General features: G+C 53.6%; 45 protein-coding genes. 19 read left to right on the forward strand and 26 right to left on the reverse strand.

The features are described from left to right. Window positions 1-628 precede the first annotated feature (628 nt). From ACR0DL_RS11070 to ACR0DL_RS11080, 3 genes are all read right to left on the reverse strand, one after another. A complete protein-coding gene (locus ACR0DL_RS11070; protein WP_480689136.1) occupies window positions 629-1,681 on the reverse strand; it encodes an acyltransferase family protein in 1,053 nt (350 codons plus the stop codon). Between the two features lie 143 nt (window positions 1,682-1,824). Beyond that, the gene (locus ACR0DL_RS11075) at window positions 1,825-3,081 is read right to left on the reverse strand and encodes a glycosyltransferase family 4 protein (protein WP_480689138.1); all 1,257 of its coding nucleotides are present in this window, start codon (window positions 3,079-3,081) and stop codon (window positions 1,825-1,827) included. Further along, complete coding sequence (locus ACR0DL_RS11080) at window positions 3,068-4,330, reverse strand: nucleotide sugar dehydrogenase (protein ID WP_480689140.1); 1,263 nt, start codon at window positions 4,328-4,330, stop codon at window positions 3,068-3,070. The genes ACR0DL_RS11075 and ACR0DL_RS11080 overlap by 14 nt, the downstream gene beginning before the upstream one ends. A 356-nt stretch (window positions 4,331-4,686) precedes the next feature. On the opposite strand from ACR0DL_RS11080, the gene ACR0DL_RS11085 reads away from it, so the two are divergent. Beyond that, window positions 4,687-6,231 carry an oligosaccharide flippase family protein gene (locus tag ACR0DL_RS11085; protein WP_480689142.1) on the forward strand — a complete coding sequence of 515 codons (1,545 nt, stop codon included), beginning with the start codon at window positions 4,687-4,689 and terminating at the stop codon, window positions 6,229-6,231. Window positions 6,232-6,275: 44 nt separating this feature from the next. Here the strand turns inward: ACR0DL_RS11085 and ACR0DL_RS11090 are convergent, their stop codons facing one another. Genes ACR0DL_RS11090 through ACR0DL_RS11100 form a run of 3 tightly spaced genes read right to left on the reverse strand, consistent with a single transcriptional unit; the run spans window position 6,276 to window position 9,195 of the window. Beyond that, the gene (locus tag ACR0DL_RS11090) at window positions 6,276-7,436 is read right to left on the reverse strand and encodes a DegT/DnrJ/EryC1/StrS family aminotransferase (RefSeq protein ID WP_170376743.1); all 1,161 of its coding nucleotides are present in this window, start codon (window positions 7,434-7,436) and stop codon (window positions 6,276-6,278) included. Further along, on the reverse strand, window positions 7,433-8,074 hold the full coding sequence (locus ACR0DL_RS11095) for a GNAT family N-acetyltransferase (RefSeq protein WP_480689144.1): 642 nt from the start codon (window positions 8,072-8,074) through the stop codon (window positions 7,433-7,435). The genes ACR0DL_RS11090 and ACR0DL_RS11095 overlap by 4 nt, the downstream gene beginning before the upstream one ends. Window positions 8,075-8,103: 29 nt before the next feature. Beyond that, complete coding sequence (locus tag ACR0DL_RS11100; protein WP_480689146.1) at window positions 8,104-9,195, reverse strand: lipid II:glycine glycyltransferase FemX; 1,092 nt, start codon at window positions 9,193-9,195, stop codon at window positions 8,104-8,106. Between the two features lie 220 nt (window positions 9,196-9,415). Here ACR0DL_RS11100 and ACR0DL_RS11105 point away from each other — a divergent pair, with 220 nt between their 5' ends. From ACR0DL_RS11105 to ACR0DL_RS11120, 4 genes are read left to right on the forward strand one after another with little or no spacing between them, the layout of a single operon-like run. Next, window positions 9,416-10,369, forward strand: coding sequence for a glycosyltransferase family 2 protein (locus ACR0DL_RS11105; protein ID WP_480689148.1), 954 nt, complete (start codon window positions 9,416-9,418; stop codon window positions 10,367-10,369). After that, window positions 10,369-11,583, forward strand: coding sequence for a GNAT family N-acetyltransferase (locus ACR0DL_RS11110; protein WP_480689150.1), 1,215 nt, complete (start codon window positions 10,369-10,371; stop codon window positions 11,581-11,583). Before ACR0DL_RS11105 ends, ACR0DL_RS11110 begins: the two co-directional genes overlap by 1 nt. Continuing rightward, a complete protein-coding gene (locus ACR0DL_RS11115) occupies window positions 11,580-12,599 on the forward strand; it encodes a lipid II:glycine glycyltransferase FemX (protein ID WP_480689152.1) in 1,020 nt (339 codons plus the stop codon). Before ACR0DL_RS11110 ends, ACR0DL_RS11115 begins: the two co-directional genes overlap by 4 nt. A gap of 1 nt (window position 12,600) precedes the next feature. Then, window positions 12,601-13,293 (forward strand): polysaccharide deacetylase family protein, encoded by a 693-nt coding sequence (locus ACR0DL_RS11120; RefSeq protein WP_480689154.1) that lies wholly within the window; start codon window positions 12,601-12,603, stop codon window positions 13,291-13,293. On the opposite strand, the gene ACR0DL_RS11125 is transcribed toward ACR0DL_RS11120, so the two are convergent. The 4 genes from ACR0DL_RS11125 to ACR0DL_RS11140 all read right to left on the reverse strand — a co-directional run bounded on the left by ACR0DL_RS11125 (window position 13,290) and on the right by ACR0DL_RS11140 (window position 18,861). Further along, the gene (locus ACR0DL_RS11125) at window positions 13,290-13,985 is read right to left on the reverse strand and encodes a sulfotransferase domain-containing protein (RefSeq protein ID WP_480689156.1); all 696 of its coding nucleotides are present in this window, start codon (window positions 13,983-13,985) and stop codon (window positions 13,290-13,292) included. The two genes, ACR0DL_RS11120 and ACR0DL_RS11125, sit on opposite strands and share 4 nt — an antisense overlap. A gap of 298 nt (window positions 13,986-14,283) precedes the next feature. Beyond that, window positions 14,284-15,615 (reverse strand): O-antigen ligase family protein, encoded by a 1,332-nt coding sequence (locus ACR0DL_RS11130; RefSeq protein ID WP_480689158.1) that lies wholly within the window; start codon window positions 15,613-15,615, stop codon window positions 14,284-14,286. Between the two features lie 155 nt (window positions 15,616-15,770). After that, the gene (locus tag ACR0DL_RS11135; RefSeq protein ID WP_480689160.1) at window positions 15,771-16,562 is read right to left on the reverse strand and encodes a sulfotransferase family 2 domain-containing protein; all 792 of its coding nucleotides are present in this window, start codon (window positions 16,560-16,562) and stop codon (window positions 15,771-15,773) included. A gap of 148 nt (window positions 16,563-16,710) precedes the next feature. Further along, window positions 16,711-18,861 (reverse strand): right-handed parallel beta-helix repeat-containing protein, encoded by a 2,151-nt coding sequence (locus ACR0DL_RS11140; protein WP_480689162.1) that lies wholly within the window; start codon window positions 18,859-18,861, stop codon window positions 16,711-16,713. 789 nt (window positions 18,862-19,650) lie between these two features. On the opposite strand from ACR0DL_RS11140, the gene ACR0DL_RS11145 reads away from it, so the two are divergent. The 6 genes from ACR0DL_RS11145 (at window position 19,651) to ACR0DL_RS11170 (ending at window position 26,596) form a co-directional block, all read left to right on the forward strand. Further along, complete coding sequence (locus tag ACR0DL_RS11145) at window positions 19,651-20,055, forward strand: SxtJ family membrane protein (protein ID WP_480689164.1); 405 nt, start codon at window positions 19,651-19,653, stop codon at window positions 20,053-20,055. A gap of 9 nt (window positions 20,056-20,064) precedes the next feature. Continuing rightward, complete coding sequence (locus ACR0DL_RS11150) at window positions 20,065-20,214, forward strand: DUF5989 family protein (protein ID WP_480689166.1); 150 nt, start codon at window positions 20,065-20,067, stop codon at window positions 20,212-20,214. A 9-nt stretch (window positions 20,215-20,223) separates the two neighbouring features. Further along, window positions 20,224-22,065: a carbamoyltransferase family protein gene (locus ACR0DL_RS11155; RefSeq protein ID WP_480689168.1), complete on the forward strand. Its 1,842-nt coding sequence runs from the start codon at window positions 20,224-20,226 to the stop codon at window positions 22,063-22,065. 75 nt (window positions 22,066-22,140) lie between these two features. Further along, window positions 22,141-23,667 (forward strand): alginate O-acetyltransferase AlgX-related protein, encoded by a 1,527-nt coding sequence (locus ACR0DL_RS11160; protein ID WP_480689170.1) that lies wholly within the window; start codon window positions 22,141-22,143, stop codon window positions 23,665-23,667. A 9-nt stretch (window positions 23,668-23,676) separates the two neighbouring features. After that, a complete protein-coding gene (locus ACR0DL_RS11165; RefSeq protein WP_480689172.1) occupies window positions 23,677-25,239 on the forward strand; it encodes a carbamoyltransferase C-terminal domain-containing protein in 1,563 nt (520 codons plus the stop codon). Window positions 25,240-25,333: 94 nt separating this feature from the next. After that, complete coding sequence (locus ACR0DL_RS11170; RefSeq protein WP_480647221.1) at window positions 25,334-26,596, forward strand: right-handed parallel beta-helix repeat-containing protein; 1,263 nt, start codon at window positions 25,334-25,336, stop codon at window positions 26,594-26,596. A gap of 39 nt (window positions 26,597-26,635) precedes the next feature. Here the strand turns inward: ACR0DL_RS11170 and ACR0DL_RS11175 are convergent, their stop codons facing one another. Next, window positions 26,636-28,102: a glycosyltransferase family 39 protein gene (locus ACR0DL_RS11175; protein WP_480689174.1), complete on the reverse strand. Its 1,467-nt coding sequence runs from the start codon at window positions 28,100-28,102 to the stop codon at window positions 26,636-26,638. Window positions 28,103-29,099: 997 nt separating this feature from the next. On the opposite strand from ACR0DL_RS11175, the gene ACR0DL_RS11180 reads away from it, so the two are divergent. Then, on the forward strand, window positions 29,100-29,459 hold the full coding sequence (locus tag ACR0DL_RS11180; RefSeq protein ID WP_480689176.1) for a hypothetical protein: 360 nt from the start codon (window positions 29,100-29,102) through the stop codon (window positions 29,457-29,459). Between the two features lie 75 nt (window positions 29,460-29,534). Here ACR0DL_RS11180 and rfbA read toward each other — a convergent pair whose 3' ends face one another. The 8 genes from rfbA to ACR0DL_RS11220 form a co-directional block, all read right to left on the reverse strand. Further along, window positions 29,535-30,407, reverse strand: a complete 873-nt coding sequence (gene rfbA / locus ACR0DL_RS11185; protein WP_480689178.1) for a glucose-1-phosphate thymidylyltransferase RfbA — start codon at window positions 30,405-30,407, stop codon at window positions 29,535-29,537. Further along, window positions 30,404-31,255 (reverse strand): dTDP-4-dehydrorhamnose reductase, encoded by an 852-nt coding sequence (gene rfbD / locus ACR0DL_RS11190; protein ID WP_480689180.1) that lies wholly within the window; start codon window positions 31,253-31,255, stop codon window positions 30,404-30,406. The genes rfbA and rfbD overlap by 4 nt, the downstream gene beginning before the upstream one ends. Next, window positions 31,252-32,292 carry a dTDP-glucose 4,6-dehydratase gene (gene rfbB / locus ACR0DL_RS11195; RefSeq protein ID WP_480689182.1) on the reverse strand — a complete coding sequence of 347 codons (1,041 nt, stop codon included), beginning with the start codon at window positions 32,290-32,292 and terminating at the stop codon, window positions 31,252-31,254. The genes rfbD and rfbB overlap by 4 nt, the downstream gene beginning before the upstream one ends. Continuing rightward, window positions 32,289-32,849 (reverse strand): dTDP-4-dehydrorhamnose 3,5-epimerase, encoded by a 561-nt coding sequence (gene rfbC / locus ACR0DL_RS11200; protein ID WP_170412479.1) that lies wholly within the window; start codon window positions 32,847-32,849, stop codon window positions 32,289-32,291. The genes rfbB and rfbC overlap by 4 nt, the downstream gene beginning before the upstream one ends. A gap of 202 nt (window positions 32,850-33,051) precedes the next feature. Continuing rightward, complete coding sequence (locus ACR0DL_RS11205) at window positions 33,052-33,300, reverse strand: acyl carrier protein (protein ID WP_170412474.1); 249 nt, start codon at window positions 33,298-33,300, stop codon at window positions 33,052-33,054. After that, the gene (locus ACR0DL_RS11210) at window positions 33,297-35,120 is read right to left on the reverse strand and encodes an HAD-IIIC family phosphatase (RefSeq protein ID WP_480689184.1); all 1,824 of its coding nucleotides are present in this window, start codon (window positions 35,118-35,120) and stop codon (window positions 33,297-33,299) included. Before ACR0DL_RS11210 ends, ACR0DL_RS11205 begins: the two co-directional genes overlap by 4 nt. 132 nt (window positions 35,121-35,252) lie before the next feature. Continuing rightward, window positions 35,253-36,353 (reverse strand): hypothetical protein, encoded by a 1,101-nt coding sequence (locus ACR0DL_RS11215; RefSeq protein WP_480689186.1) that lies wholly within the window; start codon window positions 36,351-36,353, stop codon window positions 35,253-35,255. 108 nt (window positions 36,354-36,461) lie between these two features. Further along, a complete protein-coding gene (locus ACR0DL_RS11220; RefSeq protein ID WP_480689188.1) occupies window positions 36,462-37,664 on the reverse strand; it encodes an MBOAT family O-acyltransferase in 1,203 nt (400 codons plus the stop codon). 432 nt (window positions 37,665-38,096) lie between these two features. Here ACR0DL_RS11220 and ACR0DL_RS11225 point away from each other — a divergent pair, with 432 nt between their 5' ends. Beyond that, a complete protein-coding gene (locus ACR0DL_RS11225; RefSeq protein WP_480689190.1) occupies window positions 38,097-39,164 on the forward strand; it encodes a hypothetical protein in 1,068 nt (355 codons plus the stop codon). A 4-nt stretch (window positions 39,165-39,168) separates the two neighbouring features. Here ACR0DL_RS11225 and ACR0DL_RS11230 read toward each other — a convergent pair whose 3' ends face one another. From ACR0DL_RS11230 to ACR0DL_RS11245, 4 genes are all read right to left on the reverse strand, one after another. Further along, on the reverse strand, window positions 39,169-40,617 hold the full coding sequence (locus tag ACR0DL_RS11230) for an arylsulfotransferase family protein (protein ID WP_480689192.1): 1,449 nt from the start codon (window positions 40,615-40,617) through the stop codon (window positions 39,169-39,171). 131 nt (window positions 40,618-40,748) lie between these two features. After that, window positions 40,749-42,230 carry a sulfotransferase gene (locus ACR0DL_RS11235; protein WP_480689194.1) on the reverse strand — a complete coding sequence of 494 codons (1,482 nt, stop codon included), beginning with the start codon at window positions 42,228-42,230 and terminating at the stop codon, window positions 40,749-40,751. After that, window positions 42,227-42,490: a hypothetical protein gene (locus ACR0DL_RS11240; RefSeq protein ID WP_480689196.1), complete on the reverse strand. Its 264-nt coding sequence runs from the start codon at window positions 42,488-42,490 to the stop codon at window positions 42,227-42,229. The genes ACR0DL_RS11235 and ACR0DL_RS11240 overlap by 4 nt, the downstream gene beginning before the upstream one ends. Then, window positions 42,490-43,854, reverse strand: coding sequence for an arylsulfotransferase family protein (locus tag ACR0DL_RS11245; RefSeq protein WP_480689198.1), 1,365 nt, complete (start codon window positions 43,852-43,854; stop codon window positions 42,490-42,492). Before ACR0DL_RS11245 ends, ACR0DL_RS11240 begins: the two co-directional genes overlap by 1 nt. Before the next feature lie 336 nt (window positions 43,855-44,190). Between ACR0DL_RS11245 and ACR0DL_RS11250 the strand changes: the two genes are divergently transcribed. From ACR0DL_RS11250 to ACR0DL_RS11260, 3 genes are all read left to right on the forward strand, one after another. Beyond that, window positions 44,191-45,459, forward strand: a complete 1,269-nt coding sequence (locus ACR0DL_RS11250; protein WP_480689200.1) for an arylsulfotransferase family protein — start codon at window positions 44,191-44,193, stop codon at window positions 45,457-45,459. Window positions 45,460-45,599: 140 nt separating this feature from the next. Beyond that, the gene (locus ACR0DL_RS11255; protein WP_480689201.1) at window positions 45,600-46,934 is read left to right on the forward strand and encodes a hypothetical protein; all 1,335 of its coding nucleotides are present in this window, start codon (window positions 45,600-45,602) and stop codon (window positions 46,932-46,934) included. Between the two features lie 39 nt (window positions 46,935-46,973). Then, on the forward strand, window positions 46,974-47,669 hold the full coding sequence (locus tag ACR0DL_RS11260) for a MaoC family dehydratase (protein WP_480689203.1): 696 nt from the start codon (window positions 46,974-46,976) through the stop codon (window positions 47,667-47,669). A 163-nt stretch (window positions 47,670-47,832) separates the two neighbouring features. Here ACR0DL_RS11260 and ACR0DL_RS11265 read toward each other — a convergent pair whose 3' ends face one another. Further along, a complete protein-coding gene (locus tag ACR0DL_RS11265) occupies window positions 47,833-49,929 on the reverse strand; it encodes a tetratricopeptide repeat-containing sulfotransferase family protein (RefSeq protein ID WP_480689205.1) in 2,097 nt (698 codons plus the stop codon). A 308-nt stretch (window positions 49,930-50,237) separates the two neighbouring features. Here ACR0DL_RS11265 and ACR0DL_RS11270 point away from each other — a divergent pair, with 308 nt between their 5' ends. Further along, entirely contained in the window at window positions 50,238-53,045 is a 2,808-nt protein-coding gene (locus ACR0DL_RS11270) for an autotransporter outer membrane beta-barrel domain-containing protein (protein ID WP_480689207.1), read from the forward strand. 108 nt (window positions 53,046-53,153) lie between these two features. On the opposite strand, the gene ACR0DL_RS11275 is transcribed toward ACR0DL_RS11270, so the two are convergent. Both ACR0DL_RS11275 and ACR0DL_RS11280 read right to left on the reverse strand, forming a co-directional pair. Further along, window positions 53,154-53,444: a hypothetical protein gene (locus ACR0DL_RS11275; protein WP_480689209.1), complete on the reverse strand. Its 291-nt coding sequence runs from the start codon at window positions 53,442-53,444 to the stop codon at window positions 53,154-53,156. 235 nt (window positions 53,445-53,679) lie between these two features. Continuing rightward, window positions 53,680-54,021 carry a substrate-binding domain-containing protein gene (locus ACR0DL_RS11280; RefSeq protein ID WP_480689211.1) on the reverse strand — a complete coding sequence of 114 codons (342 nt, stop codon included), beginning with the start codon at window positions 54,019-54,021 and terminating at the stop codon, window positions 53,680-53,682. Between ACR0DL_RS11280 and ACR0DL_RS11285 the strand changes: the two genes are divergently transcribed. Next, window positions 53,911-54,303: a hypothetical protein gene (locus tag ACR0DL_RS11285; protein WP_480689215.1), complete on the forward strand. Its 393-nt coding sequence runs from the start codon at window positions 53,911-53,913 to the stop codon at window positions 54,301-54,303. The two genes, ACR0DL_RS11280 and ACR0DL_RS11285, sit on opposite strands and share 111 nt — an antisense overlap. Before the next feature lie 110 nt (window positions 54,304-54,413). Further along, window positions 54,414-55,208: a TlpA family protein disulfide reductase gene (locus ACR0DL_RS11290; protein ID WP_480689213.1), complete on the forward strand. Its 795-nt coding sequence runs from the start codon at window positions 54,414-54,416 to the stop codon at window positions 55,206-55,208. The last annotated feature ends 252 nt before the right edge of the window (window positions 55,209-55,460 follow it).

Here is a 55,460-nt window from a genome sequence, read left to right on the forward strand (position 1 = left end):
TTACTATTCTATTTATTCACTGGTTAACGTTTGTGCTTTGGAGCCTAGTCCTGAGTATGGTCGCGTTGCCACTTGCGCTTCGGGCCGATTTTCCGGGGCTTCCCGTCCTTGCAAAAAAGTTGCAAGGTTGACTTCCATGGCCCTCGTCCCAGCTTTGCTCTTTGTGCATACAGAAACCGCAGGTGGCGGCGCTGTTTCACCGATCCCCAAAATTTTGGCGCACGCGGAAAGGGCACCTTGTGGGCCCGGCTAAATACCGAAGTCAACCTGCGCGATGACGGCTTTCTGCGAGTGGCGAATTCTACCTGGCGCTCGTTTGACTAGGAATTTGGCATTGCCCTGTGGGAAGTGTTGACAGGCGGCCTTCTGATCGGGGGTCGGCGCATCGACCAACGCATGAAGCTTGCGGTTTCACTCAGTGTCGTGTTGGTTCCGATCACACAGTGGCTTCAGCTTTGGCTGTTTTATCTCAAACAAAAGCGGAAACCGTCGTAATCTGTGCGATGGATTCATTTCAGCAACAGGCCGATGGATTCGGGATACTGGCCGCTGCTGAGCCATGGACGCTATATCAACGCACACCAGCCCAAAAGATCTTCTGACGCGGAAATAGTACCCATCTATTTTGCTATTGAGACCTGCGCCTTGCTCTCGTTTTTTCGGCGAGCAGCTGATTAGACATCCGCACCAGTCGTCGCTCTACATAAAGAAAATAAAGATGTGAAATTAATATATTAATCAAAAATATCACAAACGAGAGTGTAAGAAATGCGAAGAGTCCCAAGTGATCCAGTTGCGGGATAAACGCAAGAAGCAGCGGGATGAGAATCGCGTGTATGAGGTACAGCGCGTAAGAGGAATCCCCAAGCGGGCTGAGCCATTGAAAAAATCGCTGACCAACGCCACGCGCCTCCAACGAAACGCATCCAATGACCAGCAAAATACTGGGGATACCCCACAAAATTACCGACGGAAATTGTTTGTAACCCAGCCAAAGGCTTAAGCCGAACCCAGCCACCGCTATCAGGATCATGGCACTGGCTCCGCCGGTGGTCACCTTGAACCCTCGCGTTGCCATCCACCCGATCCAGGCCCCGGCCGCGAATTCAAGAAGCAGAACACTGGTGGCCAATTTGGGAAGTCCCATGAAACCCAGGCTGGGAGGGAGCAAGAAAACGCCCACAAAGATGCTGGCTACAAAAAACACGGTCAGCCACAGAACCCGGTAAAACGCGGGCAGACCCAGTGCCAGTGCCAAGGCAAACAGCAGGTAAAAGTAAACCTCATATGCCAGTGTCCAACCCACAAAGATCAATGAGCTCGCACCTTCTGGCAGCAGGAAAAAGGCGCCAAACCATTTTTCTGCAGTATCAGGCAGTTGCGCGCCAAGGTAGAGGGCTGCTGGAATACTCAGCGCCGCAATTAACCAGTATGATGGGTAGATGCGCGAAAAGCGTTTTCTTAGAAATGACCGCCAATTGCTACTGCCGTCTTGATTGGTCCACATCATGATGAAGCCACTGACGACAAAAAAGATATGAACACCGGCAGAGCCCAAGCCTGAAATGTAGTTGCTTACCGGAAAAGCGGCAGTACTTGAAGCATCAACAAAATACATACTGTGACGCAATGCAACGGCAGACGCAGCAATCGCCCTGAGCGCTTGAATAGAATATAGCAATACAACATTCCATTTGCCGAAAAGGGAGAAAAACTATGACATGAATTGGTAATACGTCAAGCAAAGTGCCTGGATTCACTTGATTGCATGCCTTCTCATGCGAGAACTGTTTCCTGAAAATCGTTAAATAGCCAGGGCGGCCCCTACCCTTTCCAAATACGCTGATACGCCGCGATCAGAGCGGGTATCTGATGGGGCCAGGCCATTTCCGCCTCAACCCGCGCACGGCCATACCGGCCCATGGTGGCGCGACGTTCGTCATCCGCCAGCAATTCAGTGATCTTGTCCGCCATATCCACTGGATCGTTGGCTTTTGCATAAAGCGATGCCTCCTGCGCGGAAAAGCGGCCTTCGGTCACATCGAACTGAACGATGGGCTTCTTGAACGCCATGTATTCCAGAATCTTGTTCATGGTGGATTGGTCGTTCATCTCGTTCACCCGGTCCGGGTTCACGCAGACATCCGCGGTCGATAGCACCTCGAACAGGTCATGATCCGGCGCGCGGCCGGTGAAGGTGACATAATCCGACAACCCCATATCAGCGCATTGCTGTTGCAGCTTATCCAGGCTGGGGCCACCGCCCACAAGGCAGAACTGGGTATCGTCGCGCCCGTGGACCTGCACCAGATGCGCCACCGACTGCAGCAGCAGGTCGATCCCCTCCTGATCACCCATGACGCCAACATAGCCCACCATGTACTTCCGCCCGTTGCGCCAGTCAGGGTTCGGCGGCAGGTGCTGGAGGCGGCTGAGGTCCGGGCCCGAGCGGACCACAAAGACATCCTCAGGCGCCATGCCGCCACGTTCGACGGCGATCTTGCGATAGCTTTCGTTGGTGGCAATCGACACCCGCGCCGAGGCAAATGTCAGCCTCTCGAATTTCTTCATCAGTTTCCAGAAGAAACCCCGCTTGTTGAATTTGGCCTCGTACAGCTCGGGGTTGATGTCGTGGTGGTCAAACAGATAGCGCACCCCGAACAGTTTGAACGGCAGCGCCACCAGAAAGATCAGATCGGGCGGGTTGCAGCCATGTATGACATGGAAACCGCGCGTCAGCTTGATCCGCAACGCCAGCCAGCTTTCCCAGAACAGCGCCGCGCCGTATTCCAGCAGGTAGCCCAGTGCCCCACTGGCATCCAAAGGCAGGGGATGGCGATAGACTTTGATCCCTTCGTCTTCCCACACACGTTCCTCATGGCCCTTACCGGTAGGACAGATGACCGAGACCAACGCGCCTGCGGCGGCCAACGTACGGGCCTCCATCCAGACGCGGCGGTCGAAAGGCACGGGCAGGTTCTCGACCACGATCAGAACCTTCAACCCTTTAAGGGGCGAGTTCTTCCGCAATTCTTCAAATGAGATCGGCTGAACCGCAGGCGGCGGGCTAGTCATATTCATAGGTCCGCACCACCTGCGTATCACCGAGGCTCAGATCGTTGATAATCCGGTTGGAACCGATCACCAGATCCCAGGGGCCGGCCTCGGCCGTGGCCCGGCTCACCAGCAGGCTGCCTACATTGGGCAAATGGGTAAAGGCATAGCCCAGGTTCTGGCCTCGCAAATCAGCGGGTTCGATGCCAGGATCATAGACCGACAGTTGATAGCCTGCGTCCAGCAATCGCCGCGCGATATCGACATTCGGGCTTTCGCGCAGATCATCGGTTCCGGCCTTAAAGGCCAGACCTGCCATCAGCACCCTGCCCCCTTCGGGCAACCGGCCCATGATGTCCTGCGCCTGATAGGTCTTGTGCGCCTGATTGGTCTGCAACAGGCTGTCGATCAGATGTGTATGCGCGCCCACCTCACCCGCGATGTGTTGCAACGCGCGGACATCCTTGGGCAGGCAGGACCCCCCGAACGCACCCCCGGGACGGGTGTAATAGGGCGAGATGTTGAGCTTGGTGTCCGAGACGAAAATCTCGTGCATGGTTTTCGCCGACACGCCCATCCGGTGACAGATGCGGCCGATCTCATTGGCGAACGCCACCTTGGTCGCGTGCCATGTGTTGTCGACAAACTTGGTGATCTCGGCCTCTTCAAAGGCGGTATAGAACACAGGGGCGTCCAGATTTTCGTGCAGGGCGTCCATCACGTCAGAGCGATTTCCATCCGCTGTGCCAACGACGATCTTGGGCGGGTTGAAGTAATCGTCCACCGCCGACACTTCGCGCAGGAATTCCGGGTTGTAGATGATTTCAACGGCCTGTCCCGTCTGCTCCCCCAAAGCGTTCCGAAAGATCGGCTCGATCAATTGGCGCACCGTGCCGGGCCGGAAGGTAGAGCGATACGCCACCGTCAGTGGCCGCGCCCGATCGGGCAACACGGTCTCGGCAATCTGGCGCGTCACCTGAGCCACAAAATCCATGTTATGGGACCCGTCAGTCGCGCTGGGTGTGCCGACACAGACAATGGCCAAATTTACATCAGAAAGATCCGGTGTTTCCACCACCGCATGTATCAGGTTCTTGCTAAGCGCTTCGGTCAGCAGTTCAGCCACTTTGGGTTCTTTAATCGGGGGCTGACCAGCATTTATTTCAGCAACCTTATCGGCGTTCACGTCGATGCCGATTACCGCGTGCCCTTCGCGGGTCAAACAGCACGCCGCCGTGAAGCCCACATAACCCAGCCCGAAAATTGCAATTTTCATACCGCAATACCGCTCTAAAACTCAGCACCCAATTATCTATCCTGCCGTGACAAAAGACATGTAAACCGTCGTGCTTGGCTTCTTTCTGCATTTGGTGTCCAATTCATGACACCAATTGAGAATGTACTTTGAAACAGAATTCAACGTACGAGTACGAGATACGAGTATCATTTGACAAATAAGACAAAACCGTTGCGAGGCACATACAAAATAGCACTATGCTGACACTTATCAGTCGTCTGGTCAGAACACCAGAATCGCGATCTCACACGTCTAAGGACCTCACAATGGATCGCGAATATGGAAACATTAATGCAGATATGCGTCGTTTGTTATGAGTTTGGGAAGTTAACAGTTTGAAGCAGCCGTCCGATCCTGTTGTGGATAAAAGCACGTCTGCCCGCACGTCCGCTCTTGCGGTGGGGGCAACCACATTGCTTGCCTCCAGCCTGTTTCGGCAAGCGCTTGGATTGATCACACTGATCGTAACCGCCCGGCTGCTTGCACCAAAAGATTTCGGTATCGCCGCCTATTTCCTGGTCGCCACGGCCTTTTTGGAAATGATGCAGCGGCAGATCGCAACAGTTCTGATCCGACTGGACGATGTCACTCTTGAGCATCTCAAAACCGTTTTCACCTTTCAGGTAATCCTTGGCGTCGTCGCTGCGCTGTTTTTCTACGTTACCCAGCCATTGCTTGCCCTGCTCGAAATACCCGAGCTGATCCAACTGGCACCCATTCTTTGTGCCCTTTCACTGATTATAGCTCTGAAAAGCCCCCGCTTCGTCCTTTTTGAACGCAAACTACGGTTCAGTTTCGCCGCCGCCGAAGAAACGATAAGCCGGATCGTGTATTCGATCATTGCAATCAGTCTGGCGTGGCTTTGGGGTGATTTCTGGTCAATTATCGTCGCCAGTGTCTGTGCGCTGATAACGCGCAGTATCTGGACCTACAGCATGGCCCCCATGACCATACGATTGTCATTGGCACGCTGGCGCGATTGTTTGTCCTTTTCGGTCTGGACCACGGGCGCCCAAGTCTCATTGTTTTTCTCGAACAACATGCCGCAACTTATCATCGGTGCCACCCTGGGGCTGGCCGATGCGGGTGTATTCCGGCTTGGGAACAGGTTGAGTACACTTGTCACAACACAGCTGTTCGCCCCGTTGCAACGTGTGCTTTATCCCGGGCTTGCAGATATATCGCGCAACACCGACCGCCAAGATGAGGCGTTTAATCGGCTGAACGAATTGCTTCTTGCGATCGTGTTACCGGTTTCCCTTGGGATGGCATTAGTGGCCAATCATATCGTCGTGGTCGTGATCGGCTGGCAGTGGTTGGGCATCGTACAGGTCATATGGATTCTGGCCCCGCTCAAGGCGCTTGAAACGCTGCACGAAAACGTGCGGTCCGCCGCCTATATTGAAGGCTCTACCAGGATACTGTTTATCCGGAACACGTTCCTTTTGGTGTTCGTCTGCCTGCTGATGCGCGAAGGGGTGGAATTCGGTTTCTTAGGCGCGCTGATCGCAGCAGGCATCGCCAGCTTGGTCACAATCTTTACAACTCTGATGATTGCGAAACGTTATGGAACCCGCACGTTTTTTGGGCCAATAACTGTTGCCTGGCGGTCATTTGTGTCCACTCTGGCGATGGTTTCTGTTGTTCTGTTCGTCAGCAGCGCCTTTGGCAGCGGCGACGCGGTGGGTTGGGCCTATGAAACAGAGGAAGACCTGCCATTGCTGCGCTTTCGATTTGCGATCAAGGTTCTGGTCGGGATCTTGACCTACATCGGTACGCATTTCCTGCTTTGGAAGCTAAGCGGTAAACCCAAAGGCGTCGAAAGCATGACATTGGAGTTGGTGGCCAAAATAAGATCCAGACTCGTCACAGCGCATTAAGGTTCTGCATTGGACTTCGCCTTACTCAGGACATGTCCCGCACCTCAGCTCGAAAGCACTTCTTGCAGAGCGGATACAATGTGATCGATATGATCCTCTGAAAGATATTGATGCAGCGGCAAGGACAGAACTTGGTTCTTTAGCGCTATTGCCTCATCCTGACCGGTCCAATCCAGATTTCGATGGAACCCAGCCCACCAAGGCGTGGCACCGATACCACGCGCCTGCAAATCACGCGCTGCCCGGTCGCGCCCGTTCACCACAAGCGGCATGATCAGTGGGCAAGTCTCGGTTTCGAGTTCCGACTTCAACATCTCAACGCCCTGTACCTTTTCGAGACGCTCGCGATATCGATGCCAGTTGGCTCGTCGGATTTTGATGGTATCAGACACCGAAAACGAACGAAGCTGCCGAGACGCAACGACGCTGATACGGCGCCTCTGCAAATCTGGATCAAAGTAATAGTGCCCGGGAATATCGTCTATCTCGTCGGTTGTTACATGGTCCGGTTCTGTCATCCCAGACCCGCCGGACAAAGCACGTTTCAGGATTCGGGCCCGGGTAGATCCCAGCACATTTACCAAGGTTGACCGTGCCACTATCTTCGCGACCACTTTTCCCGGTGCCGGGCGTGGAAACGGCGCAGCCGCGGTCAGATCGGGGGCGTTCACGACCAACGCCCCGCCTTCCGGCACCGGTACGAATTTGTGAAAGCAAAAAACCGAGATATCGCCGGTGCGCCCTTCTGCCGGGCTTTTTCCGCTCAGAAGGCTCAGCGCACAATCTTCGATCATCCGCAGCCCATAGTTGTTGCAAAGCGCGCGCAGGGCTGTCAGTTCAGGCTGAAGAATTCCAAAATAATGCGTGACATAGATTGCCCGTGTCCGATCCGAAATCAGCGGCTCGATCCGCGCGGGATCAGTACGCAGGTCTTTACCGACCGGATAAAGCCGCACCTTCAGTCCGGCCTGCACAAGCGGGTCAACCTCTGATCCGCAGTTATAAGCCGGTGCCAGAATTTCGTCCCCGTCCTGCAGCCCCAGCACATCACACGCAGCATGTATCGCGACCCGTGTCTGAAATGCATAATGCACCTTCCGGTTCGCAAATAGTGCGAGAATACCACCCTGCGCATCCTGCTTCCAAAAACTGCCTGCCCTCATGGGCATGTTCGCAACGGCGTCGGCAATTCGGTTCCGCGTCATCTTGTCAGCGGCTTCCAGCTTTGGCGGGACGTAAAGCGCGATTCATTGTGAAATCCGATCAACCTGAAGCCAAGTTTTTCTATGTTTCTCCGTGACGTGTAATTGTATTCGTGACAGGCGATAAAAAAGCGCCGCGTTCCCGCCTGCAACCTTTCGGCCATCATGGTCCGATGTACCCTGACCTGCAAGCTACGCCCCCTGAATTCAGGCAGGACAACGATCTGAAAAAGTATTTCTGCATCTGACGGCACCGCGCAGAAGAAGTGTTCATCTTCATAGGGACCCAAAATCCAGGCAAGGCAACAGACCTCTCCGTCGAGGGTTGCCGCCCATAGCCAGCGATCTTTGTCGAACCAGCTCTTGTCGCCCCATTCCAGGTTTTCCTCGCCGGATTCCAGTCGCCGCCGCAGGGTCTCGGGCAGATCGTGCCAGCTTGAAACCCTGCTAACTTCAAGTGTTGGATCATCCGCAGGCTGGTTTTTCAGAAAGTCATCCCCATCAAGCTGAAACACCAGATTTCTTCGACGCAATCCGATATCTGCAACGGTTGCCCAAGCTTGATGCAGAAAAGCCCCGGCGCCGCGATGGGCCGCACTACGCAGCAGGATCAGCTTTTTTCTCTGTCCTAATCCAAACACGCGTCACACCTCCTGCAGCGCCGTGGCCCCTACCCCGATTTGGTCAGGGCCTGCGCCGCCCTGACACCGCGCCGTGCGACCTGTTTCAACTGTGACGGAACCACATTTGCCTGGTGGAACAGACGATGAGTGACCAATGTATGTTCTGCCACGCGTCTGACCGGGCGTGGCTTGAAATAGGTTTTATATTCCAGAACGCTGAAATCAGGATGGCTGCGGTCGATATCGGGCAGATACCCTTCGACATCCAAGTTTGTGCATCCCTGCTCCATCGCCCACTTCATCCCCCTGAGCCAAAGCAATGGAGCAATGCGCAGATTACCAATCAGGTTGGCCGCGGCGGGGTCCGCCACAAAACGCCGGGCAAAGGCCGTAATCCGACTGCGATATAACAAAAACCCGCCCAAGAATGTGTCCTGGTGATAAGCGGTGAACAGAACCCCGGCCTCGGGGTCGCTATATACATTTTGAAATCCGGCTTCGTATTCGGGGCGTGTGACCGGGGTCAGGTTGTTGGGCTTGATCACCAGCGCGTTTAGGCAATCAAAAAAAACCGCGATCTGATCAGGCGACGTGATGTGACGGATTTCGACATCCGTTGCCTCGATATTTCGCAGGTTTCGACGCGCACTTCTTGAAAACGAGCTGCGCAACTCATCCAAAGAACGGTCGAGGTCAATCAGCCCGGTATCACGATGGGGCGCTGGATCGGTTATCTCCAACCCGGCTTGCGTAAATCTCTGATGCAGCTGATCGGCGTCATCATCCAGCCAATAGGGCGTGACCTTGATGGCATCGACCTTTGCAAAACGAGTGTGACCTGACACGGCGACCACAAATTCAGTCAGCGTCTCGGGATCGTCGCAGATCGGCCCGCTCAGCGCCAGGGCTACCGAATATCTGCCCACCAATATTCGGCTGCGGTACAGCGAAAACAGGCCTACGGCGCAAATTTCCCCCTGTCGACGCGCGATCGCAAAAACCACAGTTCCGCCGATTGCACGCTCGACATCGGCAAACCGAGGGTCCTGTCTGGGGTGCTGATGCTGGCAGCTGGCCACAAATTCACGCCATTCATGTATTTGTTCACCGGTCAGGTCATCGTAACATTCGATATCCATTAACCACTCACTTTCCTGGCGCGACCACAAACCGTCAGCCAAAAATACAAAACCTGTTAAAATCGCCATCCTTTTCAAAAATATAGAAGGTATATGCCACGAAATGTAAAAATAATTCACCGCCTCGGTGGTTTCGCGCGCAGAAATGCGGATCATTGGCCTGTGTATTGGGGAATTAAGCGCCTGTTGCGATGTGTGTTTCCTCGGAATCGAGAGTTACATGATTGTTTTATCTGAATCAGAAAGCACAGGATGCGCTGTTTCGATTGTTATCGTAAACTGGAATACGCGCGATATTTTGCGCGATTGTCTTCAATCCATAGAAAATCAGACACGCCTGCCTCATGAAGTCATTGTGGTGGATAACGCCTCGGGCGATGGCTCGGCCGAAATGGTCAGTGAAATTTTTCCCAACGTAAAACTGATCGCCAACCCCAGTAATCGCGGCTTTGCTGCGGCCAACAATCAGGGGTTGGAGATTGCCAAAGGCGACAAGCTTTTGCTGCTCAATCCCGATACGATCATCCTGGACCATGCGATCGACGTCATGAGCGGATGGCTCGACGCGCATCCGGATGTTGGGTGCGTTGGATGCCAAGTGTTCGAAGACCCCGAAACCATACAGCTGACCTGCTTTGCCGATCCCGGACCGCTAAGCGTGGCGGTGATCGAGTTTGGGCTGAAACGGCTGCTCCCCTGGCCGGAATACGGCGGTTGGGACCGGACCACACAGCGCGACGTGGATGTGGTCTCGGGCATGTTCATGATGGTCCCGCGCCCGGTGTTCGAAAAGGTCGGGCTGCTGGACGACGCCTTTTTCATCTATTCGGAAGAGGCCGACTGGTGCCGACGTATCCGAGATGCCGGCTGGCGCTGCGTCTTCGCCCCCGAAGCCCGGATTCTGCATCTTGAGGGCGGATCGAAAAGCACCGCACAGATCAAGTCCCGCATGTATGTGCAAAAGCAAAAGAGCAAGACGATCTATGCACGAAAACACTATGGCCGGGTCGGAGAGCTGATAACGCGCAGTATCTTCGTCACCAGCGCGCTGCTGCGGGGCACCGCCTTTGGCCTGCTGGGTCTGGTGCGTGCCACACCTGACCGCTCGGCCCGGTTGCGGCTGTCGGGAGCCGCGATCCGGTATCATCTGTTTGGGCAGGAACCGGCCACGTGATGGATGCGGTTTCCACCAGATCACAAGAGGCGCTCGAATGCCTTCAGGCACCGGCCCAGGCCCTTTCCATAAGGGCTGAATGGGATGATCTGGTCACGGCAACCGGCGCCGATATCTATTTCCTGAGCGATTGGCAGGTCGCCTGGTGGGACCACTATGGCATGAGCTTTGCCTCCAGCCGCTGTCCTGTGTGTTTCATTCTACGGGACGGGCCCGAGTTGATCGGTGCCTTGCCTTTTTGCATCGAAACGATCTGGGCCGGACCAGTTCCCGTACGCATCGCTCGGTTGGCCGGGGTCGATCCCAATTTCGCGGTCATGGCCTTGCCTATTGCTACCGGTCACGAAGAGGCCGCCCTGCGCGCCATCTTCACGCATCTGACCCAACAACTGAACTGCGCCGCCATCAGTCTTTCCCCGATGTCAGAGCGGTCGGTATCGCTGAAAATCCTCCGCTCCATGGATGTGCAAAACGTGTCGCTCTTGCGCGACGACAGCCCGCGCGGACACACTTTGATGGACCTGCCCGACAGCTTTGATGGGTTCATGAAGACGCTATCGAAAAGTCGGCGGCGCGAGGTACGGCGGGATATTAAGCGCTTGAATGAAATAGCGCCTTTAAACAACACCAGCTCAAGCCCGGATATGGTCGATCCAATGATGGACCGGTTCATCGCGCTGCACACAAAACAATGGCGGGCCGCTGGGAAAGGCGGGCATTTCTCGGATTGGTCCGTAGCCGCCGGGTTCTATCGCGACCTACTGCACCGGCTGGCCCCCAGTGACCGGGCCATGATTGATGAGCAATGGCAAGGCGACAGGCTGCTGTCGAGCCAACTGCGTTATACCCTGGGCGACAAGGCCTATTGGTGGCTGAATGCCCGTGAAACAGACCCTGAATTCGCAAAGGTCGGGCTGGGGCGTGTGGGGCTGGTCGAACGGGTGGAGGGGCTGATTGCGGATGGTATCCGGCTGGTCGAGGCCGGGGCCGGGGAATACGAATACAAACTGAGTTACGGCGGTACGCTGGTGCCGATCAATAACATCGTGCTGGCCGCGAACCGTCCTGCGGCGCGGCTGAGGGCGCGGGTTTTGCTGTGCTGGGCGGATGCGCTGCACCTGTTTTACTACCGCGCCTGGTTTCTGAAAATTCGACCCCGGCTGGGGCTGAAACCCGGCAAGCTCTGGGCCAGCTGGATACGGACACGACTATGACCGGGTCTCTGACACTGCAAACCGTTGCTGCCGAAGACTGGCCCCGGATCAGTGCCGAATTTCGCGACCTGACCTATGAGCAAACCCTAACCTATGCGCAAGCGGCGGCACGGCGGATCGGGGCCCAGGCGCAATTTGTCAACCTGTCAGATCAGACAGGCAGACCCGTTGCTGCGGCCTGCCTGCGCCTGAAATTGGTGCCGGGCCTGGGGCGAGGCATCGTCTGGATCCCGGCTGGTCCGCTTGTACATCACGAGACCACGCCACAGACACTAGAGGCCGTGTTTACTGCCCTGCGCACCTATGCTGAGCAAAGCGGACATATCCTGCGGTTCCGACTATCTGCGTTATCGGCGCGCAACGTCTCGTCGGTAGATCAGGTTGCCGCTGGGGCTGGCTTTGTGCCAACGGATCGGGCGTCTCACTACAGGACGGTGATCGTCGATTGTGAGCAGGATGAAGACACCTTGATGCGCGCTTTGCACGGCAAATGGCGCAATCCTCTGCGCAATGCGCTCAAGGCGGGGATGGAACTTGAAACTGGTCCGATAACGAACCTGTTCGGGCGCTTTTCCAAGCTCTACGAACAAGTGCAGGCCGCCAAAGGGTTTCAGCCGGACATCCCACCGGAATTCTATTACGCCCTGTCTGGGTCGGATTTCGAACATGACGTTTTAATTGCACGCAAAGACAACGTGGATATCGGCGCGATGACGATCGGATATACCCGCCACAACGCCACTTATCTGTTCGGGGCGACATCGGATGCAGGACGGAGGCTTAATACAGGGCATTTTATGATGTGGCAGGCCATGCTTTATTGTCAGGACCGAGGACTCAAGTGGTTTGATCTGGGGGGCATTGATCAGGACGCCAATCCAAGTGTCACCCGCTTCAAACTCCGCACCGGTGGTGTGGACACTATGGCGGCGGGTCCGTTTGAGGCCCGACAAAGTGGGCTTGGAACAGGTCTAATCAATCTTGCTGAAACACTGCACAGAAAGCTGAAATCCTGACATGGCCCGATTGATTGGTCTCAACTTCCACGGCATAGGCACACCGGCCCGCGACCTCGAAGAAGGCGAGGCACCCTACTGGCTGTCTGAGGCACAGTTTTTTGACGTTCTAAACCGGGTTGCAGACAGCCCCACCCCGTCGACCTACTGCCTGACTTTTGATGATGGCAACCTCTCGGATTACAAGATCGCCCTGCCCGCCTTAAAGCAGCGGGGGCTGACCGCGACGTTCTTTGTTTTGACGGGACGATTGGACGAGCCCGGCTCCCTGACCCGCGATCACGTCAAAGCACTGATGTCTGCCGGAATGGGTGTTGGCAGCCACGGGATCGCGCATGTCGCCTGGAATATGTTAGGAACAGCCGCGCTTGAGCAAGAGCTGACCGGCTCACGCGAAGTGCTGCAAGAACTAAGCGGTGCTGCGGTGACCAAGGCGGGGATACCCTTTGGCAGATACAACGCCCGCGTCCTACGTGCCCTGCGCCGCACTGGTTACAAAACCGCGTTTTCCAGCGATGCGGGATATATGAGCGACACCGCGTTTCTACGCCCGCGCACATCCTTGCGCGGGGATATGACACCGGCTGAGATTGACGCGATCCTTGCGGGTCGGATGCCTGTCAGCAGACGAATGCGTCGCACGGTCAGCATGATCAGAAAACAGTTTTTACCCCTGGGAAAAAAAATCCCTTAGACAGCGCCCGTCGAACCTGTAACTGGGGTTCGGGCGTATCCGAATTTTTCCAGAACCTGTCCCAGTTCCTGTTCAATATATGCCACATGCTCGGGCTCTAACTCGTCTTTCCACTGCCCGCTGCGGCTGCTGCGGATATGCGCGCCCTCATTGGTTTTCGTGGCAGAGACGTTACTGCGCTTTCCGGCCTCAAACAGACGCATCAGGCGGACGCCCAATTCATGCTCTTGCCCCTGCAACCCCAAGAAATTGAACATCTCGGAATAGACTGCATCACGCTGATCCCCCATCAGATCGTCGTATGAAACCTCAAGAATATTCGGATCATCCAAATCCCAGGTCTCAAGAATTTCGCGGCTAAAAAAGATGAAATGACGGATTGTCATGAACAGGCCTTCGTTTTTGTCCGCGGCCTGCAGCTTTTCCTGATAGGTCTGCCCGTTTTCATCCGGAATATGGGCCCAAAGCTCATTGGTCCACAGATGATAGTGATAAGAGGATACGATTATGTCGCGCGGATCACGCATGATATGTATCCCCCGATAGGGGCCAACTTCAGACCAAGGCGTCCGGCTATGGGCCGATAGAAAGACCCTGGTTTCAGGCTGAGGCGCCAGTTTCGAAAGCTCCTCAAATCGCGCATCCAATCCAAAAGCCAGAAGCTTTAGCACAGCTTTGAAATAGGTGGTCATGGCCTTGTGGTGCGTCGCGACGAAAATTTTGGGTTGATCTTTTTCGCCAGCACGCGCGCGCCACCTGTTGGACATTAAAAGTGGCAGAATTTGCCAAAACTCAGGGTTTTTCAAAAGCCCATAGTTTTTGCGAAACGAGATGGGAACCTGTGTCAGTTTCTTTTGCAGCGCCGATCGCTTCGGCTTTCGGCCAATTCCGGCATCCGTCGTAATTTTACTTTGCTGAACTGACACTTGTCGAAATCCTCTTGCATCGTTCACCGAGCACGCGTCTGTGCCGCCGCCAACATTGGCCCATTCACGTGTCTTCCGACCCAAATCGCGTATATCTTATTCGCCGCCTTCCGCTTTGTTTCATCTCAGATTGTGGCTGATCGCTTTCTTCTTTGGCATTGACCATCCAAAGACCTGCGCCCAACAAAAACATCAAAAGACACAATGTTGCATCCCAGACGTGCACGGTAACGGCTGCAATGCAAAACCCGGTCAGAGAAAAAAGGTACCCCAGTCGGAAATTTTCCAACCTGTTGGGCAATTGGGCTCGGCCTAAAATTACATAGATCACAATTATGGCAGCCACCAAAAATATGAGTGCAGGCAACCCATAGCGCAAAGCGATGACCAGCCAAAAATTATCAACACTTCCAAGCATCCATCGCGGGCGTGTCCAAGGATTGAACCCAAGCCCGAATACTGGATTTCTAATGACGTCATCTGACGCATAGACAAAAATGTTAATCCGGTTGAAAGCCGTTGACTTCTTAAACGTCAGATAGGCTGCAAACAGCTGGGCAGGAGGCCTGTCCGCGGCAATTTCAAGGAACAAGTACAGCCCGCCAAGCATATACAGCAACGTGTTCCACTTTTTCTGTAAAAACGCGAATACGTTCTTCCAGGTCATCAAACCAAGCTGCACCACGATCGCAAGCCATGCCCCTGCTGACAAAGACACAAACGTGGCAAGAACAACGCCTCCTGACCTGGAAACTTTGTATGTGAAACTCCGGTCATTTCCCAAGACGTACCAAACCAAAGAAAAGGCTACGCTACAGAAGACACCGTAAAGGATCGGGTGCGGCATCGGGCCTTGTGCCCGGAAAAAGCCCAAGCGCGGTTCGAGTGGAATAATGGGATATATGGTCCCCACCTTGCTGAACAAATCGAGAAGCACAGAGTTGTTCGAAATGAACTGATTGACGCTAAACGGCAGCATGAGCAGTACCGCAATGAACATCCAGCGCACAAAGGCACGGAATGCATGCTCGTCCCGTATCAACCAGCGCGCTATGAAATACGGACCCGTCGCCTCGACAAATGCGATACCGTTATATTCCCATCTCGAAAACCCGTGGTGGAACACGATCGCCAACACTGTCCAGAATGCAAATCCTAAAATCAGGTAGTCCGGCGCATAGTACCCTCCGGACCCATCAAACCAACGGATCATTGCCGGTACAAAGAAAATCAACAAAACCATGCGATAGCCGCTGAGTTGCAGCCCCGCGAGCTGAAAATATACCGGTAAAATGAAGCTTAGAAACAGCAATGGGAGGATAAACGACCCAGACGAGCGGCCGGTACTGTCACCCGTCGCCTGCAAAGCCCCTCTTGTACCTGTCGATGCTACCAATGAAACTCACCACCATTTTGCGCTTATGATACCAGAAATATCTCCGACCAGTCTGTTATCCCCACCACGGATCACAGAAAAAAAGCACTTTTTTGATGAATATCACAAAGGCTGTGACTTTCATCCGGTTTAAATCATAGCAGCATTGGATTTAGTTATGCTGCAACATCCTCAAGCGCTTTTTGGTGCAAAGCAAAATCTGCCGCATAATAGTCTTTTACGAAATTACGTATTTCGGGTTCCTCAAAAACAGAAGGCAAGACCGAACCACTTGGCTTCATTAGTATTTTTCGGGCTGAAATACGCAGCTTCTCGTGTATCGGGTCGGGCAATACTCGCTTGGCAACTGCGCTGCCTGCGTACATGACGCGGCTCAAACCCTGGTAACGAAACACCGTAGTCTGGTTGATATGACCAATTTCCAGTGCGTCGGTCCCGATAAGGCGAGCCAGGTCAGAAACGAAACAATCCATCCGTTCGACAGGGTATAGGTTCCTGACCAGCCGTTTGCCGTCGACCTCAATGAAGCCCGATTGCCGGGTGAAATGGATATATTCCGGCGCAATCACAGTAGGTTCTGATTGTAGATAGGTAATAACCTTGCCGATCTCGTCGCGTATCTCTCGATCCTCAAGCTGCGCGAATTCTTGGCCCAAATACATCTTTGCACGTTGGGCCATGGCAGACCGGAACCGTTGCAATGGATCGCGCAAAAGCGCGTAGCTTTCATAGGTCTCAAGCTTACTGAACGCTTCGGGGTCCAGGTCTCGCAACAAGGACAACGGCAAGTGGCGGAAATCGACCTCACCCAGTTTCGGATGGTTCTCTACAGCTTTCAGAAACCGGCTGTCGGCGTCATGAAATGGTAAGACAGCGTTTCGCACCGATGTTCCCGCGCATTTGGGAACATGAATAAAAATGAAGCGATAGCGATCAGACAAAATCATAAATCATGATCATAGACAGAATACAGAACTTACATAGTGTTATGTGAAAAAGTCCCGCGGAAATTTTGGTGTGGCAAACAGCGACGGGGCGCAATTTTGCGCCCCGTCCAAGATGTTTCACTTTGCCTGCTGGCTACATATAGCGGCGTCAGGCAATCAGCGCGTTGTCGAAAACAGTAGTATCGACAAACTCGACCTCATCATCGATCGCAAAGGAGCTGACCTCACCATCGATATCGGCCCGCCATTGTGATCCAATCGTCCAATTCCGGTTGTTTACATCGCTAAAGTCGAAGTCCACGCCGGTTTCATCAATGACAACCTGATCATCAACAAGAACCTGCAAACGGTCCTCGTCTTCATCCACCAGAACGGTGATCTCATGCTTATCGAGATCGTTCAAGCCAATGTCCTTTGCTTTGAAGCCTTTGTGGAATTTGGCGTCATTATTGGCGACTTTCACGACCAACCCATCGTCTTTGAGAATCAAGCCAATTTTCTGGTGATTCCAAACAAGGCGCTGCGCGCTTCCATCGGCTTCGTCCCGGGCAAATTCGACCGTAAACCCAAGCTCACTTGAACCACTGAATTCTTCGAGTCGACCCAAGTTTATGTAGTCGTCCTTTCCATCGAATTCTACAACGGGGCCGGATCCGGTATTCACGACGGTCGTGTCACCCTTCAGTCCGATGTCGTCTTGATTCAGCAAACCTCCAATATCGAGAACAAAGTCATCGAACATCATCTGAGACGATTGGCTTGAATCTGGTTGCGTGACCCCGTCGTCAGGCTGGGTCTTCCCGCTATCGGGCTGGGTCGTCCCACTGTCAGGCTGGGTTATACCACTGTCAGGTTGGGTCGTCCCGTTATCGGGTTGCGTGGTTCCACCACCGGGCTGGGTGGTCCCGCCGCCAGGCTGGGTTGTACCACTGTCAGGCTGGGTCGTCCCGCTATCGGGTTGCGTGGTTCCACCACCGGGCTGGGTCGTCCCGCCGCCAGGCTGGGTTGTACCACTGTCAGGTTGGGTCGTCCCGCTATCGGGTTGCGTGGTTCCACCACCGGGCTGGGTGGTCCCGCCGCCAGGCTGGGTTGTACCACTGCCGGGTTGGGTTGCTCCACCACCGGGCTGAGTGGTCCCGCCGCTAGTAGCGGTTCCAACCCAAGCATCATAAGAGAACGGAAACTGCTGAGCCAAATCCGAACCCGCATTCAAGTTGTCAACGATGCTACCCGGTATGACGCCATACTGGTTGTATCCATTTTGCGCTCCAGTCGCATGATACGTGAACACGTTGTCATATTGGTGGGTCTTGACCAAAGCGTTGTCCGTTACATTCCAGTCCGATTGGCCTGAGTAGCCGCTGATCTGGGAAACAACGTTCTGATCAATCGTTACATTAGTCGAACCTCCAGCTACGGAAATCTTCGGAATTGACACCCCGCCAGACAACGCGCCAGGCACTGCCAGAACCGTGTTGTTCGAGATCGTCAAACCGTCTGTTCCGCTCACGGAAATTCCGTGTGTGTGCCCGTTGTAGATCGTGTTATTTTCGATCAGAATATTCTGGTAGGGCTGGACTACTTTTCCGTTCCCCAGGAAAATTGATTGCGCCCAATCCCCGGAACCCATGTCTAGGACGTTGTCGCGAATGATGATGTCGGTACTGACACCCGTCAGCCTCGAAAACTGGATGAAATCCCCATGACCTCCAGAATTCGGATTACGTTCAAAGTCGTGAATATAGTTGCCTTCGATCACAGCGCCTTGGATGTTTTCATAAAACATCCCATCCTCACTGATCGAATGTAAGTTGTTACCCGAGACAGTCACATCCGTGCTGATCCCCACATACATCCCTTTTAGCCAGTCGTGGAACTCGTTGTTTGTAACGTTGATGTTGTCGCTACGAAAAACAAACAGGCCCTGACCCCATCCGTACCCATCAGCTGTCGCAGATACTCCGGTGGCCACATCCCCCGAGAACGTGGAGTTGTCGATCGTGATGTTCGAACTGTTCTGGATCGAAAACGGCCGGTAGCTTTTTGCTTCCCCATTAAAGCTATAGTCGAAATTCAGATCTTCGAACGTAATGTTCGACGCGTTGTTCAAGTTCATCTTCGTGATCGTGGCGGGTGCATTCGCATCCGCGGACTTGATTGTTACAGTCGATGCATAGTTCGCGCTTAAGTTCAGCGCGCCATAGTCACCTGCTGCAAGCAGTATCGTTTCCCCACCTTTCGCCTGAGACAAAGCCTGATTCAGCTCGGCCGCAGAGGTTACCGTGATTGTGGTCGACATGTTTCACCTTCTGTTTCATAGGCGCTGTGAGTGGCAGCGCACGAGAACCCGCTCACCCGGGACAAAGGGAACAGCCGCACAAGGGCGACAGGTTGGCCAGAATATGGCTATGTTTGGAAACTGTTGCCTGTATTGAGACAGTTTTGCCTCATTGCCTTCATTTCCGAGTGAACTCGATACTCGATACCGGGAATTGTTCCCCATCCCTTAGCGGTCATCTTAGGGTTTGACGAATTGATTCCGGGGTCGCAACAATGGTCAACAAAATGCCATAATTCAGGCGTGACCTCGCGTATCTTCGTCAGACATCGGCAATCACTTGCTCGGTTCCCTAACGTCAACCATTCGATCGGCTTCCCTCCCTGCGCCCCGTTAGTTTCACTTCGATACTGAAAAGTGGCAGTGAGAGGACGAGGCGACACCGCATGACGCAAATGGCTATCTGTTGGGTATAATACGCAGACCGATGGAAAAGTCAGCGCGCCTCAGGAGAGAGAACCCATCTGGCCACATCGTCAGGTCAGGCGCTCTTTACCTGCAGTACTGAGCCAATACCTGAATTCCACCCCATTTGTTTCCGCTTTCACTACACTGAGTGTGAATTTCACGCTCCAATCGACCTCAAAACCGGCCCTTGCGACCAGATTTTTGGGAATAGCGCCCATTTGCCAAAAAAATTTGCGACAACAGCAAAGCCTGAGTGTATAAATTAACAGAGTTGGTTTCCCTGACTGGTTTTTCAGGGCGTTGTATGAGTTCTTAAAGTTATCCGAATGAGATGATCTTGTTATGATCGATATTGAGGCACGTCACGAAGTCCAAGGTGGCAGCAATCGCAATTTTGGTTTCGTTTTTGCAGTTGTATTCACCATCATTGGTCTATGGCCGCTGATCCGCAGCGGAGGCTTACGGTATTGGGCGCTGGCGGTTGCGGTCGCGTTTTTGTTGGTCACTTTGCTGCGCCCATCGCTGCTGTCGGGCGCAAACCGACTGTGGACCAAGTTCGGCCTGCTTCTAGGCGCGATTGTTGCACCCATCGTCATGGCAGTGGTCTTTTTTTTGACCGTGACGCCAACCGGACTGATCATGAGGGCCTTGGGAAAGGACCTTCTGAGACAAAAACTAAACAAAGGCACAAACACATATTGGATAGAGCGCACGGAAAACGTGGGTTCGATGAAAAATCAATTTTAGGAGTATCGGATGTCGTTTCTGGTAGAGATGTGGCAATTTCTCAGGTTTCGAAAGAAATTCTGGCTACTTCCGATCCTTGCCATGATGGTTCTTTTTGGCGGGTTGATCGTGCTGAGCCAGGGTTCGGCTATTGCTCCGTTCATCTATACGCTGTTCTAGGGCCGGCACGTGACTGCAATTCTTGGAATCTCTGCGTTCTATCACGACAGCGCTGCGGCCATTGTTGTTGACGGCTCTTTGGTCGCCGCAGCGCAGGAAGAGCGCTTTACGCGCAAGAAGCACGATGCAGGATATCCGTTTCACGCAATAGAATATGTTCTGGGTGAGGCTGGCATTGGAATTGGCGACGTCGATCACATCGCGTTTTATGACAAGCCATTCTTAAAATTCGAACGCCTTCTGGAAACATATGTCTCTTACGCTCCGCGCGGGCTAAATTCCTTTCGGATGGCCATGCCGGTCTGGTTGCGCGAGAAGCTGTTTCAAAAAGACTTACTGAGCCGGGAGCTGCGCGGCCACGATCCCGAGTTTCGGCCAGGTAACAAACTGATGTTCAGTGAGCACCATTTCAGCCACGCTGCCAGTGCTTTCTTTCCCTCTCCTTTTGAAGAGGCGGTCGTTTTGACGCTGGATGGTGTCGGCGAATGGGCCACGACGACATTGGCGATCGGGCGCGGCAAGGACCTGAAGATTGAAAAGGAAATCCATTTTCCGCATTCGATCGGCCTGCTCTATTCCGCGTTCACGTATTACACGGGCTTCAAGGTCAACAGTGGTGAATACAAGGTCATGGGGTTGGCCCCCTATGGCGTCCCCCGCTTCAAGGATGTCATTCTAGAGAACCTGGTTGACCTGAAGGAGGACGGGTCCTTCAGGCTGGACATGCAGTATTTCAACTATGCCGTTGGTCTGACGATGACCAACCAACGTTTCTCTGACCTGTTTGGCGAGCCTGTGCGCCAACCTGAAAAAGACCCACTGACCCAGTTCCACATGGACATCGCGGCCTCGGTTCAGGCCGTGACCGAAGAAATTGTGCTGCGGCTGACCCGCTCTGCCGCGCAGGAATATGGCATCGAAAATCTGTGCATGGCCGGTGGTGTGGCGCTGAATTGCGTTGCCAACGGTCATGTCCTGCGGGACGGCGCGTTCAAGAATATCTGGGTGCAGCCTGCCGCCGGGGATGCCGGAGGTGCGGTTGGGGCCGCATTGGCGGCCTGGCACACGGAACTGAAAAACGAGCGTCAAAGCAGCAGCCCGTCCGACAAGATGCAAGGCTCTTATCTGGGCCCATCCTTTGCACAGGATGACATTGAGCAACGCCTGACCGCGATTGGCGCAAAATTCGAGACATTCGAAACCGATGGCATGATCACCGAGGCAGCGAAAGCTCTGGTCGACGGTAAGGCGCTTGGCTGGTTCCAGGGCCGGATGGAATTTGGGCCTCGCGCGCTTGGGGGACGGTCCATTATTGGCGACCCCCGGTCCCCTTCGATGCAAAAGACGCTGAACCTCAAGGTGAAATACCGGGAAAGCTTTCGCCCCTTTGCCCCTTCAGTCCTGCGCGAAGATGTAAGCGATTGGTTCGAGTTGGACTATGACAGCCCCTACATGTTGCTGGTTGCGGATGTTCAGGAAAAGATGCGCCGCACGATGACCTCGGAAGAAACACAGCTTTTTGGGATCGACAAGCTTAACGTTGTGCGCTCGGATATTCCGGCGGTCACCCATGTCGACTATTCTGCCCGGGTTCAGACCGTGCATGCCGAAACCAACCCCCTTTACCACGCGCTGATTAGCGAATTTAAGCAGCGCACCGGTTGCCCGGTTGTGGTCAACACATCCTTCAACGTCCGAGGGGAGCCGATCGTCTGTACTCCCGAAGACGCGTTCCGTTGCTTCATGGGCACCGAGCTGGACATGCTGGTCATCGGCCGTTGCATTTTGCGAAAACCTGATCAGGATCAGGCGCTGAAACAGGATTATAAAGAAGCGTTTGAGCTGGACTAGGACAGATACCTCTCGTCGCGTTGTTCGCGACACGGTCAATATAGTGCCTACTGGAATTCGATGTATGAGACCAAAATGACGCTCGCACTATCCAAAATCGACTATCGGAAACTGCTCGGGGTTTTCCTGATGGTCGCAAGTTTGGCGTTCAACAAATGGTCGGTACAAGCGTTGGTCACGTCGGACGGGCAGGTTGAATCCGATTTATTCACGTACGCAATAGTTGGAATTCAGCTTCTGTTTGCATTCTTGGGGCTGGTCTTTTTGAAACTGCAGCAAAACTGTTTCTGGCTCGGGCTCGTTCTGCTTGGTTTTGTTCTTTTTGTCTGGGCAGCGACGCGCCAACCGGCCAAGCATTTCGAGAATTTCTTCTTTGTGTATCCCCAAGTCAGGTTTTACATCAATCTTCTGCTCAGCGTTGCGGCACTGCTGGGATACATGTTGGCAACCCAGGTCAACCGGCGCCGGGACATTGCCCAAAACGTTGCTTTAAGTGTTGCGACTTTTGGGTTTATTGCCTTGTTGATTGAACTGCCCGCTCTGACTGGCCTCATAGATTATCGGCAGGTGTTTATCCCCAAAGGGGTTAGCCTTTTAGGACCCCATAATCGGGTTTATGAACCGGGCGGCTTTTTTCACCGCCCCGAAAACGACCAATACAGCGAGATGCGACCGGGAGATTCCGTGTTAGCGCTTGGTGCACGCACGGGTCGCCTGTACGAGGCAGACTACACCTATGATCACAACGGCTTTCGCAACAGCGCGCCAATAGCAGAACCCGATCTTCTGCTTGTTGGTGACAGCTTCATCGAAGGGTACAAGGTTAGTCAGGATGTGACCGTCGCAGAACAGATCATGCAAGGTTCCGAATATACGGCCATAGGCATCGCTCAAAGCGATTATTCGCTTTATCACGGGCTAAGCGCGATGCTCCATCATCTGGATGACTACTCACCCAAGGTCGTGGTCTGGTTTCTTTTTGAAGGCAACGATCTGCCATACTTTCCGATCAGTCATGAAGAGTTTGTTTTAAGCAACGCTCACTTGGCCGAACCAGCCCGATTCAACCAAAGGTCATTCTTCAACAACCTATCTTCCAGTCTGGCCTCGTGGAGTTCGCTGGCAAGGCGTACTTTACAGGGGGAAAATTATGCGCGTACGCAGTCTGGTCATTTCCCTGATGCAGCTTGGTCTGAAGAAACGGCAATGTATTTCGCCTATCCCCCCCCCGACAGGGTCGAGGCACGCTTGCCCTATCTCAAAGAGCTATTGTTGCAGGGGGACGCCCTTGTTCGGGGAAATGGCGGGAAGCTACTGATCGCGCATATTCCGATCAAAATAGATGTTTATCGCGATTTGTTGGCCTTTCCCGATGACAGCGTCGTACAGGACTGGGTGTCCTTGAAACTGGCCGCTGAACTTAAGACATGGGCCGATGAGAACGGCGTAGACTATATGGATTTGACGCCTGCCTTGCAGGAGGCCGCCGCTAACGGAACACTGGTCTATTTTCTGGACGATGCGCATTGGACCCCAGAGGGGCATCAGGTTGCCGCCCAGGCCGTCCTTGATCACCTGACAACGAAAGGCTGGTTGGATTAGAGTGCTAGTATGAAAATTCTTTCCTTCAAATCCGGGCATGATGGGGCGGTCGCAGGGGTCGACGCGCCAAAACAGCATCTGATGTTTTCCTATGAAGCCGAGAAAGACAGCCTTCCCCGAAACTCACCAATAGACCCGAATACCCTCCTCGACGCCGGGCTGTGGTTCAACGAGCTTCCTGACGTTCTGGCGCTGAGCGGTTGGTCGACGCCGGGGGAAAGCCATACCGCCATATCCGGTGCCGGAAGCTTTGGCATCGACGAAAGCACGGCCATTGTCGGAACAAAGAACTTTTTCGGGAAACGGCTGGACTATTATTCTTCCTCGCACGAACGCTCGCTCATCTGGGCGGCTTATGGGCTGTCGCCCTTCGAACAGGGCGAGCCTTGTTATGTCTTAGTCTGGGATGATGCGCTGGGTGATTTCTATGAAATCGATCGCAACCTAAATATACATCACATGGGGCGGGTGCTGGCTGCGCCCGGGCGCCGATTTTCCTTTCTCTATGCGCTTGCCGACCCCAGTTTTTCGGGAACGGATAATACCCCGGGAAAGGAGTTTTCCAGCAAGCTGCAATCAGCCAGCGCACATGGCGAGGCAAACGTCATTGATGGCGACGCACAGGGTTTGATTGACGCACTGTTACAAAACGGCGCGGATCCTGGTTTCCTGAACAAGGAAGCGTTCAAAAACTCACCCTACTACAACATTGGCGTCACTTCGCCTAGGTTCCACAACCTTGCGGCCAGATATTCCGACGCGGTGTTTTCCCATTTCCACGATTTCGCAAAGGCCAATCTGACCAAGCGCTATCCGCTGTTGATTACCGGAGAATGCGGCCTGAACTATCGCTGGAACACGCGTTGGCGGGACAGCGGCCTGTTCCGCGATGTCTTCATCCCCCCATGCACCAATGACTCGGGCAGTGCAATCGGTACAGCGGTTGATGCCATGCGTCATTTTACGGGGCGGGCCAAACTGGACTGGACAGTGTATGCAGGCCAGCCATTCAACGACGACCGGGTAGATATGCAAGGTGTCACCAGCCGCGAATTGAATCTTAGAGAGGTCGCACAAGCGCTGCATGACGGAATGGTCATCGGCTGGGTCATGGGAAATTGCGAAATTGGTCCCCGGGCGCTTGGGAACCGCTCGATCCTGGCGGCGCCCTTTTCCACCGAAACACGCGACCGGGTAAACAGAATCAAAGGCCGTGCGGGCCTTGCGCCAGTGTCACCCGTTTGCCTTGAGGACGATGTGTCGAACCATTTCGACTGGTCTGGCCCCTCGCCGCACATGCTTCATTTTCAGCAAGTGACTAACCCAAACCTTAGGGCGGTAAGCCATGTGGACGGGTCGGCACGGGTGCAGACCGTGACTAAAGACCAGAACGCGATGCTGTATGACCTGCTAACCGAGTTCAAGGCAACCAGCGGTGTCGGCGTCTTATGCAACACGTCGCTGAACTTCAAACGCTCGGGCTTTATCAACAAGACAAGCGACCTTTACAAATTCGCGCGCTCTGTTGGACTTGATGGTTTTGTCGCCGGCAGATCGTTTTATCGGCTCTAAGACGCGCTCTGACTGGTGACAGGGCCGCGATAGACAAGGCTTTCGTATGTGCCTAATATTTCTTGTACAGCCAATATTATAAAGAGTTACTCCTATGAGACGTATAAATATCTCTGTTGGCATCCTGTTTTGGTCCATTCTTGTGTTCGCATCTCTGGCAACGCCATTGCTTGCAGCGTCGGCTTGCTCTGGGTTTAAAGGCGGATCACAATCGCAAAACGGCCAGGTTATCCAAAACGCCCAGGGCCTCAATCAAGCCCTCAATCATGCCAGCGGCGGGGAAACCTTGCTGTTGGCCGGGGGAAACTACGACGCTTTGATCGTCAAAAGGGCTTTCAAAACCCCAGTCACGATCCGGTCTGCTGATCCAAGTTCACCGGCATGTTTCACAGGCTTACGCCTGAAGAATGCTGGCAATCTCATGCTGGATGGGTTGATGTTCGACTATTCCTTCCAGCGTGGCGACAAGCACCGTACTAACCATTTCGGCATTGCTAACGGTCACAACATCACCATCACCAATTCCGTATTCGACGGGGATTACAACACCGGCATAGGGCACGGCCTTGGCTTGCAGATCACGGGCAGTTCTAAAATAACCATCTCGAACAGCCTGTTTCGTAAATGGTGGAAAGCGCTGACTGCGTTCAAAACCACACATCTGACGCTGAGCCGAAATCAGTTCTATGACATTCGGGCTGATGGAATGGCCCTAAGCGGAATTGACAACCTGACGATCGAACTGAACAGGTTTCACACTTTCCGCGGCGGCAACAGCCGCGATCACCGGGACATGATCCAACTGATGCGGACGACGAACCGAGGCAGTTCGAATATCGTGATCCGGGACAACGTCTTTGACATCGGAGCCGGAGATTATACCCAGACGATTTTCATGGGCAAAAGCGGTAAGAATACAAGTGACCCCCTTTTGCGGCACAAGAACGTGCTGATTGAAAACAACGTGATCTACAACGCGCATATGCACGGCATTTCGGTTCATGGGGCCGACAATCTTTCGATTCGCAAAAACTCGATCATCCGGGTCCGCCAACCGAAAGGCGGCAAGGTATCGATCCCGCGCATAAATATCTCATATTCGACTTCTGTCGTAATCGAGCAAAACGTAGTCAGCGGGATCAACGGGTACCAGAACCAAAAGGATTGGGCCGTACTCAACAACGTCATTGTTCAGGATCAGTCCCCTTCGAGCCCCGGCTATTATGACCGAGAGTTCATCTATTATGCGACCGGGGCCGCCAATGGCTTTCACGAATACGGGGTGCGCCCTGGCAGCGAGGTCGACCGCCTTAAAGCCGGGTCCACGCTCGTCAACAATTACCCGACACGCCAATAGGAGCCTGCACGCCTTCTATCAGTTGTTTCTATAGCGACGTCACTTGCGCCGATAGATAAGAACGTGTCCGTCCCCAAGCGTGCCGGCAAAGGTGCGTTCAAGTTCCAGTTCCTTATCAGCATCCGTCCCAAGCCGTGGAATGACGCGCAGCATCCGGTTCGGAAACAAAACCACCAGCGCCACAGGTCCGGGTTGTTCCATCGCCTTGGCATAGCTCTCTGCGTCGCCGATGGTTTTCCAGTCAGCATCAAAGTGACTTTCAAAAACAGGTCCGCCGGGATTGATGGCATAAACGCGTTCTGAAGGGCCGCGCGTTTCTTCGACAAAGGCAAAAGCCCCGGCCAGATTCTGTTTAGGAGAATCATAGTTGCGCTGTACCAGAAACATGGACACGGCAACCATCACCAGAACACCTGCGATAAACAACGGCCGCGAAATCTGAGGCCGTCTAAACAGCCGCGCCACCAGACCGGCACCATAGCCGCAACCGACAACGACAAGAACAATGACCGGACCGATATCGACAAAGAAAAACCTCGGCCAAATCCGCATATCCAGCGACATGAGAATAACCAGCGTCACGACGATATGCATGGCGATGGTGACAAAAAACAGTGGCTGTTTCGCATGCGTCCCCAATGCGCCAAAAGCAATGGTCACCAACCCCGCCACGGCCACGATCACTGTCAATGGCCCGGTATTGCCAATTGCAGTTCGCACGCCTTCGACCATGGTCCAGATCGGGTTTTGATAGACCTGCATCTTGTCGACAGAGGACGTCGCCGATATCTCACCCATGGTATTCAGAACACTGGGTAAAATCGGCAAATAGGCTAAAAAGGTCAGAACCAGCGCAAGGGCAACGCCGATCAGCGGCTGCAGCACCCATTCGCGAGTCAGGGGGGCCTCACGACCGAACCCGATCACCAGTGAGATCAGCCAGACGAACCCTAGCGCGACAAAGAAAAATGCACCCGTCAAATGCGTGAAAACAGCGGCGGCGGCGGTCAGTCCAAAGGCGATCCAGGTTTTCATCGCCGGACGCCGCACACCCCGCAAAAAAAGAATGAGGCCCAGCACGCTCCAGAAAGCAAGCTCGGTATATCCGCGCGCATTCTGTGAGAACCAGACCTGATGGTAGGACAGGGCCACAAGCAAGGCAGAGACATGGGCGATCCAGGTGTTTGCGACCTCTTTGGCCAGCCACCAGATCGCGGCGACGATGCCAACGCCAAACACTACGGCTGGGAAACGGTAGACCCAGGCTTCCTCTCCGAATATCTGAGAAAACAGCTTTGCCTTCATGCTGAAGAAATAATGATGGTTCATGGAGTATTCGCGCATCATGTCGCCCCAGGGCAAACGAACATGCGTGTCCACAGTCCAGATTTCATCATACCAAAGCGGTGAGTTCAGCTCTGCAATTCTCAACACGGCAGCGAGCAGCAGAATGAACAGAAGAATTGCCAAATCACTGCGGCCAATCGCGGGGGATGGCGGCTTCATGTCAGCTTCTCCGATCACACGCACATCTCCGGGCACCTAACCAATCCTGACCTTGCACGGGCCAGACACAGCCGCCCGATAAAACTTGTCCGATTATCCCCGTTTCCAGGCCACGCGTCGAAGCGAATGTACCGGCACTCGTGTATTTTGATATGGACTGTCTCTTGATTGCAGACATTTTCACAACATAGCCCGGTTTGTTGAGGGGTTGAGCAACCGCCCTTGCGGATATGCCCCAGTGTACAGGCGGAAGGATCTAATTCTGCTGGAAATGCTGATCCAGCAAGACCGGTAGAACTCATCGCAAAAAAATTAGCAGGGCGCACAAGCGTCGCGTCGAATTCCCGACGGGATTCCGCCAGAACTGCGTATGAGCGGGAGTTACGCGGGTCAAACTCTTACCGTGACGGGAGCACGCGCAACCGAGTCCCAAACGCAGCGCTGCCTGCGATGGCATCGGGGACGTTGAACCCGATCTCTGATATCGAACCGACCATAAGAACCTCAATACCCGGCTTTCCAGCCTTTGAAGCAGCCGTTTCAGAGGTTTTCAACTGCGTATCCCGATCTACCCAACCCGCAGCCGAGACATATTCGTCGACTGCGAGAAATCTATGCCTGGCAGCAAGGACCCTGCATGGGAATCCCTCCACACGACGACACGGGGTTCTGCGTCTGCGTGAATAGAATCCCCCATTTGCAGGGTTCTTTAACGTCTTCCCACTGTCTGCACGCCTCCATCGGATAATGGGATACCTTGAACTTGTTCATTTTTTGCCACCAACTCGACAGGAACACTGCTTGGAACGCCCTCTTTCAAAATAGGTATGACGGCGAGCCCCAAAATAAGCGTGATACCTGTGCCTGCTCCCAGGAAAATACGTTTCGCGAAGGGCCCCCTTTGCTGGCCGGAATGCGAAAGCGCCTCTCGATCAGGTACAAGCTTGCCGTCGCAAGCAGAACAGAAAGAAATACACAGATCAGCACGATACTGTCTATGATCGTGGCCAATCCAGTCAGCCCGATCGCCACAGCGTTCAGTGGGCGACGGAGTTCTGAAAATGCACAGATCACCAACAGCGCACCCAGCCTCAGTTCCCAAACCCGCATTGGGGTAAGATGGAAGTTTGCTATTGGCGCGATTGCTTCGCCCTTACCCACAACAATATTAGAAAACCAAGACAGAATTGTTCTTCGACCGCCGCAAAACCAGCTCGGTGCAGGACAACTGGAACTTCGGCGGCCGCGCGAAGCCCATCAATGTCCGGTCTTTATGAAATTTTCGACACATCGTTCCCGCAAACTATTTGACCTGGAATATCTTCACCACTTCGATTTTATTTCACCTAAGTCCTAGGGTGAATTTTTTGAATTTAGACAGCAAGCTTTACGACGACCCCTTGCCCGATAGTCGGTTCTTTCAGCCGGTCTGTTACTCCAACAAACCGTCCAGATAAGTCCCATACTCATTCTTCGCGAACATCTCGGCCCGCTGACGTAACTGCGCGTCACTGATCCAACCCAGCTGCCAGGCTATCTCTTCGGGGCATCCCGTCTGTAACCCCTGACGTTCTTCAAGGGTCCGCACAAAATTGCCTGCATCCAACAGGCTGGCGTGGGTGCCAGTATCCAGCCAGGCATAGCCCCGCCCCATGGTTTCGACCCTAAGTTGGCTTTTTTCCAGGTACATCTGCAGCAAGTCGGTGATCTCCAACTCACCCCGCTGCGAGGGTTTGACCTGTCGAGCGCGCTGAGGTGCCGAGCCATCCAGAAAGTAAAGGCCGGTAACGGCATAGTTCGAAGGAGGTACCGAAGGCTTCTCGATAATCTCGCGTGCTCGTCCGTCCGAGTCAAAAGCAACCACGCCGTAGCGCTGAGGGTCGGCCACGTGATAGCCGAACACAGTCCCACCCTCGGCATGCCCATCCGCCGCGGCCAGCAATTTGGGCAGGCCGTGGCCAAAAAAGATGTTATCCCCCAGAACCAGCGCCGAAGGCGCGCCGGCCAGAAATTCTTCGGCCAGAATATATGCCTGCGCCAGACCGTCAGGGCTGGGCTGCACCACATAGGTCAGGCTAACCCCCCACTGGCTGCCATCCCCCAGCGTGCGCTTGAACTGGTCCTGATCCTGCGGGGTGGTGATCACACAAATGTCGCGAATACCGGCCAGCATCAGCACAGACAGCGGGTAATAGATCATCGGCTTGTCATAAAGCGGCAACAGCTGTTTTGAGACGGCCATCGTGATCGGATAGAGGCGTGTACCTGATCCCCCCGCAAGTATGATGCCTTTCCGTGTACTCATGACGCGTTTTCCAAATCTTGCAGAATATCCCTTAACCCCTGCCGCCAATCAGGACGTGTAATGCCAAAAGTTGTTTCCAGTGAGGAACAATCAAGGCGGGAATTCAATGGGCGTCTGGCGGGGGTGGGATATTCGCCGGACGGAATGTCCGTTACATCACAATCAATCTCTAATTCGGCAAAAATTGCCCGGGCAAACCCGGCCCAACTGGTGTCTGGTGCGCCCGCAAAGTGGTAGATACCCGTTTTGCCCGCATCCTTGATCAGTTGCTGCGCCATCGACAGACAAGCCGCCGCGATGTTCCGTGCGGGCGTTGGGCCGCCGATCTGGTCGGCCACAATCGACAACTGGCCTCGTTCGGCTCCAAGCCGCCGCATCGTCTTGACGAAGTTGTTGCCATGGGCCGACACCACCCACGAGGTACGCAAGATGCCGTAGGCTCCTCCGGCCTGCTTTATACCTTGCTCTCCTGCAAGTTTGGAACGCCCATACGCCCCCAACGGTCTGGTTGTATCTGCGGGTTTCCACGGGGCGTCCCCCGAGCCGTCAAACACGTAATCCGTCGAAATAGAGACGAAAGGGATGCCTAACGCCGCACATTCCCGCGCCATCGCAGTGGGAGCCACCGCGTTGATGACGGTTGCAAGCACCTCTTCTTCTTCCGCACGGTCAACGGCTGTAAAGGCCGCCGCGTTGATCACTGCCTGTGGCGCAGCGGCACGAATGGCCGCCGCGCAGGAGGCAGGCTGTTCCAGGTTCGCCTTGGAACGGCCCAGGCATGTCACACCTGCATGCGCTGCCATTTCCCGTGCAACCTGCCCGGTTCGCCCAAAGACAAGGATGGTCATGCTTTCATACCCAATCGCTTGCCAACACCGTCCCGGTTTTGCAGCGCGCGCCACCAGCTTTCATTGTCCAGATACCACAGAACGGTCCGCTCCAGCCCCTCTTTGATGCTAACCGATGGTCGCCAGCCAAGCTCCTGTCGGATGCGGGTTGGGTCGATGGCATAGCGGGCATCGTGACCCGGACGGTCGGCGACAAAGGTAATCAGGTCGGCGTAAGGCACCGGTCCGGGGCGCAGACGATCCAGAATACCACACAGCATCTGCACCAGTTGCAGGTTGGTGCACTCGTTTTCACCGCCGATGTTGTAGCTGCGTCCGATCTGGCCTTTCTGAATTACCAGCAGCAGCGCCTCGGCATGGTCTTCGACGTATAACCAGTCTCTAACATTCGACCCATCGCCGTAGATCGGCAACGGGTTGCCTGCCAAAGCGTTCAGAATGGTGACGGGGATCAGCTTTTCGGGGAAATGATACGGCCCGTAATTGTTCGAGCAATTTGTCAACACCACCGGCAAGCCATAGGTTTCGAACCACGCCCGCACCAGATGATCGCTTGCGGCCTTGCTCGCCGAATAGGGTGAACGCGGATCATAGGGCGTCTCTTCGGTGAACTGACCGGTTGGACCTAGCGAGCCATAGACCTCATCGGTAGAGATATGGTGGAACCTAAAGCTGTCCGGCTTCCCCTGCCCTTCCCAATATGCCCGGGCCGCTTCAAGTAGGGTATAGGTGCCGGTCACGTTGGTCTCGATAAAGGCACCGGGCCCGTCGATCGAGCGATCCACATGGCTTTCAGCCGCAAGGTGCATGATCACTTCCGGGGCATATTCCGCCAGCGCCCGGTCCAGGGTCGCGCGATCCCGAATATCAGCCTCTATAAAGGTGTAGTTAGGATCGTCCGCCACCTCGGCCACATTGTCGAGGCAGGCCGCATAGGTCAGCGCATCCAGATTGACCACCTGATGCCCATCCCGAACCGCCCGCCGCACGACGGCCGATCCGATAAACCCCGCACCCCCTGTGACCAGCAGCTTCATGGCATGCCCTCCCAGACAAATGGGCTGTCGAATTCGGCAAATATGGGGGCCACTGCGTCCTTATTAGACAGCACCGGGTCGCCGGTCAGGCCCCAATCCACACCGCAACTGTCCCAGCGCACTGTTGCCTCGCACTCGGGTGCGTAATAGTCGGTGCATTTATAGCAAATCTCAGTATTGGTTTTCCGCGTGACAAATCCGTGCAAGAACCCCTTGGGCACCAAAAGCTGTTTTCCGTTCTCTGCTGTCAGATCAATACCCAGCCACCGCCCGTATGTGGGTGAACCTTTGCGGATATCGATCACTACATCAAACAATGCCCCCTGCCCGCAGCGTACAAGCTTATCCTGCGCATGGGGCGGCGACTGGAAATGAAACCCCCGCAGAGTCCCAACACCAGCAGAAACCGAATGATTATCCTGCACAAATTCCAGGACGATCCCATGTGCGCTCAAGGTTTTTCGGTTCCAAGATTCAGAGAAAAAACCGCGCTCATCCCCGAACCGCTTGGGCGTCAGGATAAGGACGCCAGATAAGGCGGTATCTTCAATCTGCATGCACTCAAAACCCGTGTTAACACAACATATTATTAGCAATTGAATACAGGGCTGTCATGAATGGGTGCGCGAATAGAGCAGATCATGTTGCACCCAAAGACCAGCCCACACTTTGATCAAACAGGTGGATCGATCACCGCGCATCGGCAACGTGCCGAGTAAAATCCGTCACCAACTGCATCGAATCCTGTTCGTGGTAGCGTCAAGTTGCAACGCGCTTTATTATCGCCGAAACCAAATCACCCACATTTGCGAGGTTCGCAACCTCCCCGGTGCTGAACTGAAGCCCTGGAAAAGCTTTCTCGATGGCGATCAGTAACTGGATGTTCGTCAGGGAATCCCAATCCTCAATTGCTTCGGCCGTGGTCTCAGGGCTCAAGGTGATCTCGTCATCCTCGAAGACGTCCTGAAAGACCGATGTTAAACGCTGCCATACCTCACTTTCGGTCACGCAAAATCCTCCACTATTTCAATGCTGACTGGAAACGGTTCGAACCCTGCAAGTGTTCGGCTCCAATTTGTACCATTTTGTTCCGCAGGACCGTCCTTTTCAAAGTTAAGATCGGCATAGAGGTTTTCGACTAGGCCGTTCTTTGCCGTTGGCCGGTAGAGACCCCTTACATTTGCAATCCCTCGGCGCGCGGCTTCCTGCAAAAGATAATTCGCCATAGCAAACTCGGCGCCTCTTTTGAAAACGCGGCAGCTCATGAGCCAAAGATCAAGTGTCAGCGTGTCACCCACAACAGATCCTGCAGCTACGCTGATGAGGCCATTGTCACCAAAGCTGTCCTTCAACCTCATATACGCCGTAAGCGTGCTGTCACTGGCTGCCAGTGCCTCTACCTCGGATTGCGTCATCCGTTGGGTGGTCAGGTTAAACTGATTGGTTTTATTGATAAGCTGCGTAATCCGGTCGAAATGCTCTGGCTCGAACGGGCGGATCACCGCTTTCTGATTCAACGAGCGCAGATAGCTGTCATAGTCTACTGCGCTTTCCGCAAGCTCGGTACGCGATCGATTGGCTGCGTATTGTTCGGATTTCTTGCGGTCCTCACTGGTAATCTCGATTGTCTCAAGCCAGCCGGACCTGCTTAGAAGATATGGGTATTCCGAAGGATCGTCGCCCAATTCCAGCACACGAACTTCCGGTAAGCTCTGCCGTACCAAAGCACGCTCCGCCGGATTGTCGTCGACAAAAATGATCGCGTCGAGCCCAATGTTCAGTTCCTTCGCGATGGCCGCGATACTATCGGGTTTGGGTCCCCAGTTTGCCTTGAACGACACAAAGTCGGCGAATTTCAACGCCATGTCATCCAGCGTATCGAATGGCGCGCGCGCGTTGGCGTCTTCGTTTTTTGAGGCCACGGCAAGAAGAATGCCACGCGCCTTCAACTCAAGCAGATAGTTTTGAAAGGCCAGGAAGGCCTCACCTTCAGCGCTGCCCTGGCCAATCTTGATGCCATTCACCCCATCGTCACCGACAATTCCGCCCCACAGGGTATTATCCAGATCCAGCACGATACATTTCGAAGTCTTGCCGTAGATGGCCGCGATAATCCCAGCCATGTCGCGCACAAGCGGGATCATGCAATCGAATGAGACAGGTTGTTTGGCGTGGTACCAAAAGCGGGGTTCGAACCAGTTTTGGACCCCGTAGCGGGCCGAGAGAAGCTCCAGGTCCAGTGTATGGACATATTTTGGTGCCCGCTCCGCCAAAAGCTGATTGATCCGACGCACGAAATTGGTTCGGTCCCAAGGCAGGCGACGGCTAAGGTGACCGGTCGATGAAGTCGGTGGCAGATGCAGGTTGCCAAGGATGATTTCAGCCCCGGATTCCCGATTGAACGTTGCGCAGATGTTGTTCAGCCACAGGTCAACAAACCGGTCGGCCAGCTTTGCCACGCCCGCCTCAGTATCCCCCACAGCTGGCCATTCAGTGATATCTGATGCCCCAAGCAGAAGAACTGCAATCTGCGGAGAGAACTCGGCCGTAGCACTGGCAGAATCCATAAGCTCGGAGACATGAGTGTTGAAGTCCGGGCGGTGAATGCGGGCGCGAAGGCCAAAGCTGTCAAGCTCTGCACGAAGAGGAAGTTCAAGGAAGTCCGTTGTTGCGCCGCTCAGAAGCACAACCCGCAATTCGGCGCGCCCGTCATCGCCAGCGGTCCGGTCGATCTTGCGCCATTTGCGACACAACGAGAGATAGTCCTGAATGGACTCGGTCGCTCGCAGAGAACCCAGAATCCGGGTCCGCGTTTGTTCGTCGGGCATAGCTGTGTCAGGGGAAACACTCCCTGCCTTTACACCTGAAACCATCTAACCTCCCCCAAAATTCAGGGTAATTGCTTAACTAGTAACACTATAATCAATCACTTCGGCAATATATTCTCTTTCCCCCTCACATTAATTCAATAATGACTGAATCCAAGCTGTTACGTGGGCCGTCAAACGCTGTGACCCTTCTGGTATGGTGTGTTCAGCATCGAAAAATTCACTATCGTGCGCAAAAACACTCAGATCGAGAAACGGTGCTTGACCAATGCCGTCGTGGATCGCTCCGAGATAGTCGTCATACTCGAAAGTAAATCGGTCGCGGGAATATGACCGCTCGGGCATATTTACGACCGCGACGCCTATGTCATGCGCATCAAGGAACTCCATAAGCTGGCGCAGACGTTCAACTGCAGCGCCGCTATTCTTGCGCGCATCCCAGTCGAAAACGGACTCCCACCAGCCGCCTGACATAAAATTAGCAAGATCCGCTTCGTTCAGGCCAGCGCTTCTGGCAAATTTGTAAGGTGATACAAGCCTTCCCTGCCTTTCGACCTGCGATTGCCACATATTCAGCAACCCGGTTTGGCGCAAGACAGACTCGCCAATGGGCCATTCTTCGAATTCGCGACCCCAATAGGCAGCCCAAGCACGCAGCGCAGACCTGAAACGCTCGGGCTGCTTTCCAACAAAGCGGATTTTGGCCCGCGCAGCGCCAAATAGCGATTTTTTGTGCAGCTCAACCCCGTTTGGACCAGTTGTCACGGACCAGGGGCTGTAGGTATCAACAATTGATTTAAAAGGCCGATCGGGCGGCAGGTTGGCAATGAAACGGGGCCCGAGACCAAGAACGACATAGTCCGGCAATGCGTCTTCACCATAGGCTGCCTCGATCAGTTTCAGCGAGATTATCACGTCTTCAATCGTGCCCAGACTGATCCCCCCCTGATAGATGTGATAATCGGGAAACGCCTCCTGCACCTGCTCCCATCGCAGGTTCTCGCGTACTGTAGAGGGGCCAGCCAACATGATGACGGGTTTGTCCTGGACCACAAATTGCGACGGCAGCAGAAAGCGGTACCAGCTTTCCTGTTTATACGGGAACATGAAAAAGCTGCGCTCGGCGCTGATGGCCAGCCATGTCAGCGCCGAAAAGACCAACACAACGACGGCCCCAATTGTCCCAAGGGTCGCAAGCGAAAGGCGCAGTTTCCTAGAAACCCGTGTAGACAAAGTCGACCTCCGTTGCGGAGAAAACAAAAAGAACACCAACAAGCCCCGCTGCGACGAGAATCTTAATGGTCATCCGAACAGACCGATTGGGGAAAAGGGTCAACCACATCACAAAAGACCTCTCAAAAGCGCAACGACGCTTGGTGTGTCCAACTGGAAGAACAGGAACGCAAAGGCAGCCGCGTGCAAGGTAATCGCCATTCCGACAACCCGTCCGGGCCAGCTTGCCCTGATCTTTCGCAGCCGTTTTTTCCCAAGGCGCGCCACCAAAACGTGATCCCATATCCGATAAATCGCGAGCCACGTCCCATGCACGAGACCAAAGATCAAAAACCCGATTGTGGTGCCGTGCCAAAGGCCAGAAACAAGCATGGTCAGCATGGCCGCAATGATCCCGGCGGCCAGCGGCAAACTGGCAAAAGAACTGGAACTGAGGGCCTTTTTATACACCGGGTTGAACACGTAGTCCGTTAACCACAACGTGAGAGATCTGTGCTGGCGGAGCCAAAAATCCGCAATGTTCTGAGCAAAATACGGGTTGTTGAAATTCTCGGGTGGCCGAATGCCCATCAGACTGCCGATACCGATCACAACGTCGCAGTAGCCGGAAAAGTTCATATAGAGAAAAAAATAGAAGGCTACCAATTGAAGCCAGAATTCACCCAAACTCAGCGCAAGGACATCGGTATAGGGCTGTAGCGCAAAACGGAAGATGAATGTTCCAATGACGTATACTTTGACAAGCCCCCAGAGAATTCTCAGCCCGGCATCAAGATGAGCTTCATACGTCATCTCGATGGCTTGAGTACGATCTGCCCATTGGTCGCGAAAATCCTGATATCGTTGGATCGGACCCATCATGAACGTGGTAAACGCCAAGAGGTAGTTGGGATAAACAGCGGAATCAATGCGGTCGATGACACCTGACCGGGCATCAATCATGACATGCAAGATACGAAACAACAGAAAGCTCAAACCAACTGTTTGCAGGAATGACAGGCGTGCTGCGTCCGGCAGGAACAATCCCAGGAATTCATAGTCCAGCATGTAGATAAAAACGAGGACCAGCAGAGTTGCCGACAGAATTGCCGCCCATCTGGACGCCGTCAGATGCACCCGGGTCAGCCCCCACCCCAATCCTGAAAAGAACAAGGTTGAGGCCAAACCGATTGGACCGAGAAGCGCAAAAATGAAGGCGATATTGGCGCCAAGAAAGCCGACCGTCCGCACAGGCCCTGTCGAAGACACAACCAAGATTATAGCAAACGCCGAAAACAGCAGGAATTCCCAAGACAGAAGATCTATGAACATTTCACTCTGAACTAAAACTCAAAACCGAATACTTTTCACCCTTTCCCGCGTGCCGGCCCATGAAAACATCAGATACTGAAACCAAATAGTTTCAGCACAGATCGGGCCGTGTACAGGTACACCATTTGTCAGTTTCATAGCATTTTTTTGCAAGTCAATGGAATCCTGACGTTGTTTCCAATCAAGCATCATTGTCTCATTCTCAGGCGAAGAGATGAAAGGCATTAGGAACGAGGCCAAAAGGACAAAAAATGCCACAGACCAACGCGGCTGGCATTCTGAGTGGCAGACAACATCGTTCCCTTGACGCGGCATTTTGTGCTATGAGCGGAATGTTACTTTGTTAAAGGGTTTGTCGTGTTGCGGATTAATGGTCAGGACCAGTCGAAGGCAATAGACAACAAAATCAGCTGTGGGTTGGACTGAAACCGGATGTGGCGCGTCGTTGCTATAAATGCCTTGATCCTTGCGGTTCTTCTGATTGGTCTGGAAGCCACGCTTGCCTGGCTTGTCGCGCGGGAGTCTCCGACGGGCATCCGCGCAGTGGACCGGCTTGCGCAAAAGATTTACTGGGCGAATGTCTCGTATGTTCAATACCTTCCGGAATGCGCACGCTACGACTCTGAGCTGGGCTATACGTTGCAGCCCGGCAATTGCACCTTCGAAAACACTGGCTTTTCAACCGAGCTTGTCGTGAATTCGGCAGGATATCGCGATGATGAAGCGTCTATTGATGCGCCCGAAATCGTGGTTCTTGGCGATAGCCAGGCAATGGGTTGGGGTGTCGGGCAAGGAATGACCTTTGCCGACGTTATCGAGGCCGAAACCGGGCGCAAAACGCTGAACACCGGCGTGTCATCCTATGGCACAGTCCGAGAGCTTATGACGCTGGACCGACTTGACCGCAGCAACCTGAAGACAGTGATTGTCCAATATAGCGACAATGACGGCTACGAAAACCGACGCTATCTTCACGACGGCACGCTGTCTGCTATGTCGCAAGAAACCTATGCCAAACTCGTCGCCGGAAACGAAGGGACAGGCGGAGGGTTTGGGCATTACTTGCCCGCCTTCCTTAATGAGCTTCGCTGGCGTTTCATTGGCGGCGAGGATGGCGAGGATGAGCAGTACGATCTGCAAATGGCAGACCTGAGTGGCCCCGATGTGTTGATCGAGGTTTTGGCCAATTGGGATTGGGGCCCCACCCCACCGCACCTGATTGTTTTCGACGTGAACACAAGCGGTCGGGGGGGGCGTTTCACCGAAGTCCTCGCGACCTCGCCGAGCCTCGACCTTTTGCGCTCAAAGGTATCTGACGTAACGATCCTTCATACGCCGGACATTTTAGAGGCTGAGGACTATCTTTTCCCGGATGGGCATCTGTCGGAAACGGGCCATCAAAAGCTAGCCGGTGCGATTGTTGAAGTGCTGGCACAGAACAGAATTTCGCATATGAATAAAGTGCGCGGAACTCATTATATCAATACCAACACAGATTGACCGTTCAATTGGCTTTTGGCGGCACCGATCCAATTGGCGCTGTTACACCCAATACCGTTTCTACAAAATCCCGAGCGACATAATCTGCACCTCGTGTTTCCATTATGACGAAGTCGACATCAGGCGTCTCTCCAATGCGGTTATAAAACCCTGAGAGGCTGGTTTGATTCAGGTACTCCCAAATCGGTTTTCCATTCCGCAAATCGACCTCCAGAACCTGTCCGGTTTCCGAAACCGATACCAAAGCACGTTCGTTACCTTTGCTTAACCGCACGAGACCTTGTTCCTCGGAAAATAGAACGGACTCGGTATCATCAGCCAATGGGAAAAGTGATGTGCCCAGACCTGTTACTGGATCAATTTCAATAATACGAGTGCCACCTTGCGAAGCGAGACCACCAAGATTGTCGAACAAAACGAACGTCCCACCGTTGGTTACATTTGGTGAATGCTGCGCAGCCATCGGCCCCATTATTACGCGATGAACAATGTCGTCATATCGGTCCACAATAACCAGTGAACTGGAGGATCGCAGTGACAAGGCAATATCACCCGCCTCTGCCCCCTCAATCTTCGAGGCGGTTTCTTCGTTTAGCTCCACAAGCCCATTGATATGATATGGATCACACCCGTCGCGCACTGAATATGCCAACCCCATCAATCCGTTTTTTACAAATAGATCTTCAAAACGTACTGCGCGTATTCTTTGACCAGATGGATCAATGATCTGAAACCCTTCCTCGTAAACGGCTCCGGGAAGTCCTGAACAGCGGGTATCAATCCGAGTTGGTCCAATGTTAATTTCTGGAGGCTGCTCGATTTGGGACCACGGCAAAAGGGCATCGCCGTTTTTCGCAACATGCGGCCAGTGATGACCGTTGTTCAAATAGGACCAGAGAATATTGCTGTCCCGATCAATCCGCATTGAGCCGACATGATAGGGAAAAATGTTTCGACCCTGAAACGTCACAACCAAGTCGCCATTGGTATCTAAATCAACGCCCGTTACATTCACATTATTACGATTTGGCTTGCCGCTAAACCCTTCAAAATCTTGTCCCTCAAAAAGATCCGCCCTCGACACACTCCAAGTATGGTATACGTTCCCGTCGCGGTCCATTATCCAAGCAATACAACCATGATCCGGGCACAGTTCAGGTTGTTCATCAAAACCACCTGTAATCAGCAACAAGTCGTCGAAGCTTCTGGGTTCGACAAGCCAAGTTGTCAGATCATCTTTCGGTTCAGAAACGTCTGCCACCTTGCCATATATCGTTTCTTTAGCTTCAAGTTGTCGCCAAGCGTCAAATCCTGCTTTGGCTTTTTGCAGAACTGGAACAGGAAACCACTCAAACTTATAACTAACGACCCCATAAGCATATGCCGCACTCAAAACGGAAAGGCAGAACAAAACCAAAGGAAAATATTCCGTAAAGAAACGAGTAAACTTCATCTGCATTACCCTGTAGCGAACTGGTACATTAAACTATTCAAAAAATTACTGCCCGGATTAAGAGTTACCACCTTGATACGAAGGCGGGAAATTTTCAACAGCCCGCCAAATGCTTGTTTGACAACGTCGATCTAAAGCTTGTGACACACCCCGTGTTTTTCCAGCGCAAAATAGACGTCAAGCGCTTCTTGCAAGGGATCGGGATCGAAATTCTCTGCTGCGGCCACGTCAGGCTTCGAATGAAAATACTGCCCGAAACCCTGCTCACCGGGCGACAGACCGAGGGTTTCATACAGCCCTTCCATCGTAGCCTGAGGTGAGGCGCGCAAGTCGTCCTGCAGAAGAAAGATACACCTATCCTTGTACTCCAGCAGGTCCCGAAAGGCGCAGGTCCAGTATTGCAGCCAGTAACTAGGCGTGTGTGTATCCATTTGCATCGGCTCGAACCCGGAAAACCGAAAGGGCCTATGCAGATTTCCGAACTCGAAATGGCCGATATCAGCCATATAACGGGATACAAAACTGTCCTGGGTTTGCAGCTTGCTAAAGTTGTTGTGCTGCCGCAGCAGGGACTCGGCATGACTTTCAGGACGCCTTACGGGAACCACGATTCTGCAATCAGGATAGGATTTGAGTAGATAGGGAATCCGGGCAATGTTGGCATTGTTCTTGGAACAATAGCGCGTCTTCTCAACGCTCTGCGGCCCGGCCTGAAGATTGCGCGCCCGGATAATGCTGCTCATGTGGTTTCGTAGAAACCGGTCGGCCTTTTCATTTGTATCCCCGGCCTGCCACAGCGGGATTGAGGCTTCTTTGTACCTCTCTGGCCAGAACATTTTCCAGATCACTTCCTCAAACGCTTCTGCGCTTTCAAGGTCGATCTCCATTCCGTCCCCGTGGGCTCTCTGCCGTCTGCGCACTCCGCGTCCCTGTCCACCGGCCAGCTTGTCCCAAAGCGCAGGCGCTGTCACAAAAGGCATATCCCGATACGTGTGCGTCGCCACTTCGGGTGCATCATGCAGAGCGTTGAGAACCGCTGTGGTGCCACCACGCGCCAGAGACGTCACAAAAATAGGTTGCGAAACGTCGGGCATCGGAGGGCGCGGTATCAGGCGCGCCTCGGCCCGTGCGGCCATTTTCTGAACCCCGGGGCCGGAAAATGCCAGGTTGTGAACAAACTGATCCACAGGCGAATATTGGGGGCCGTTGTTCTCTGCCGCTGCATGGGTACGACGCAAATGGTTGACGATCTTCACCGTTGCAAAGGCCAGGATGGACACGATGACGATGTAATCCAACCGCAGCATGACATCCAGAACCGCGCTGCCAGGCACCAGGCCCACAAAATCCGCCAGCAAGATGGGAAGGCCTGCCGCAGCCAACGCCACAACAATGCGCCCTGCCAGGTTCAAGCCCCCTAAAACTAACTGACCCCCTGCCCGCCGCGCTGCAACTTCTTTGGCATCGTCAGACAACTGGTTGTCAAACAGCGCGGCCACACCCGCCATGCTTGCACCAACAATCCCGCGGGCAATACCCGCGATATTTGTCCACCACAAAGCAAGAATGAACCCCGCCACCGCCAAAAGCGAAACGGTAACAGCCTGTATCATTGCGCCGCGTCGGTCTCTTTACCTGCTTCAGCCGAGGCCTTCTTGCCGCGGAGCAATCTCTTCAACGGAAACCAGACCAGCCCGACAATAAGAAAGAGGCCGCCCAGCACCACGGCAATCGTGACCGCAATCGCGCCCAGCCCGGCGCCAGGGCCGATATAGGCGTGAGCCTGGCTTGCCTGCATCACTAATAACACCGCTCCGACAAACCACAGCGGTACAAAACTCGCCCCTGCCCGAAATTTTGCAAACCATTTCATTACGCGCATTCCTTCCAATCAGTTTCAAAATAACTCAATGGGTAGAGTTTTGCATTGGCGACCTCACCCACAAATTCCTCATCGAATTTATTGACATATTCCCAGATCACGTTGCCAGTTCCATCTATTTCCAGCACCCGCCCCGCGTCGAATTCGGTGATCAGAACCCCATCGTCGTCCAAAAGCTCGTGTTGTCCCCGGATGACCGACAGCATCTCTTGACCGGGCTTACTGCCAAAAACGATCTCAGTCTCACGGGTAACCGGGTCAATGACCATGATGTTTGTATCCCTAGGTGCATCTAGTCGTGTTTTGTCATGCCATGTATACGCCTCCACATACGTATTGTTGTTGAAAATAGATATCTTACCATCAGGGCGAAATTCCGGGTCATGCTGTCGAATCCAGGGCCCGGTCTGGTGCCACTTCACTGTTCGCGTGGCAGGGTCCACCACCATTACAAGATTGAGTCCCCGTACCGAAATCACCCAATCCCCTGCATTGAATAATGGAAACTTTTCAGCCAATTCGGTCGACAGCTCATCAATCTTGTTGGCGTGAAGCAATTCGTTCTTGGTTATCCCCTTCACTTTGAAATCCTGACTATTGGTCGTCAATAACGCAGTCAGACCGTTCTCCATGATCAATTCGGGGATCGATATACGCTCGATTATCTCGCCCTGCTCATCAAGCCTTAGAACCACGTCCTCCAATATCCATTCATCTGGAGCCGCTGAAAAATAGGATGGGATACGATCAACGACCTCCTCAGCGGGCCACTCGTTGCGTCCAAGTGTCAGATACCCGCCCTGTTCGGACGTAACGATTGAATGATGCGATGGTTCATCAAGCGCCCAGAGTAGATTAGAACACTGATCCAGCTTGACCGTCCCACAATATTCATAACTGAACACCAGTTCACCCTTCGGGGTTAGTAACGCACCGTGTACATCTGCAGCTAATGTATCCTCCAAAAAATCACAGGGACGTGCCTGCGCATCTGGGTAGTGTTCAAAATAGTCCAGTGACCATTTGCGAATGACACTGCCGTCGCGTTTCACTAGCCGGGCCTGATTCTCTTTGTCAAAGAAACCCATCAACAAAATGGCGTCCTGACGATCCGGGTGTTCATTGATCATGACACCATCGCCCTGGCCGCGTGAGGGCTGTAGGTGTTCGCGATAAACCGCTCTGGTCAAAGACCGCTCAACGAACATCACCTCGTATGCGAGACTAATTTGAGGTGCCGGAGGCCATTTTTTAAGTTGCGCGAAAATTCCGTAGAGTACTGACAAGCAAACGATGGCAAGTAGAAGGCAAACCCAGAACAAACGCTCAGGCAATTTTTCGAAGAAACGCTCCATTTTGTTCGCTTGCACCCTATAACACTAAACTTAATACTCTGTAACACTTCTGCAGCACGCTCTAAGACTAACCTCTTTTGCAAAAAAATGGAGCCTTATGCGTCCATGTTGCAAGGAATTAGTGACTATGTTGCAAGATCGGCCGCATTGTTGCCAAATCTGATACACGCGAATTTAAGCGTCCCAAGGTTGCACCATCCTCCCAAACACCCAAAAAAAGCCGCGAAACCAAACAGGCAATCCACAAAACGGCAAGCGTGACCTGATTAAAGCTTGATCGCCACCAGACAAAATCCCAACGTTACCAGACAGATTGTAGCTAAGGACTTTGAAACGATGTCTGATCGCCTGCTTGCATTGCTGTCGCTGGCTTGTTTGTTGGCAATCACTTTTCTGGCGGGTCTTGCGTCTGCCTATCTGCATCTGGCCCCATACCGGATCGCGGTTCAGGCATGGAATGAGGTCAAGGCCTTCATGAAGGAACCTGACCGGCTGATGCCGGTGCGATATGATTTTGAAGGGGTTCGCATTCACGACGCCGACGCCATTGCACCCGGCACAACGCTTATCACATCATATTTTCCCGAATTCGACTGGCATGCAGGCGTCCGGCTGATAGATGAATCCGGCGCGGTCCTGCATTCCTGGGCGCCTGATCCGGGTGAGATCTTCGGCGGGCGGCATAACTATCCCTATATTCACGGCTCGCATCTTTTTCCCAATGGCGACATTTTGTTCAACTTCGAATTCATCGGGATCGCGCGTATGTCGGCCTGTGGTGATGTGTTGTGGTCATTGTCAGAACCCAGTGCGCATCACTCAATCTCAGCGAATGATGACGGTTCTTTTTGGGTGTCCGGCAATCAGGAACTGCGCTCTCGTGACGGGCGGGATGAGGCGCTTTTCGATATCGTGTCCTTCCCTGTCTACGAAGACGTATTCATGAAAGTCAGCCCCAATGGCGAGATCCTGAAATCCATCAGCTCGATCGAAGTGTTTGAGAAAAACGGCCTGAGCGACGTGTATCTGAGGACAGGCAGGAATTATCACGGCGATATCTTTCACCTCAACGACATAGAAGAACTGTCACCGGATATGGCCGCTGAATATCCGTTGTTCGATGCGGGTGACATCGTTGTTTCCCTGCGGGATCTACATATGCTCATGGTGCTGGACTCGGAAACGCTAGAAGTGAAATGGCACACCTATTCAGAGTCTCTGTTTCAGCACGACCCGGATTTCATCGGTGACGGATGGATCGGCATCTTTGACAACAACTACGACCGAACCGAGGGCGGAGGCCTGCAGGGAGGATCGCGTATCGTCGCAGTACAACCCCATACGCAAGAACGCGCCATTCTCTTTCCCAAACAACCCGACCAACCGTTCTACACCAAGTGGTCCGGGAAATGGCAAAAGCTGCCCAATGGAAATCTTCTGCTAACTGAATCCCGCGCCGGCCGAGCGCTGGAGGTGACCAGCGCCGGCGAACCCGTCTGGGAATGGGTCATGGACCGATATGATGCAAGTCAGGTGCCCGAAGTGATGGAGGCGACAAGATACCCAATAACTGCCGAGGATGTCGCTGCATGGAATTGCCCATAACACCAGCCCAATCGGAAAGTGTTTCGCGTGCGAAAAATAAGCAAGCGTCATTTGCTGACGACCGCATAAGAGGTAGGATTTCGGCTTAATTGGTGACTAACTAAAACTGTTTTGCGTTATTTTCGGGTTTGAGGTTACAAATGCTGCGACGAATTCTGGGCGAAATTGTCAATGACCTTCCCGATACGCGCCTGAAGCTTTTTCAAAACCTTGGACGTTTCAAAGCCTGGCTTGCCGCCAGCAGGGTCGATCTGGGCCTTGCTTTTATGATCAGCCTTCTGGTCGGAGCAGGGTACTGGTTACTCGCCAGCCAGATCCCCCAGGCGTTAATCGATCCGACCCGCGACGCCTGGGTCTGGTTCGAGGCCGATCTGATCCGGGTCCACCCAGTAATGCTGGATCGTTACGCCAACAATTACCGAACCAATGTTCACCCGCTGCAGGCCATAATCATGTATACGCCGACCAAGGCGCTGATCGTGGCGGGCCTCTCTGAACGATTGGCCGTCTTCGGGGTGCTTTCCGCCACAGCGGGCCTTTGGAGCGCGGCCCTGTTCGGCGGGTTCCGCGGGCTCGGCCTGCCACGTTTTGACGCGATTGTGTTCACGGCTTTGGGTGCAGTATCCAGTGCAGCTATTTTCTGGATGCCCGTACCAGAGGTACATGCCTTTGCCGGTTTGACGGTCACAATTGCCTTGGCCTTCGGGACTATGATGCAGCGTGGTACGATACCGCCGATATTGCAGTCAATTTCAAGTGTGATTGCATTTTCGATGACGATTACCAACTGGATGGCAGGCATTCTGACTGTCCTTGCCTCCAACACCTACAGACGCGCTTTTCGAATTCTTGTTGACGGATTTGCAATCGCAACCATCGTCTTCGCTCTACAGACTGTTGCCTTTCCACGCGCAGAATTCTTTGTTCCGCGCCTCAAAACGGAGTTCGCCTATGTCCTGCATGACCTGGCTGGGGGGCCGTTTGAAAAGTTCCGGGCTTTCTTTGCTTATTCCATCGCCATCCCCGAAGTTCCGTTTCTTGACAATCCAACCTTCCCCGAGTGGATGCGCCTGTCCGTACAGATTTCTCCCGTTCAGACAGTCGCTTGGGTTGGTATTGCAGGGCTCGTGCTATGGGCCATCGTGTTCATCGCGGGTTTGTCCCGGGCCATCCTGAACCCGGGGCGGAATGCGCCAATCGCGCAGGCACTGCTTTTGTACCTTTTGTTCGAAGGGGTGCTGCATTTCTTCTACGGTGATGAGACATTCCTGTATTCCATGAGCTATGTCCCAGCGATGTTCTTGCTGGCCGGGTTCTCCGTGCTTGGAAAAGGCCGCATGTTTTTTTTGGCCTCGGCAGTCGCCGTTATCCCAATTCTGGCCTATAACAATATTTCCGAGTTTCTGCGGGTCACATCGGATCTGCAGGCCCATGCAGACGCTCTGTTACAGGCTTCTGGCGCAGCGAGCGAATAACCGGGTTATTCATTTCTTTGATTTTACGATCCCAGACCTATGCCGTCCGCGCTTGCAACCATTTGCACAGCTGGAAACGGGAGCTGGGGCGCGGCAGCGGCTTATGCACCCAGCAAGGCAGCCGTGGTGCCGCTTACCCGGTTTTTGATTGCGGCATTCATTTCATTTGAGGTCCGCGTCGGGCTCGAACCGGAAATACGTGTCACTTGCCATCTACGCATCGTAGAGGACAGCGAATTAGGGTTCCCGTTGACGGAGAACTTTGCGTTTAACTATGCTTTTCCAATGATCAGCGGAAAATATTTTGACGACCTATCAGTTGGAGACACTTTTGAAACCGGTGGGATCACACTTACCGATGGAGCGATTATTGACTTTGCGCTTACATACGACCCGCAACCCTTTCACGTGGACAAAGTGGCAGCGGCCGCGTCGATTTTTGGCGGCATTATTGCCAGCGGCTTTCAAACCATAGCACTCACTTTCCGACTATTTCGTGACACCGGTGTACTCACCGGCACCAACTTGGGCGGTCATGGTATGGACGAGGTTCGGTGGCTCGCTCCTGTTTTCCCGGACGACACGCTCTGCGCTCGTATTACGGTCGAAGCGCTGACGCCGTCTCGTTCCAAACCCGACCGGGGAACGGTACGGTTTTGCTATCGGACATTTAATCAGGATGATGTCGAAGTGCTGAACTTGGTCATGCATCACGTGATGGCGCGGCGGGAATAAATTGGTTCATCTATGCATTGCGAGAGTTAGGTTCTGAGCCTTTAGCAAATCGCGAAACGCACATTCGGGCGTTCTAAACCAGCTGACATTGGTGATTTTGGATCGAAAACAGCGCCCTACTTCACACCGGCAACCTTCAATTTTAGGTTTCAGCGAAAATCTTTCAGAAAGAAATCCTTGCTTCTCCGATAGTTTCAATAAGCGGGGTTAGATGAGATTTGTAGTTTAGCCATTTTTCCTTTGAGGACTTGTACAGCGGCTGGCGCACTTGCTGAACACTGGCGGTACGAACTCGCCGCGCATCTTTGTGAAATTCAAGGCAGCGATCATCCCATTCAAGACCACAAAAGGCGATCAGGCGACGCGCTTCAAACTCAATGTTCTCGACCAGGTTTTCATAGTGAACGGTGTGAAAACTGCCCGACGGAAGGATATCATTCCAGTGTTGCATGACGCGAACATAGGCGTTGAAGTACCGGCCAAGCTCGACCTGGTCATAGCTGTGATACTGGCTGCGCTGAAAAACCCGTGTGAAACAGGACAGGCACGTATCCATTGGATTGCGCGCGACATGCACGATCCGTGCGTTGGGCATGATCGCGTGTATCAGACCAACCATCAGAAAATTCGCAGGCATCTTATCGACGATAAACGGTTTACCAGGCGCGTGCGCGTCAAGCTGCTGGATATATTGTTGGGCGCGTTTCGAAATCTCGTGATCCGGCAGAGCGGCGATCAGACTGCCCGTTTTCTTGTTTCCACCGCGCAACTGATCGGTAAACAGCTTGTGCATATAGCTCAACTCTCCGGCCCCAAAAACGTAGGGGTGGCTGGCGAGGATCGACTCGGTCAGCGTGGTTCCAGATCGGGGCATACCAACAACAAAGATCGGCTGGCTGCTATCTACAGAATTTTGGCGGAGCTTTTGGACCAGCTCTGGCGTAAACATCGAAATCAGATCGTCGGCGGTTTCCTCGATCTGGTCCGCGTCAAAATCGATAATGCTGCGCTTTAGCGCGGCCCCTATTGCAAAATGCTCAAAAGCGCTGTCGTAGCGCTTGAGGTCCTCATAGCATTTCCCTAAAGCGTAGTGATACGAAACCGATTGTTCGGGCGGCAACTTGTCGACCCCGGGCAACGCGGCCACAAGAGCCTGAAAATCAGGGTTGTCTTCGGCAATCTTGTCCAACCTGACCAACGCGATCTGCGCATTCAGACGCGCCTTGTCCCTTTCAGCCGCCTTGTTGAACCAACTGCGGGCGGCGTCAAAGTTGCCGCGCTCCATCTCCAGATGCCCCAATGCGATCATCGTGGCCGAAAAATCTGGTTTTAGTTCAAGGGTCTTTTCGTAATTGGCAAAACCGGCCTCAAGGTCGCCAAGGTGCGATTTGCAGACGGCGATATAGTGATACGCAGGTGCGTGGCTGGGGTCTAAGCGCTGCGCTTTTTCAGCCTCGACAAGGGCAAGTTCATGCAGGTTTTTCTCGGTCAGAACCTGTGCAAGCCCGACATAGGATTCAGGCTTCTTCTCATCCAGCGAAATTGCATTCCGAAAACAGCGTTCGGCTTCGTCCCATTCGCACTGCAAAACGTGTAACCGTCCCCGATTGCGATGCAGCTCTGAGGAAACATGTCCCTTGCCAAGGTAATCATCTGCCAGCTCTGTGGCCTCTTCCGACTGTTCAGCTTCGATCAATACGGAAATGAGGTTGTTCACACTCTCCAGATAGCCCGGGCGCAGGTCCAGCACCCGGCGGTAGAATGAAATTGCCCCTTCTCTGTCCTCGTTGTCGCGCGCGATCGATCCCAGATTATTCAACGCCGCAATCAGATCGGGGTTTAGGGCCAACGCTCTTTTCTGACAGGCTTCGGCTTCGGACAGTTCACCCATATCATAATAGGCCAACCCAAGGTTTGAATGCGCATTTGCAACCCCTGGAGCAAGCTGAACCGCACGTTTACCGACCTTGAGTGCTTCTTCAGATTTTCCGTTCGTGCGCAAAACTTCGGTAAAATTTGACAGGAACCCGGCATTGTCTGGCTGCAATCGGATCGCTTCGCGCATGGCATTTTCGGCAGGCCCGGTCTGACCGGTTTGAAACGCAATTACGCCAAGCAGTTGATGCGCAGGGGCATATTCGGGCGCCGCCTTGAGGACTTGGTTCAGAACCTTGACAGCTTTGTTCAATTGCCCTGTTTCAAATGCCTGAACACCTTGGTTATAGGCTTCTCCGATGGACAAAGTCTGGTTTTTTGGCATTCAAGTAGCTCCGGGCTGGCGCATGATAGCAACCTGATACCAAGCGCCGTCAAATTGCCACATTGTGTTGCAGTTTTCCTACGAATTTCCAACAGCAATAGATCATCTTATGCAATGCAAAATTGGTGGATTGCATATATGTTAACGACTTTTTAACAGTTCATAAGCGGAGCCGATCGCGAATACGCGGCAAGCTTCGACAAAAAAGACAAAAAAATCTAACGGGATAGTAAATGTCTAAAAATGGGTCGGGGGTGAACGCCCCCAAGCTCCGTGGGGGGCGTCTTTTCAAGTGGAAAGGCCAAATTGTGAGTGCGGCTCCTGCCGCGTTGCTGGCACAGGTATCGATGGTTGCACTGACTGCCGGGAACGTACATGCGGATACGATCTCGAATGTGGTGACGACGCCTCAGGTTTTCGCAACCGATGCGGATCACGAAGTGACCGCAAGCGGCGCGATTGAGATTACATCTTCGACGGCCGCCGCCCTGACGATCACTACGGATTACTCAAGCACGTTTACCAATAACGGGTCGATTTCGGTCACTGCCACCGACACGGATACGGCGACGGGCCTGCGCCTGGATGGCGGCCTGCTTGAGGGCGGCGAACTGGTGAATAACGGCTCCATATCGCTGGATATTACGGGCTCAGACCCTCAGGATATTTATGCAGTCCAGGTCAATGGTGATGTCGCCGGTTCGATCGTGAACAACGGCACCATAGAGGTCGATGTGCAATCGACTGATGGGGACATCGAAGCCTGGGGTATCTATGTCGACGGAGACCTTACAGAGACCGGCGAAATCTTGAACACCGGCACGATAAGGGTCGATGGGCTTATCAACACCTCCGCGGGAAGCACCGCATCTATCTACGGTATCGCCGTTGATGGCGACGTTGGTGGTTCCATCCGAAACACGGGCACAATCGATGTACGCGCCAGATCCTTCGCCGACGATTACGCCTATGCCTGGGGCATCTATGTCGAGGATGACCTGCTAGAGACCGGTGAGATTGTGAACTCGGGCACCATAAAATCGGTTGCCATCACCACCGTTGACAGTACTGCCTCTGCATTCGGGATTTTCGTTGATGGCGATGCGTCCGGTGTGATCTTGAACACGGGCACTCTGGACATTTTCGCATCTGCTCCAACAACCTATGAGGCGATCGCCTATGGCATTGCTGTCGATAGTGATCTGTCCGGCCGAATTGAAAACAGCGGTACGATCAAAGTAACTGCCTTGGCGGTTGAATCCGACGCTTCGGCATATGGTATCTTCGTCGATGATGATATGCTGGAAGGCGCAACCATCATCAACAGCGGCACGATCACTGCATTCGCAAGTGCCGATACCGATGATGAGGCCTATGCAGGCGGATTTTACCTCGAAGATCTGGTTGAAGGCACCGTAATCAACTCGGGTACGATCACCGGGACCGCGCTTTCTCTTAATACCGGTGACGAGGCGACAGCTTCGGGCATGTATATTGGCGATGACGTTTCGGGAACGGTCACCAACTCGGGGACCATGACCTTGCGTGCCGAGGCTGCCGAAGACTCGGCAACTGCCGCAGGATTTTATCTGACAGACAATCTGAGCGGTACCATCACAAACTCGGGCAATATCACGGCCACCGCCATCTCGCGGGATACCGAGGCCGAAGCCTACGGCGTATACGTCGACGAAACCGCAACCGGAGACATCTCGAACTCGGGCAATATCACGGTCACCGCCCAGGGTGGGATGGATGGCGGTGGACTATCGCCGGACCAGTCAACGGCAATCGGTATCTACGCCAATGACATGCAGGGATCGTTCTCGAACACCGGACAGATCACTGTTCATGGGACCGGTTCTGCCGGGACACGTGCTGCCGGTATCCAATTCGACAACTTTGACGGCACGATCGACGGCTTGGGAACCATCCGGGTTTCCGGCAATGACGAGGTTTATGCCGTTTATCTCGGGACGGGTTCGGGCACGCTTAACGCTGACACCAATGATGATGTCGACGGCGTCATACGGGTCGACGCGCACAACGTAAATCTCGACGCGCAGGGCGGCAGCGCTGTGTTCAACTTTGAAGACGCCACGCCCGGAGCGGGTGTCTTCACGACCACCGTGTCCGAAGAGGGCTCTGCCTGGTTCGTGCAGGATGAGGGCGGAGCAGCACCAGTATATGCCGCTGTAGATGCTGATGATTTTGCGGTTTCAGGCGACGTCGTCGCCTTTTACGGCAGCGTCGTAGGCAGCAGTGGCAACGCGCTGAACTATGCACCGTCAGAGCAGGTTGCGCAGGGGTTCACCTTTGCGGGCTTCAGGCCATTTGCGATGATCGATGCACAGTATCGAGAGTTCGACCCTGAAACCGGCAGCGATCTGGACGTATCGCTTTTCAGCGGCAGCGCCGGGATTACCGGTCAAATGGACAACGGCATTGCGTTGGCTGTTGGCATGGGCGTGTTCTCGGCGGACGGAGATAACGAGTCCGCGGACTTTGACACGACCGGCTTTTTTCTTGACGCCGCCGTGGGTCGACAGATTGGTGCCTATACGCTTGAAGCTGGGTTTGGCTATGGCTGGCTTTCGACAGACCGCACCCGTCAAATCAATGGCAGCGATGATGCCCATGCCGATTATGACAGCAGGCTGTTGACAGCGCATATCGCGGTAGAACGCGGGTTCGACGTCAGTGGTGATTTCGGGCTGCTCGGATTTGCGAACGCGCGCTATACCAACCAGAAGGACGATGGCTACACCGAAACACGCTCAAGCGCCAACGCCACGGTCGGAGATGTCACCACCGAAGTCATCGAAGCCCAACTGGGTGTAGAGGCTGAAAAGCAGTTCGGTAATGGCGGTATCCTAAGCGGGCAGCTCAGCGGTGTTCTGCGGCGCGATCTGGGAACAACAGATGCTGATGTGACCGTATTCTCATCGACTCAGTCGCTGATCTTTGCATCTACCGACTTCACCGGCGCTCGTGTCGCGGTTGGCTACGAGCAATATCTTGTCGAGGACATTCAGCTTGAACTGAATGCCGAACAAGAAATCGGCAGCGACGCCCAGGGCCCCTTCTTGCGGGCGGGACTTCGCTGGTCGTTCTAAATTAAAAATCTCCGCGGCACCCGAGACGGTGCCGCGGAATTCCAATTGGTCGAACTCACGCATTGCGGATAGAGCATCATTCGCTTCAACTGCTTCGACACAAGTCACTTAGTCTTCTGCATCCCATCTCAATTCTTTGGCAGGAACTACTGCGCTTCCCATGATCTTTATGAATGCAGCCTCTATGTCCTTTTTATGCTGGTCACGAAAACCCAAGTTCGAATCCGGACCAATATCTTTTGCCAACATCACCCATTCAGAAAATTCACCGGCAGCTACGTTCCCATATTCATGAATGAAATGCGTTACATGCATCGGTTTCCCATCAACGACACCTCCACAATAGCCATAGCGGACGCAGACGAAATCCATCAGTTCATCAAAACGATTTTGGGGCATTTAGCATTCGACACGCTAAAGCTGTCGTGTGGCGCTAAATGAGCGCAGATTAATTAGTGTAGCTTGTCAAAATCGCAGAGAACCGCTGAACGTAAAGGCCGTTTTCCCAGGCCGTGTTGCAAAGTACGGGCTCAAACCGAACATTCGCTGCACCGATCATATATGACCGCTCCCCTGCTCGCACAATGTCAGCGAGGGCAACGATGAATACCTACAGCAAATTCTGGGAATAGGTTCAATGGTCAGGAACTGGCCCTGATGTTCCCCGTGCAACCAAGGTCGCGGAATGCTCAAAATGACGGACTGGCAGTTCGGGTGTTCGCATTCGGTCCAGAAGGATTTCAGCCAATTGCGTGCCTAGTTTCTTTGGGTTGATTGCCATGGTTGAAAGGCCCGGCGTCGAAACGGCCGTGTCTTCGATATCGTCGAACCCCTGTCGAACCTCGACGCGCTGTTGCGGATGGAAATGCGTGCCGAGTTGAAGGGGGTTCTGGCCGAAAGCAAAACCGCTGCCACTTACGTGACTCACGATCAGGTCGAGGCCATGTCCATGGCTGACCGGATCAGTGTCATACATCAGGGCAAAATTGTTCAGGCAGCCTCACCCATCGAAGTATATCGGGATCCAGCAGCCGAGTTTGTGGCCAGTTTCATCGGCGATCCGCCAATGAATTTCCTTCCGGCTGAGTCTTCGGGCTCTGGTCGCTGGACAGTTGCAGGGCAAAGCCTTGAGGGTCCAGCCAGCGGCAAAAACCTGAAATGGGCCATTCGCCCGGAAGATTTGCGCGTTTCGGATCAGGGCCTTGGCACGGGCCAAGATTGTGGAGCCATTGGGCCCGCATATGCTGGTGACGTGTGACGTGGAAGGGCACCAGTTCCGCGCGGTACTGGACAGTGAGCTTAGCGTGAAGCCCGGCGACGTTCTCACCCTGGCGCCGCAAGAAGGCCAGGGACGCTGGTTTAGCTATTATGTTCTGGATGTCAGGCTACGATCCGATCTGGATCGGTTCATTCTTTGCGACGTTCGCCATGCCGTTCTTCCTGATGGTGCTAGCCGGAGCGTTGGGCATTTCCCGATCCTCGAAGAACCTGCCGGTGATCCAACTTATCAACCTGTCTGCCGTAGCTTGGGTAGTCTACCAAATTTCCGCGCGCGGCGGTTTCACGACCCCAAGTGAATACGTTGCCGTAGGACTGGCCTTGTTTGGCGCGATCACCATGCAATGGTACATCCACATCTTCTCGAACTATGGCCGCAAGCCGAACGTTGCCATTGTGAAAGGCCAAGCGTTATCTGAATTGCCGCTGCAACGGCTGGACGAAACACACACGACCTCCGCGTCCTTTACAGGCGAACAAACACTGCTGGTGTTTTTTCGCGCCAACTGGTGCCCTTTCTGCATGAACCAGCTCAAAGAGGTGAAGGCAAAGGCGGGTGTGAAGGTAAAGTTCATCCCTAACCAAGGCATCAAGAATTCCGAGAAACTGGCAAAGAATCTGATGTTACCGGCCCATTTCGAGATCCTTCAGGACAACGGACTGGCAACCGCCAAGACTCTGGGTATCGAAGATTTGGGTGGAGCACCGTCTGAGATGCCCGGTTACTCTAGCGATACTGTCAAAGCGACTGTCATCGCACTGGATGAAGATGGCACAGTGATCTTCGGCGATGAGACGGACAACTATCGCATTCACCCTCATCCCGACGCGTTCCTGCACGTCTTCGAACCGCGCGGCAGCTTTCAGGCCTTCTCGGCGGCATAAGTGTCGCAACGAACAAAGCAACGCACGCCTGCGCGGTGCTGCTGCCCAACCAGACAAATGGTTTGGACAGTCTTTTCAAGACATAGTTATATGACAGCATTCAGAAAAAGTGGTGCGGGTGGAGGGACTTGAACCCCCACGCCTCGCGGCGCCAGAACCTAAATTTTGCGCGGATTATTAGAATTCAACCACTTAGCCTTATAATTTCCCAAGACATAGCGGGAACAAAGGCAGAAACCGGGAAACAGATAA

The sequence above is a fragment of the Ruegeria sp. BB5 genome, from assembly GCF_056539405.1.

What these genes read in the sequence shown, in the direction of transcription:
- ACR0DL_RS11170 (WP_480647221.1), top strand. Translation starts at nt 25,334, where the DNA reads ATGAGACGTATAAATATCTCTGTTGGCATCCTGTTTTGGTCCATTCTT.
- ACR0DL_RS11140 (WP_480689162.1), bottom strand. Translation starts at nt 18,861, where the DNA reads ATGTCGACCACAATCACGGTAACCTCTGCGGCCGAGCTGAATCAGGCT.
- ACR0DL_RS11250 (WP_480689200.1), top strand. Translation starts at nt 44,191, where the DNA reads ATGTCTGATCGCCTGCTTGCATTGCTGTCGCTGGCTTGTTTGTTGGCA.
- ACR0DL_RS11290 (WP_480689213.1), top strand. Translation starts at nt 54,414, where the DNA reads ATGTTCTGGATGTCAGGCTACGATCCGATCTGGATCGGTTCATTCTTT.
- rfbD (WP_480689180.1), bottom strand. Translation starts at nt 31,255, where the DNA reads ATGACCATCCTTGTCTTTGGGCGAACCGGGCAGGTTGCACGGGAAATG.
- ACR0DL_RS11240 (WP_480689196.1), bottom strand. Translation starts at nt 42,490, where the DNA reads ATGAAATGGTTTGCAAAATTTCGGGCAGGGGCGAGTTTTGTACCGCTG.
- ACR0DL_RS11100 (WP_480689146.1), bottom strand. Translation starts at nt 9,195, where the DNA reads ATGGATATCGAATGTTACGATGACCTGACCGGTGAACAAATACATGAA.
- ACR0DL_RS11105 (WP_480689148.1), top strand. Translation starts at nt 9,416, where the DNA reads ATGATTGTTTTATCTGAATCAGAAAGCACAGGATGCGCTGTTTCGATT.
- ACR0DL_RS11210 (WP_480689184.1), bottom strand. Translation starts at nt 35,120, where the DNA reads ATGCCCGACGAACAAACGCGGACCCGGATTCTGGGTTCTCTGCGAGCG.
- ACR0DL_RS11265 (WP_480689205.1), bottom strand. Translation starts at nt 49,929, where the DNA reads ATGCCAAAAAACCAGACTTTGTCCATCGGAGAAGCCTATAACCAAGGT.
- ACR0DL_RS11230 (WP_480689192.1), bottom strand. Translation starts at nt 40,617, where the DNA reads ATGAAGTTTACTCGTTTCTTTACGGAATATTTTCCTTTGGTTTTGTTC.
- ACR0DL_RS11245 (WP_480689198.1), bottom strand. Translation starts at nt 43,854, where the DNA reads ATGGAGCGTTTCTTCGAAAAATTGCCTGAGCGTTTGTTCTGGGTTTGC.
- ACR0DL_RS11220 (WP_480689188.1), bottom strand. Translation starts at nt 37,664, where the DNA reads ATGTTCATAGATCTTCTGTCTTGGGAATTCCTGCTGTTTTCGGCGTTT.
- ACR0DL_RS11135 (WP_480689160.1), bottom strand. Translation starts at nt 16,562, where the DNA reads ATGATTTTGTCTGATCGCTATCGCTTCATTTTTATTCATGTTCCCAAA.
- ACR0DL_RS11150 (WP_480689166.1), top strand. Translation starts at nt 20,065, where the DNA reads ATGTCGTTTCTGGTAGAGATGTGGCAATTTCTCAGGTTTCGAAAGAAA.
- rfbB (WP_480689182.1), bottom strand. Translation starts at nt 32,292, where the DNA reads ATGAAGCTGCTGGTCACAGGGGGTGCGGGGTTTATCGGATCGGCCGTC.
- ACR0DL_RS11285 (WP_480689215.1), top strand. Translation starts at nt 53,911, where the DNA reads ATGCGTGCCGAGTTGAAGGGGGTTCTGGCCGAAAGCAAAACCGCTGCC.
- ACR0DL_RS11175 (WP_480689174.1), bottom strand. Translation starts at nt 28,102, where the DNA reads ATGAAGCCGCCATCCCCCGCGATTGGCCGCAGTGATTTGGCAATTCTT.
- ACR0DL_RS11160 (WP_480689170.1), top strand. Translation starts at nt 22,141, where the DNA reads ATGACGCTCGCACTATCCAAAATCGACTATCGGAAACTGCTCGGGGTT.
- ACR0DL_RS11115 (WP_480689152.1), top strand. Translation starts at nt 11,580, where the DNA reads ATGACCGGGTCTCTGACACTGCAAACCGTTGCTGCCGAAGACTGGCCC.
- ACR0DL_RS11120 (WP_480689154.1), top strand. Translation starts at nt 12,601, where the DNA reads ATGGCCCGATTGATTGGTCTCAACTTCCACGGCATAGGCACACCGGCC.
- ACR0DL_RS11080 (WP_480689140.1), bottom strand. Translation starts at nt 4,330, where the DNA reads ATGAAAATTGCAATTTTCGGGCTGGGTTATGTGGGCTTCACGGCGGCG.
- ACR0DL_RS11235 (WP_480689194.1), bottom strand. Translation starts at nt 42,230, where the DNA reads ATGATACAGGCTGTTACCGTTTCGCTTTTGGCGGTGGCGGGGTTCATT.
- ACR0DL_RS11165 (WP_480689172.1), top strand. Translation starts at nt 23,677, where the DNA reads ATGAAAATTCTTTCCTTCAAATCCGGGCATGATGGGGCGGTCGCAGGG.
- ACR0DL_RS11110 (WP_480689150.1), top strand. Translation starts at nt 10,369, where the DNA reads ATGGATGCGGTTTCCACCAGATCACAAGAGGCGCTCGAATGCCTTCAG.
- rfbC (WP_170412479.1), bottom strand. Translation starts at nt 32,849, where the DNA reads ATGCAGATTGAAGATACCGCCTTATCTGGCGTCCTTATCCTGACGCCC.
- ACR0DL_RS11225 (WP_480689190.1), top strand. Translation starts at nt 38,097, where the DNA reads ATGTGGCGCGTCGTTGCTATAAATGCCTTGATCCTTGCGGTTCTTCTG.
- ACR0DL_RS11275 (WP_480689209.1), bottom strand. Translation starts at nt 53,444, where the DNA reads ATGCCCCAAAATCGTTTTGATGAACTGATGGATTTCGTCTGCGTCCGC.
- ACR0DL_RS11260 (WP_480689203.1), top strand. Translation starts at nt 46,974, where the DNA reads ATGCCGTCCGCGCTTGCAACCATTTGCACAGCTGGAAACGGGAGCTGG.
- ACR0DL_RS11075 (WP_480689138.1), bottom strand. Translation starts at nt 3,081, where the DNA reads ATGAATATGACTAGCCCGCCGCCTGCGGTTCAGCCGATCTCATTTGAA.
- ACR0DL_RS11090 (WP_170376743.1), bottom strand. Translation starts at nt 7,436, where the DNA reads ATGACGCGGAACCGAATTGCCGACGCCGTTGCGAACATGCCCATGAGG.
- ACR0DL_RS11180 (WP_480689176.1), top strand. Translation starts at nt 29,100, where the DNA reads ATGATCGTGGCCAATCCAGTCAGCCCGATCGCCACAGCGTTCAGTGGG.
- ACR0DL_RS11255 (WP_480689201.1), top strand. Translation starts at nt 45,600, where the DNA reads ATGCTGCGACGAATTCTGGGCGAAATTGTCAATGACCTTCCCGATACG.
- ACR0DL_RS11125 (WP_480689156.1), bottom strand. Translation starts at nt 13,985, where the DNA reads ATGACCACCTATTTCAAAGCTGTGCTAAAGCTTCTGGCTTTTGGATTG.
- ACR0DL_RS11145 (WP_480689164.1), top strand. Translation starts at nt 19,651, where the DNA reads ATGATCGATATTGAGGCACGTCACGAAGTCCAAGGTGGCAGCAATCGC.
- rfbA (WP_480689178.1), bottom strand. Translation starts at nt 30,407, where the DNA reads ATGAGTACACGGAAAGGCATCATACTTGCGGGGGGATCAGGTACACGC.
- ACR0DL_RS11280 (WP_480689211.1), bottom strand. Translation starts at nt 54,021, where the DNA reads ATGTATGACACTGATCCGGTCAGCCATGGACATGGCCTCGACCTGATC.